At 57.9% G+C, this 53,561-nt stretch carries 68 protein-coding genes and 1 pseudogene (2 of these 69 only partly in view); 39 read left to right on the forward strand and 30 right to left on the reverse strand.

From position 1 onward, the window contains the following. The 7 genes from rimM to ffh all read right to left on the reverse strand — a co-directional run. A protein-coding gene (rimM, locus tag GS630_RS19760; RefSeq protein ID WP_171621346.1) for a ribosome maturation factor RimM crosses the window boundary here: on the reverse strand, positions 1–138 show its 5' portion. The gene continues 366 nt to the left of window position 1, outside the view; 138 of the gene's 504 nt are visible here — the first part of the coding sequence; the start codon lies at positions 136–138; the stop codon falls past the left edge of the window. 148 nt (positions 139–286) lie between these two features. Next, complete coding sequence (gene bluB, locus GS630_RS19765) at positions 287–922, reverse strand: 5,6-dimethylbenzimidazole synthase (protein ID WP_171238792.1); 636 nt, start codon at positions 920–922, stop codon at positions 287–289. Between the two features lie 12 nt (positions 923–934). Further along, positions 935–1,324, reverse strand: a complete 390-nt coding sequence (gene rpsP, locus GS630_RS19770) for a 30S ribosomal protein S16 (RefSeq protein ID WP_170388164.1) — start codon at positions 1,322–1,324, stop codon at positions 935–937. Positions 1,325–1,391: 67 nt separating this feature from the next. Continuing rightward, entirely contained in the window at positions 1,392–1,688 is a 297-nt protein-coding gene (locus GS630_RS19775; RefSeq protein ID WP_171621347.1) for a chorismate mutase, read from the reverse strand. Beyond that, a complete protein-coding gene (locus tag GS630_RS19780; RefSeq protein WP_171621348.1) occupies positions 1,685–2,224 on the reverse strand; it encodes a GNAT family N-acetyltransferase in 540 nt (179 codons plus the stop codon). The genes GS630_RS19775 and GS630_RS19780 overlap by 4 nt, the downstream gene beginning before the upstream one ends. Further along, a complete protein-coding gene (locus GS630_RS19785; protein ID WP_171621349.1) occupies positions 2,221–2,829 on the reverse strand; it encodes a GNAT family N-acetyltransferase in 609 nt (202 codons plus the stop codon). Before GS630_RS19785 ends, GS630_RS19780 begins: the two co-directional genes overlap by 4 nt. Next, entirely contained in the window at positions 2,830–4,338 is a 1,509-nt protein-coding gene (gene ffh, locus GS630_RS19790; protein WP_171180857.1) for a signal recognition particle protein, read from the reverse strand. A 251-nt stretch (positions 4,339–4,589) separates the two neighbouring features. On the opposite strand from ffh, the gene GS630_RS19795 reads away from it, so the two are divergent. Then, entirely contained in the window at positions 4,590–5,477 is an 888-nt protein-coding gene (locus GS630_RS19795) for a sulfotransferase domain-containing protein (protein ID WP_171621350.1), read from the forward strand. Here the strand turns inward: GS630_RS19795 and GS630_RS19800 are convergent. Further along, the gene (locus GS630_RS19800) at positions 5,474–5,995 is read right to left on the reverse strand and encodes a hypothetical protein (protein ID WP_171621351.1); all 522 of its coding nucleotides are present in this window, start codon (positions 5,993–5,995) and stop codon (positions 5,474–5,476) included. The genes GS630_RS19795 and GS630_RS19800 overlap by 4 nt on opposite strands. 184 nt (positions 5,996–6,179) lie before the next feature. On the opposite strand from GS630_RS19800, the gene GS630_RS19805 reads away from it, so the two are divergent. Next, positions 6,180–6,710: a prolyl-tRNA synthetase associated domain-containing protein gene (locus GS630_RS19805; protein WP_171621352.1), complete on the forward strand. Its 531-nt coding sequence runs from the start codon at positions 6,180–6,182 to the stop codon at positions 6,708–6,710. A gap of 51 nt (positions 6,711–6,761) precedes the next feature. Here GS630_RS19805 and GS630_RS19810 read toward each other — a convergent pair whose 3' ends face one another. Together GS630_RS19810 and GS630_RS19815 are read right to left on the reverse strand one after the other, a co-directional pair. Then, on the reverse strand, positions 6,762–7,505 hold the full coding sequence (locus tag GS630_RS19810) for an aspartate/glutamate racemase family protein (protein ID WP_171180850.1): 744 nt from the start codon (positions 7,503–7,505) through the stop codon (positions 6,762–6,764). 72 nt (positions 7,506–7,577) lie between these two features. Then, the gene (locus GS630_RS19815) at positions 7,578–8,159 is read right to left on the reverse strand and encodes an FMN-dependent NADH-azoreductase (RefSeq protein WP_171621353.1); all 582 of its coding nucleotides are present in this window, start codon (positions 8,157–8,159) and stop codon (positions 7,578–7,580) included. Positions 8,160–8,278: 119 nt separating this feature from the next. Here GS630_RS19815 and GS630_RS19820 point away from each other — a divergent pair, with 119 nt between their 5' ends. The 3 genes from GS630_RS19820 to GS630_RS19830 all read left to right on the forward strand — a co-directional run bounded on the left by GS630_RS19820 (position 8,279) and on the right by GS630_RS19830 (position 10,606). Beyond that, entirely contained in the window at positions 8,279–9,157 is an 879-nt protein-coding gene (locus GS630_RS19820) for a LysR family transcriptional regulator (RefSeq protein WP_171180846.1), read from the forward strand. Continuing rightward, complete coding sequence (locus GS630_RS19825) at positions 9,154–10,068, forward strand: DMT family transporter (RefSeq protein ID WP_171621354.1); 915 nt, start codon at positions 9,154–9,156, stop codon at positions 10,066–10,068. The genes GS630_RS19820 and GS630_RS19825 overlap by 4 nt, the downstream gene beginning before the upstream one ends. Before the next feature lie 124 nt (positions 10,069–10,192). Further along, positions 10,193–10,606 carry a universal stress protein gene (locus tag GS630_RS19830; RefSeq protein ID WP_171180842.1) on the forward strand — a complete coding sequence of 138 codons (414 nt, stop codon included), beginning with the start codon at positions 10,193–10,195 and terminating at the stop codon, positions 10,604–10,606. Here the strand turns inward: GS630_RS19830 and GS630_RS19835 are convergent. After that, complete coding sequence (locus tag GS630_RS19835) at positions 10,603–10,938, reverse strand: metalloregulator ArsR/SmtB family transcription factor (protein WP_171180839.1); 336 nt, start codon at positions 10,936–10,938, stop codon at positions 10,603–10,605. The two genes, GS630_RS19830 and GS630_RS19835, sit on opposite strands and share 4 nt — an antisense overlap. A gap of 612 nt (positions 10,939–11,550) precedes the next feature. On the opposite strand from GS630_RS19835, the gene GS630_RS19840 reads away from it, so the two are divergent. The 6 genes from GS630_RS19840 to GS630_RS19865 all read left to right on the forward strand — a co-directional run bounded on the left by GS630_RS19840 (position 11,551) and on the right by GS630_RS19865 (position 15,153). Next, positions 11,551–11,883 (forward strand): AtpZ/AtpI family protein, encoded by a 333-nt coding sequence (locus GS630_RS19840; RefSeq protein WP_171236180.1) that lies wholly within the window; start codon positions 11,551–11,553, stop codon positions 11,881–11,883. A gap of 2 nt (positions 11,884–11,885) precedes the next feature. Next, positions 11,886–12,644 (forward strand): F0F1 ATP synthase subunit A, encoded by a 759-nt coding sequence (locus GS630_RS19845; protein ID WP_171621355.1) that lies wholly within the window; start codon positions 11,886–11,888, stop codon positions 12,642–12,644. Between the two features lie 49 nt (positions 12,645–12,693). Further along, positions 12,694–12,918, forward strand: coding sequence for a F0F1 ATP synthase subunit C (locus GS630_RS19850; RefSeq protein WP_005981269.1), 225 nt, complete (start codon positions 12,694–12,696; stop codon positions 12,916–12,918). 86 nt (positions 12,919–13,004) lie between these two features. Further along, the gene (locus tag GS630_RS19855; RefSeq protein WP_171096175.1) at positions 13,005–13,556 is read left to right on the forward strand and encodes a F0F1 ATP synthase subunit B'; all 552 of its coding nucleotides are present in this window, start codon (positions 13,005–13,007) and stop codon (positions 13,554–13,556) included. A 5-nt stretch (positions 13,557–13,561) separates the two neighbouring features. Continuing rightward, positions 13,562–14,122 (forward strand): F0F1 ATP synthase subunit B, encoded by a 561-nt coding sequence (locus GS630_RS19860; protein ID WP_171096173.1) that lies wholly within the window; start codon positions 13,562–13,564, stop codon positions 14,120–14,122. Between the two features lie 176 nt (positions 14,123–14,298). Next, on the forward strand, positions 14,299–15,153 hold the full coding sequence (locus GS630_RS19865) for a hypothetical protein (protein ID WP_171621356.1): 855 nt from the start codon (positions 14,299–14,301) through the stop codon (positions 15,151–15,153). Between the two features lie 40 nt (positions 15,154–15,193). On the opposite strand, the gene GS630_RS19870 is transcribed toward GS630_RS19865, so the two are convergent. Continuing rightward, positions 15,194–15,964, reverse strand: a complete 771-nt coding sequence (locus GS630_RS19870) for an FCD domain-containing protein (protein ID WP_171621357.1) — start codon at positions 15,962–15,964, stop codon at positions 15,194–15,196. 149 nt (positions 15,965–16,113) lie between these two features. Between GS630_RS19870 and GS630_RS19875 the strand changes: the two genes are divergently transcribed. The 5 genes from GS630_RS19875 to GS630_RS19895 all read left to right on the forward strand — a co-directional run bounded on the left by GS630_RS19875 (position 16,114) and on the right by GS630_RS19895 (position 22,321). After that, positions 16,114–17,307 (forward strand): PLP-dependent aminotransferase family protein, encoded by a 1,194-nt coding sequence (locus tag GS630_RS19875; RefSeq protein WP_171621358.1) that lies wholly within the window; start codon positions 16,114–16,116, stop codon positions 17,305–17,307. A gap of 26 nt (positions 17,308–17,333) precedes the next feature. Beyond that, positions 17,334–17,759 (forward strand): hypothetical protein, encoded by a 426-nt coding sequence (locus GS630_RS19880; protein ID WP_253285951.1) that lies wholly within the window; start codon positions 17,334–17,336, stop codon positions 17,757–17,759. Positions 17,760–17,899: 140 nt separating this feature from the next. After that, on the forward strand, positions 17,900–21,355 hold the full coding sequence (locus tag GS630_RS19885; RefSeq protein ID WP_171621359.1) for a chromosome segregation SMC family protein: 3,456 nt from the start codon (positions 17,900–17,902) through the stop codon (positions 21,353–21,355). A 53-nt stretch (positions 21,356–21,408) separates the two neighbouring features. Further along, a complete protein-coding gene (locus GS630_RS19890; RefSeq protein WP_171236175.1) occupies positions 21,409–21,759 on the forward strand; it encodes a hypothetical protein in 351 nt (116 codons plus the stop codon). Between the two features lie 223 nt (positions 21,760–21,982). Beyond that, positions 21,983–22,321, forward strand: a complete 339-nt coding sequence (locus tag GS630_RS19895; protein WP_171621378.1) for an acyl-CoA thioesterase — start codon at positions 21,983–21,985, stop codon at positions 22,319–22,321. 15 nt (positions 22,322–22,336) lie between these two features. On the opposite strand, the gene GS630_RS19900 is transcribed toward GS630_RS19895, so the two are convergent. From GS630_RS19900 to GS630_RS19910, 3 genes are read right to left on the reverse strand one after another with little or no spacing between them, the layout of a single operon-like run. After that, entirely contained in the window at positions 22,337–23,500 is a 1,164-nt protein-coding gene (locus GS630_RS19900; RefSeq protein WP_171621360.1) for a lytic murein transglycosylase, read from the reverse strand. Positions 23,501–23,511: 11 nt separating this feature from the next. Continuing rightward, complete coding sequence (gene cbiB, locus GS630_RS19905) at positions 23,512–24,432, reverse strand: adenosylcobinamide-phosphate synthase CbiB (protein WP_171180822.1); 921 nt, start codon at positions 24,430–24,432, stop codon at positions 23,512–23,514. Beyond that, positions 24,429–25,394 (reverse strand): threonine-phosphate decarboxylase, encoded by a 966-nt coding sequence (locus GS630_RS19910; RefSeq protein ID WP_171238797.1) that lies wholly within the window; start codon positions 25,392–25,394, stop codon positions 24,429–24,431. The genes cbiB and GS630_RS19910 overlap by 4 nt, the downstream gene beginning before the upstream one ends. Positions 25,395–25,579: 185 nt before the next feature. On the opposite strand from GS630_RS19910, the gene GS630_RS19915 reads away from it, so the two are divergent. Beyond that, entirely contained in the window at positions 25,580–25,942 is a 363-nt protein-coding gene (locus tag GS630_RS19915) for a response regulator transcription factor (protein WP_171180820.1), read from the forward strand. On the opposite strand, the gene GS630_RS19920 is transcribed toward GS630_RS19915, so the two are convergent. Then, a complete protein-coding gene (locus GS630_RS19920; protein ID WP_171621361.1) occupies positions 25,924–26,913 on the reverse strand; it encodes a glutathione S-transferase family protein in 990 nt (329 codons plus the stop codon). The genes GS630_RS19915 and GS630_RS19920 overlap by 19 nt on opposite strands. Positions 26,914–27,125: 212 nt before the next feature. Between GS630_RS19920 and GS630_RS19925 the strand changes: the two genes are divergently transcribed. Beyond that, the gene (locus GS630_RS19925) at positions 27,126–27,479 is read left to right on the forward strand and encodes a hypothetical protein (RefSeq protein WP_171236170.1); all 354 of its coding nucleotides are present in this window, start codon (positions 27,126–27,128) and stop codon (positions 27,477–27,479) included. Between the two features lie 244 nt (positions 27,480–27,723). Here GS630_RS19925 and GS630_RS19930 read toward each other — a convergent pair whose 3' ends face one another. Continuing rightward, on the reverse strand, positions 27,724–28,896 hold the full coding sequence (locus tag GS630_RS19930) for a MalY/PatB family protein (protein ID WP_171621362.1): 1,173 nt from the start codon (positions 28,894–28,896) through the stop codon (positions 27,724–27,726). 94 nt (positions 28,897–28,990) lie between these two features. On the opposite strand from GS630_RS19930, the gene def (GS630_RS19935) reads away from it, so the two are divergent. The 6 genes from def (GS630_RS19935) to speB are packed head-to-tail and all read left to right on the forward strand — an operon-like array spanning position 28,991 to position 32,280. Next, a complete protein-coding gene (def, locus tag GS630_RS19935; protein WP_171621363.1) occupies positions 28,991–29,509 on the forward strand; it encodes a peptide deformylase in 519 nt (172 codons plus the stop codon). Further along, positions 29,506–30,000 carry a peptide deformylase gene (def, locus tag GS630_RS19940; protein ID WP_171621364.1) on the forward strand — a complete coding sequence of 165 codons (495 nt, stop codon included), beginning with the start codon at positions 29,506–29,508 and terminating at the stop codon, positions 29,998–30,000. The genes def (GS630_RS19935) and def (GS630_RS19940) overlap by 4 nt, the downstream gene beginning before the upstream one ends. A 2-nt stretch (positions 30,001–30,002) precedes the next feature. Beyond that, positions 30,003–30,917, forward strand: a complete 915-nt coding sequence (gene fmt / locus GS630_RS19945; protein ID WP_171621365.1) for a methionyl-tRNA formyltransferase — start codon at positions 30,003–30,005, stop codon at positions 30,915–30,917. A gap of 6 nt (positions 30,918–30,923) precedes the next feature. Next, on the forward strand, positions 30,924–31,160 hold the full coding sequence (locus GS630_RS19950; protein WP_171180808.1) for a hypothetical protein: 237 nt from the start codon (positions 30,924–30,926) through the stop codon (positions 31,158–31,160). 1 nt (position 31,161) lies between these two features. After that, positions 31,162–31,398 (forward strand): GlsB/YeaQ/YmgE family stress response membrane protein, encoded by a 237-nt coding sequence (locus GS630_RS19955; protein ID WP_171236166.1) that lies wholly within the window; start codon positions 31,162–31,164, stop codon positions 31,396–31,398. Positions 31,399–31,458: 60 nt separating this feature from the next. Continuing rightward, a complete protein-coding gene (gene speB / locus GS630_RS19960) occupies positions 31,459–32,280 on the forward strand; it encodes an agmatinase (RefSeq protein ID WP_171236165.1) in 822 nt (273 codons plus the stop codon). 1 nt (position 32,281) lies between these two features. Here speB and GS630_RS19965 read toward each other — a convergent pair whose 3' ends face one another. From GS630_RS19965 to GS630_RS19995, 7 genes are all read right to left on the reverse strand, one after another. Further along, on the reverse strand, positions 32,282–32,884 hold the full coding sequence (locus GS630_RS19965) for an alpha/beta hydrolase (RefSeq protein WP_371732328.1): 603 nt from the start codon (positions 32,882–32,884) through the stop codon (positions 32,282–32,284). 65 nt (positions 32,885–32,949) lie between these two features. Next, positions 32,950–33,573: a trimeric intracellular cation channel family protein gene (locus GS630_RS19970; protein WP_171180802.1), complete on the reverse strand. Its 624-nt coding sequence runs from the start codon at positions 33,571–33,573 to the stop codon at positions 32,950–32,952. After that, positions 33,570–34,037, reverse strand: a complete 468-nt coding sequence (gene rnhA, locus GS630_RS19975) for a ribonuclease HI (RefSeq protein WP_171180800.1) — start codon at positions 34,035–34,037, stop codon at positions 33,570–33,572. The genes GS630_RS19970 and rnhA overlap by 4 nt, the downstream gene beginning before the upstream one ends. Further along, complete coding sequence (locus GS630_RS19980; RefSeq protein ID WP_171180798.1) at positions 34,030–34,617, reverse strand: class I SAM-dependent methyltransferase; 588 nt, start codon at positions 34,615–34,617, stop codon at positions 34,030–34,032. The genes rnhA and GS630_RS19980 overlap by 8 nt, the downstream gene beginning before the upstream one ends. Next, positions 34,614–35,066: a DUF3429 domain-containing protein gene (locus GS630_RS19985; protein WP_171180796.1), complete on the reverse strand. Its 453-nt coding sequence runs from the start codon at positions 35,064–35,066 to the stop codon at positions 34,614–34,616. The genes GS630_RS19980 and GS630_RS19985 overlap by 4 nt, the downstream gene beginning before the upstream one ends. Further along, positions 35,063–36,013, reverse strand: coding sequence for a 4-hydroxy-3-methylbut-2-enyl diphosphate reductase (gene ispH, locus GS630_RS19990; RefSeq protein ID WP_171180794.1), 951 nt, complete (start codon positions 36,011–36,013; stop codon positions 35,063–35,065). Before ispH ends, GS630_RS19985 begins: the two co-directional genes overlap by 4 nt. Positions 36,014–36,201: 188 nt before the next feature. Continuing rightward, positions 36,202–36,777: an NYN domain-containing protein gene (locus GS630_RS19995; protein ID WP_050605228.1), complete on the reverse strand. Its 576-nt coding sequence runs from the start codon at positions 36,775–36,777 to the stop codon at positions 36,202–36,204. A gap of 138 nt (positions 36,778–36,915) precedes the next feature. Between GS630_RS19995 and folK the strand changes: the two genes are divergently transcribed. The 10 genes from folK (at position 36,916) to GS630_RS20045 (ending at position 44,694) form a co-directional block, all read left to right on the forward strand. Beyond that, positions 36,916–37,485 (forward strand): 2-amino-4-hydroxy-6-hydroxymethyldihydropteridine diphosphokinase, encoded by a 570-nt coding sequence (folK, locus tag GS630_RS20000; protein WP_171180790.1) that lies wholly within the window; start codon positions 36,916–36,918, stop codon positions 37,483–37,485. A gap of 94 nt (positions 37,486–37,579) precedes the next feature. Further along, on the forward strand, positions 37,580–37,933 hold the full coding sequence (gene rpoZ / locus GS630_RS20005; protein WP_171180788.1) for a DNA-directed RNA polymerase subunit omega: 354 nt from the start codon (positions 37,580–37,582) through the stop codon (positions 37,931–37,933). Positions 37,934–37,959: 26 nt separating this feature from the next. Next, a complete protein-coding gene (locus GS630_RS20010) occupies positions 37,960–40,092 on the forward strand; it encodes a bifunctional (p)ppGpp synthetase/guanosine-3',5'-bis(diphosphate) 3'-pyrophosphohydrolase (RefSeq protein ID WP_171236159.1) in 2,133 nt (710 codons plus the stop codon). A 16-nt stretch (positions 40,093–40,108) separates the two neighbouring features. Further along, positions 40,109–40,807, forward strand: coding sequence for a DUF2062 domain-containing protein (locus tag GS630_RS20015; RefSeq protein WP_171180784.1), 699 nt, complete (start codon positions 40,109–40,111; stop codon positions 40,805–40,807). Next, positions 40,800–41,546, forward strand: a complete 747-nt coding sequence (locus tag GS630_RS20020; RefSeq protein ID WP_171621366.1) for a pyridoxine 5'-phosphate synthase — start codon at positions 40,800–40,802, stop codon at positions 41,544–41,546. Before GS630_RS20015 ends, GS630_RS20020 begins: the two co-directional genes overlap by 8 nt. After that, entirely contained in the window at positions 41,543–42,166 is a 624-nt protein-coding gene (locus GS630_RS20025) for a LysE family translocator (RefSeq protein WP_171236157.1), read from the forward strand. Before GS630_RS20020 ends, GS630_RS20025 begins: the two co-directional genes overlap by 4 nt. Beyond that, positions 42,163–42,582: a holo-ACP synthase gene (gene acpS / locus GS630_RS20030; RefSeq protein ID WP_171236156.1), complete on the forward strand. Its 420-nt coding sequence runs from the start codon at positions 42,163–42,165 to the stop codon at positions 42,580–42,582. Before GS630_RS20025 ends, acpS begins: the two co-directional genes overlap by 4 nt. Positions 42,583–42,642: 60 nt before the next feature. Then, positions 42,643–43,482, forward strand: a complete 840-nt coding sequence (lepB, locus tag GS630_RS20035; RefSeq protein WP_171180776.1) for a signal peptidase I — start codon at positions 42,643–42,645, stop codon at positions 43,480–43,482. Next, positions 43,479–44,171 (forward strand): ribonuclease III, encoded by a 693-nt coding sequence (gene rnc / locus GS630_RS20040; RefSeq protein ID WP_171236155.1) that lies wholly within the window; start codon positions 43,479–43,481, stop codon positions 44,169–44,171. Before lepB ends, rnc begins: the two co-directional genes overlap by 4 nt. A gap of 4 nt (positions 44,172–44,175) precedes the next feature. After that, positions 44,176–44,694, forward strand: a complete 519-nt coding sequence (locus GS630_RS20045) for a GNAT family N-acetyltransferase (RefSeq protein ID WP_171180771.1) — start codon at positions 44,176–44,178, stop codon at positions 44,692–44,694. Positions 44,695–44,696: 2 nt separating this feature from the next. On the opposite strand, the gene GS630_RS20050 is transcribed toward GS630_RS20045, so the two are convergent. Then, entirely contained in the window at positions 44,697–46,079 is a 1,383-nt protein-coding gene (locus GS630_RS20050; protein WP_171621367.1) for a multicopper oxidase family protein, read from the reverse strand. A gap of 160 nt (positions 46,080–46,239) precedes the next feature. Here GS630_RS20050 and era point away from each other — a divergent pair, with 160 nt between their 5' ends. The 3 genes from era (at position 46,240) to GS630_RS20065 (ending at position 47,911) form a co-directional block, all read left to right on the forward strand. Then, positions 46,240–47,148, forward strand: coding sequence for a GTPase Era (gene era, locus GS630_RS20055; RefSeq protein WP_171621368.1), 909 nt, complete (start codon positions 46,240–46,242; stop codon positions 47,146–47,148). Then, positions 47,145–47,474 (forward strand): DUF1491 family protein, encoded by a 330-nt coding sequence (locus GS630_RS20060; protein ID WP_171621369.1) that lies wholly within the window; start codon positions 47,145–47,147, stop codon positions 47,472–47,474. The genes era and GS630_RS20060 overlap by 4 nt, the downstream gene beginning before the upstream one ends. Before the next feature lie 113 nt (positions 47,475–47,587). Continuing rightward, a complete protein-coding gene (locus tag GS630_RS20065; RefSeq protein ID WP_171180764.1) occupies positions 47,588–47,911 on the forward strand; it encodes a SemiSWEET transporter in 324 nt (107 codons plus the stop codon). Positions 47,912–47,970: 59 nt separating this feature from the next. On the opposite strand, the gene GS630_RS20070 is transcribed toward GS630_RS20065, so the two are convergent. Beyond that, entirely contained in the window at positions 47,971–48,360 is a 390-nt protein-coding gene (locus GS630_RS20070) for a VOC family protein (RefSeq protein ID WP_171236152.1), read from the reverse strand. A gap of 262 nt (positions 48,361–48,622) precedes the next feature. Further along, entirely contained in the window at positions 48,623–48,874 is a 252-nt protein-coding gene (locus GS630_RS20075) for a hypothetical protein (RefSeq protein ID WP_171180760.1), read from the reverse strand. 195 nt (positions 48,875–49,069) lie between these two features. Here GS630_RS20075 and recO point away from each other — a divergent pair, with 195 nt between their 5' ends. After that, positions 49,070–49,795 carry a DNA repair protein RecO gene (recO, locus tag GS630_RS20080; protein ID WP_171180758.1) on the forward strand — a complete coding sequence of 242 codons (726 nt, stop codon included), beginning with the start codon at positions 49,070–49,072 and terminating at the stop codon, positions 49,793–49,795. Here the strand turns inward: recO and GS630_RS20085 are convergent. The 3 genes from GS630_RS20085 to GS630_RS20095 form a co-directional block, all read right to left on the reverse strand. Beyond that, positions 49,779–50,171 carry an META domain-containing protein gene (locus GS630_RS20085; protein ID WP_171180756.1) on the reverse strand — a complete coding sequence of 131 codons (393 nt, stop codon included), beginning with the start codon at positions 50,169–50,171 and terminating at the stop codon, positions 49,779–49,781. The two genes, recO and GS630_RS20085, sit on opposite strands and share 17 nt — an antisense overlap. A gap of 36 nt (positions 50,172–50,207) precedes the next feature. Beyond that, positions 50,208–50,762, reverse strand: coding sequence for a hypothetical protein (locus GS630_RS20090; protein ID WP_171180754.1), 555 nt, complete (start codon positions 50,760–50,762; stop codon positions 50,208–50,210). A gap of 230 nt (positions 50,763–50,992) precedes the next feature. Next, positions 50,993–52,684, reverse strand: a complete 1,692-nt coding sequence (locus GS630_RS20095; protein WP_171621370.1) for an acyl-CoA dehydrogenase family protein — start codon at positions 52,682–52,684, stop codon at positions 50,993–50,995. Positions 52,685–52,828: 144 nt separating this feature from the next. Between GS630_RS20095 and GS630_RS20100 the strand changes: the two are divergent. Then, positions 52,829–53,561 (forward strand): annotated as a pseudogene (locus tag GS630_RS20100) (TSUP family transporter) (it continues 32 nt past the right edge of the window).

The following is a 53,561-nucleotide window of genomic DNA, read 5'->3' on the forward strand; positions in this document are numbered from 1 at the left end:
ACGCTGTTCGCCGGTCTCATCTGTCAACGGAGAGTAGTGTTCGATATCTTCGGGCACGGCGCAAAAGCTTTTCAGGCGCACTTCGCCGCGTACGCCGTAAGACCCCGCAACGCTGCCGACGCAGATCAGATCACTCATTGGACACGCCTGTTGTCAAACAAATCCCGTTTCTCCATTCGCCAAGGCCTTCGCAGGCCTCGCGTTGATTGCTGCGTTCAAAGAACACGCCGACAATAAAGGCGATCAGCAGCAAAATGGGAAGTCGAATCAATGCGAACATAAGGCCTTACCGTGTTTCGATTGTCAGGCCGTCAGCCCGGTTTTCCCAACCAACCCGCTCCAGTTCTGGCGTGTCCGAGGCTCGTTCCGGCCAGCCAACACAGAAATATCCGATCAGGCGCCAGTCTGCGGGAACGTTCAGATCACGAGTCATTTGGTCAGGGTTCAAGATCGATACCCAACCCAGCCCCAATCCTTCGGCCCGCAACGCAAGCCAGAATAGCGTTATGGCAGAAACGACCGAATAGCGCCGCATCTCGGGCATCGTGCCCGCACCCAGCCCCAGGCCCTTGTCGGTACTGTCATCGCAAAAGACGGCCAGTTGCACCGGGGCTTCTTGCATTCCGGACAGTTTCAGGCGGCTGTAAAGCTGCGCCTTGTCGCCGGAATACCCCGCCAGCGCATCATCGTTGGCGGTTTGAAAATTCTTCAGCGCGGCGGATCGCGCCGCTTCGCTTTCTACGCGGATCACGCGCCAGGGTTCGCTGAGCCCCACCGAAGGGGCCAGTTGAAATGCGTCGAGGCAGCGCAACAGCACTGCCTCGTCCACGTGATCGGTGCGGAACCGGCGCACATCACGCCGGAGCCGCAACAACAGGTCAAACTGCGTGCGAAAATCGTCGGTGAAAGTCTGATCCCGCACGCGCTTGCCTGCTTATTCTTCTGCAGCCGCTTCTTCAGCCGGTGCAGCCGCCGCTTCGGCAGCTTCAGCAGCCTTTGCAGCTTTCTCTTCCGCGCGTTCCTGAGCTTTCTTGCCCGGGGTGCCCTTGTTGGGGTTGTTACGCTCGGCTTTTTCACGGGTACCGGCAGCTTCCAGCATACGTGCAATACGGTCGGTGGGCTGAGCGCCCTGATCCAGCCAGTACTGGATGCGCTCCATGTTCATTTTCACGCGCTCTTCGCTGTCTTTCGGCAGCAGCGGGTTGTAGGTGCCCAGCTTTTCGATGAAACGACCGTCGCGGGGCATGCGGCTGTCAGCAGCCACGATGCGATAGAAGGGACGCTTTTTCGAGCCGCCGCGGGCGAGACGAATTTTCATTGCCATGGTGGTATCTCCTTTGAATGGCATCACGCCGGAGGCGTGTCTTTTGTTGAGTCGGCGTAGGTGCCGGTTAGTTCTGATGTTTCTTATGGTGTCGGATGACTTCCTGAATGATGAAATTCAGGAAAGCCTTGGCGAAGTCGGGGTCCAGATCGGCCTCTTTCGCCAGGTCTTCTAGCCGTGCAATCTGCGTCGCTTCGCGCGAAGGATCGGACGGGGGAAGGTCGTGTTCGGCCTTGAGCTTGCCAACGGCCTGCGTGTGTTTGAACCGCTCGCCCAGCGTATAGACAAGGATCGCATCCAGTCGATCGATGCTTTCGCGATGCTCTTTCAACAGCGTGGCAGCCTGTGTCACGGGGTTGGTCATTGGCCGGTCCTTTCGGTGGTCAGGTCAATCTGCGGGTGACGCCAGATCTGGGCGCGTTTGCCCAGTAGCTCGGCATTTTCAAGCTCCAGCGTGGCTCCAAGGCGTTCTGCCAAAGCGCGCGAGCGGTCGTTGGCATGGGCGATGTACGAGATCACGCCGTTCAGACCCTGTTGCCGCGCTGCATAGTCGCGTGCCGCCTGCGCCGCCTCAAATCCCAGCCCTTTGCCTTCGGCCTCGGCCATAAGGGTCCAGCCCAGCTCGGGCTCGGCCCAGCCGGGGGCATCGATCATACCGGCCCATCCAACAAACGCGCCGCTGGACCTTTCGGTCAGGTGCCACAGGCCAAAGCCCTTCAGGGCCCAATGTCCAAGGCGTTTCACGAGGGAGTCCCAGCTGCCAAGCTCATCCTTTGGTCCGCCGACCATATGGCTGCGCTCAGTCGCAAAGAACGCGGTCATCGCAGGCAGATCGTCCAGATGTGGCGCGCGCAGGATCAGGCGCTCGGTCTCGATGGTGGGGATAGTGAACGAGGTCATGCGTATGCCTCCATTCCGCCATCGTTGTCCGATGAGACATAACGGTAAACGTGAACGGGCTCGTCGAATACGCTTTCGGCTTGCGCGTCCCGACTTGCACCCACGCGCCGTGCGACATCTGCGGATTTCGCGTTGTCGGGATCGACATAACTGACCAGCGAAGGCAGGTTGTGTGTTTCGAGCGCAAAGCTGCGCACGGCGGCCACTGCTTCGGTTGCGATGCCTTGGCCTTCGGCTTTAGCGGTCAGCATGTAACCCAGTTCGTGTTCCTGATCGCCGAACTCCATAGCGACCGAGACAAATCCCGTGACAGTTCCGGTCGCCTTATCCTCAACTGTCCACACACCCGCGCCGCGCAAAATCCATCCCGACACGTATTGGGTGAAATCTTGCCACGCGCCATTGCGATCAAATGGGCCATCCATAAAGCGTGCACGATCAGACATCAGAATTTCGGCATAATCCCCGAAATCCCGCAACTCAGGCGCGCGCAGCAGCAGACGAGTGGTCTCGATACGCGGCACCAAAGCACCCAACCGCGCAGACAGCGCGGCTGCAGGACCGGTGGCCGGAGCCTCCCAGGGATATGCCGATGGGGCCGTCATTTACTTTTTCTTGCCGAACCCGCTGAGGCCCTGCGGCAGGCCCATACCGCCGCCCAATCCGGGTAGACCGCCGGGCATCTTGCCGCCCATCGCCTTGGCCGCTTGTTCCAGCGCCTTGGGGTCCATGCCTGCGGCCATTTCCTCGGGCGACGGGCCACCTTTGCCGAACATGCCTTTCATGGCTTGTTTCAGCATCTTGCCTTTGCCCATCTTGCCCATCTTTTTCATCATGTCCGACATCTGCCGATGCATCTTGAGCAGCTTGTTCAGGTCGCTGACCTCCATACCCGAGCCTGCCGCGATCCGTTTCTTACGGCTCGCCTGCAATAGCTGAGGGTTGGCGCGTTCGCGTTTGGTCATGGATTGGATCATGGCGATCTGCTGGCGCAGGATCTTGTCGTCCAGACCGGCCTGATCCATCTGCTTGGCCATTTTGCCCATGCCGGGCATCATGCCCATCATGCCCTGCATGCCGCCCATCTGGATCATCTGCTCCAGCTGCATTTTCAGGTCGTTCATGTTGAACTGACCTTTGACCATGCGCTTCATCATGCGCTCGGTCTGTTCCATCTCCATCGTTTCCTGGGCCTTTTCGACCAAGGCAACGATGTCGCCCATGCCCAGAATACGACCGGCGATCCGGTCCGGCTCGAAGGTTTCGAGCGCGTCCATCTTTTCGCCAAGACCAACAAAGCGGATCGGCTTGCCGGTGACCGCGCGCATCGACAGCGCCGCACCGCCGCGTCCGTCACCGTCCATGCGGGTCAGAACCACGCCCGAGATGCCGACCTTTGCGTCGAACTCTTCGGCCACTTCAACGGCGACCTGACCGGTAAGGCCGTCGACGACCAGAAGGGTCTCGCGCGGGTCAACCGCGTTGCGGACCTGCTCGACCTCGTCCATCAGGACTTCGTCAATGTGCAGGCGGCCCGCAGTATCGAGCATGTAGACGTCGTACCCACCCAGAGTCGCCTGCTGCTTGGCGCGCTTGGCAATATCGACCGGTTTCTGACCAGGGATAATCGGAAGAGTATCGACGCCGACCTGAGTGCCCAGAACAGCCAACTGGTCCATCGCGGCCGGGCGATAGACGTCGAGCGAGGCCATCAGGACCTTCTTACCCTCTTTCTCTTTCAGGCGCTTAGCCAGCTTACCGGTGGTGGTCGTCTTACCCGAGCCTTGCAGACCGACCATCAGGATCGGGGCAGGCGGGTTGTCGATCTTCAGCTTGCCGGGGTCTTCTTCGCCGCGCAGGGTATCGACCAGCGCGTCATGCACGATCTTCACGACCTGCTGGCCAGGGGTGATCGATTTGGTGACGGCTTGGCCGGTCGCCTGTTCCTGAACCTTTTTGACGAAAGCGCGGGCTACTGGCAGCGAGACGTCGGCCTCAAGCAGCGCAACCCGGACCTCGCGCAGGGCGGTCTTGACGTCTTCTTCGGACAGAGCGCCCTGTTTGGTCAGCCGGTCAAAGACGCCAGAGAGGCGTTCGGATAGATTTTCAAACATGCCTTCGGCCTCCTTAGCCGGTTATATGGTGGCACTTCCTACGTAGGAAACACCGGTTAAATACACAATTGCCCCCACGGGCGAAACTCGCTGGTGGGGGGCGATCCCTGAACGACTCAAGGGACCGGAAGATCGAAAGGCTTCCGGATGTTTGGCGGTCATTTACGCCTTGGTGCCGGGTGAGTCAAGATAAGCTATGTGAAGCCTGCCGGTGTAGGGTACTCTGATCAAAACAAGCTCGGGGAGGGGCGATGAGGGACGATCTTCCGCAAAAGACAACCGACTATGTTGGCGAGGTGACAAACACCGATATCTGGTCCGGGTTCGAGATACGGCCAGACGATGTCTTTGTGTGCACTCCGCCAAAATGCGGCACCACGTGGACGCAGACTCTGGTGCGAATGCTGATCACGCAAACCGCTGACCCTAGCGTTTACGACAACAAGATCTCACCTTGGCTGGATTGCGGCTTTCGCGACCGTGTTGAGCAAGCAAATACACTGGACGCACAAACCCATCGGCGCTGCATCAAGACACATACCCCGCTGGATGGAATAAAATTCTCACCCGATGCGCAGTATCTGGTTGTGCATCGCCATCCCGTCGACGTTCATTTCTCACTGCGCCGGCATGTTGAAAACATGAAGGACGATTGGCTGGATTACCTGTTCCCAGAAGATCTTTCGGAAGCTTTTGCAATGTTTCTGGATCGCCCCGCTTCTTCAAAAGGTACGGATGACTTGACCCTCAGATCTTTAGTTCATCACTTCAGGTCTTTTTGGGCCTATCGCGATTTGCCCAACATTCATTTTCTGCATTACGCCGAACTCAGCCGCGATCTGCCTGGGCAAGTCGCACGGCTTGCCCGCATCATGGATATCGAGATTGGGCCGCAATTGATCAAGGACATCGCCGAGGCGGGCAGTTTCGGGTCGATGAAAAACAACGCAAAACGCCTTGAGCAAACGCCCGGGTTCACCAGTGGGTTCCACGACTTTGCACAGTTTTTTTCATCGGGCACCAGCAACAAGTGGGAAGGCAAGCTGACGTCTGATGACATGGCCAAGTATGACACATGTATCTCTGAAATGGTCTCACCTGAAGAACGTTTGTGGCTGGAAAGCGGGTTTGCCCGTTAACCTACGCCTAGGTTGTGGTTGCTCTGTTTGGACGCAGGGAGCCAATTGTTTACTGCCTCAGCCAGCCGATGAGAACCCGACCCGCTAACAAAGGCTTCGACAATAGGGTGGCGACCAGCGCTCATTCCCTTATCCAGTACAAGGACGGTCCGATACATCCGCGAAGTGCTTTTGTTGCTTCTGGACGTCGTGCTTTCAACTTCGGCATGAGACAGGTTGGACAGTTTGTGTTCCACGGCCTTATAGCCGAACACCGACTGGCGGCGGATCAGAACACTGTCTTTTTGCCGGTCCAGTACAATCTGAACCCGCCTCACAAAGGTGCAGAAGGCACCAAGACCCATGCCACCCCCGAAGACTGCGAAGAAAAGGCCGAACCAAATGCCCTCGCCGCCTTTACTGGCCATGAACAGGCCGGCACATACAAAGGCGAGTATGAAGAGGACCAGTGTGATGCCGATGAACCAAGGCGTGTTTGAAAGGATCAGTTGGTCAGGGGTATTGCGCGTGATTTTCATGACGGAACACTACAGCCTTTTCAGAATTCGTTGAAGCAAAGCGCAGCGTTCTCTGCCTGTGTCGAAAAGATAGGCAGCTTACAAGCGATCTTGCGTATGCCGACAAGCTTGAGCTTCTGGGCCACTGATTGCAGGCGAGGTCGTTCTATGGCACTGCCCTTGAAACTTTCGCAAGGAGGCCGGGATGGACGCTTCATCCGCTTTTCAGGACACATTACCTTTGAGCTCTGATGCGTTGCTGGCACAGCTGAATGACTGGGGGCTGGCCTATCGTCTGCACACGCATGTCCCGTTGCGCACGGTCGAAGACTCGAAGGCGGTCGAAGATCAGTTCATGGTTCCCGGTGAAAACGCATTAAGGGTCAAAAACCTGTATCTGCGCGACAAGAAAAAACGCAATTATTTGGTGACGCTCGAGCAGAACCGGGCAATCGACCTCAAAGCACTGGGTGCGGAGCTGGGTGTCGGTAACCTGTCTTTCGGCTCGGCAGACCGGTTGTTGCAAAACCTTGGCATACGTCCCGGCGCCGTTAGCCCGTTGGCGATGATCAACGGCGTTCAGAATGAGGTGCGGTTCTTCATGGACGCTGCGGCCCGGCAGAGCGATGTTGTTTACATGCACCCATTGGTTAATGATCGCACTGTTGCTATGTCCCGCGCCGATTTGATGGATTTCTTTGATCGCGTCGGGTGCGAGGTAACCTGGTTGCCGTGATCACACGCGACTGACGACGCTGAAAGTATGCTTGAACCTAAGAAGAGCACTTCAAGTGCCGGTTAGCGCTTCCTTGAGGGCGGCGGTGACATGCGCGGCAGATGGATTGACGAACAGGTGCCCGTCAGCCTCGAACACGGGATCGTCCAGATGGGCCGGAAAGGCCAATGGCAACTCGGTACATGCCAGCAAGATCGCGGTGCCAGGACTTGCGTGCTTGTTACAGAAGTCAAGCAATCGTGCCCGAGCGTTATCAGACGCACCGCCATAGAAGTCGCTGTCGATCATGGCTTGCATTTCAAAGATTTCGGACTCGGGCAGGCGACTATTTGCCGTGATGCCTTCGGCGGCCAAACGTTCAGCATAGTTGGTGGCCTGCATCGTTACAGTCGTTCCAAGCACCAAAGCCTTGGGTGCCCCGGTCCGCGCCGTGGTTTCGGCGGTTGCGTCGAAAATACTGAGGATCGGCATGGATACGCCCCGACGGATCGCGTGAAGCCGTGCATGGGGTGTGTTGGACGCAATAATGCCGAAATCGCAATCCGCGCGTTCCAAGGTCAGCAGGGCTTCGCGGAACACTGAGTCAAAATCCGCCCAGCTGGCCTCATCCCCAGCGACACCGCGCAGGGCTCGCGTTCTGGCTTGAGTGACAGATTCGATGGTCATCGGGGGGATCGGTAAAGGTGAGCCATGGCCGCGTTCCGCGAAGTGACGCCCGGCCCCTTCGGCTATGGCGCGGTAGTAGTCAACGGTCGAGGCCCAGCCCACCCCGCCGAGAATGCCGATTTTCTTCATGGGTTTCGTCCAGCCTGCCAATCCCAACACATTGGCAGACTGAAGGTTTAAAGGGTCATTGACCAGAGCAGATCAAGCCGCGAGGTCTGAAACTGCCTTATGCGCACTTTCCAGCGCCGCTTCGGGATTCACGGCCATCTGATCCGCTGCGATCACGTCCACGTCATGAATGCCGATAAAGCCCAGCACATGGCGCGCGTAGTTGGTGGCGAAGTCCGCCTCGGAGCCGACGGGCACACCACCCGACGCGATAGCCAGAATGGCGCGCTTCCCTTCCAACAAACCTTTTGGGCCGTTTTCAGTGTAGGCAAAGGTCAGGCCTGCGCGGGCAACCAGGTCAATCCACGCCTTGAAGGCGGCCGGAACCGAAAAATTGTAAATCGGCAACCCAATTACGATGGTGTCGGCGTCCTGCAATTCGGCCACCAGCTCATCGGACAGGGCCAGCCGATCCCGCTGTACATCGTCGCGCTGGTCCGCAGGGGTGAAGTTCGCGGCGATCCAGTCTTCGGTCAAAAGGGGCAGAGGGGTTGCCAGATCGCGACGGATGATGCGTTCCGCGCCCAGTTGCTTGACCACACGGTCGGACAGATCGCGGGTCGTCGAGTCAACGCGGCGTGCAGAGGAATCGATGTGAAGGATTGCTTTGGGCATTGTTCAGGTCCTTTGGGTCAGGGAAATCTTGTCCTGTCCCCAATATGATTATTGCGTTTGTGAACAAAACTCGGATACATCAACAGTTATTGTTGGAAATTGCACAGTGACGCATTGCCATGGATAATTGGGACGAAGTGAGAACCGCCTATCAGGTGGCGCGCATGGGGACAGTCAGCGGCGCAGCCGAGGTTCTTGGGGTTCACCACGCCACCGTGATCCGCCACATTGATGCGATCGAGGCGCGGCTGGGTGTAAAACTGTTCCAGCGTCACGCACGCGGATACACGCCGACCGAGGCAGGCGACGATCTGTTGCGCGTCGCACAGGCCACCGAGGATCAATTCAACCAGCTAGTTGGCCGCATGAAGGGTCGGGGCGACGACGTTTCAGGTGAATTGGTGGTGACATCGCTTGGTTCACTTGCACCCTTGGTGGTGCCCACACTCACCGCGTTTCAAAAGATGCATCCGGATCTCATCGTGCGCTACTTGACCGGCGACCGGCTTTTCCGTCTGGAATACGGCGAGGCGCATGTGGCGATCCGCGCAGGGTCAGCCCCGGATCAGCCGGACAACGTCGTGCAGCCATTCCGACAGGAAGAAGTCGGCCTGTATGCCAGCACAGCGTATATCGAACGGTTTGGCACGCCGTCGGGTATAGAGGATTTCGGGAAACACCATTTCGTCAGTTCTGACGACGAAAGCAGTCGCGCGCCTTTTACCCGATGGCTGCGCGCAACAGTTCCGGCAGATCGCATCACTTTCCGCTGTACCAACAATTTCTGTATGCGCGAGGCTGTCATGGCCGGGGCGGGCATAGGTTTCATGGCGCGCTGGGAAGCGGCCCGCCACGACAATCTGGTCGAGGTGATGGATCCGCTTCCAGAATGGTTCGGAAACCTGTGGCTTGTGACCCACGTGGATTTACACCGCACCACCAAGGTGCAGGCCTTCCTGAGTTATCTGAAAGAAGAAGCCAAAGGCTGGAAACCATGAGCCCTCAGGCGCGTGGCCATCTGGCCATGCTGACCTTTTCGGCGCTTGTTGCGGGCAGTTTTTCGTTGGGATCCATGATCGCCAACGAAATTGCGCCGTCCGCCTTGAACGCGGTGCGATTTGCGATTGCGGCTGTAGTGATTGGTATTGCGGCACTGGCCACAACAGGCCTGCCGCGCAGCGCTGTACAGGCGCCTTGGCGCTACCTTGTGTTGGGTGGGCTGTTTTCGACCTATTTCGTGCTGATGTTCTATGGGCTACAAACCGCCCCGCCGGTCAGCGCCGCTGCGGTGTTCACCCTGACGCCTGTTGTTACAGCCCTTGCGGGTTGGGTTTTATTGCGTCAGATCACCACCCCGCGCATGGCATTGGCTTTGACCATTGGCGCGGTGGGGGCGCTTTGGGTAATCTTTCGAGCCGACTGGCAAATGTTCCGCGCCTTCGAAATCGGACGTGGTGAGATCATCTACTTTTGGGGCTGTGTATCTCACGCAATCTATACACCCATGATCCGCAAACTGAATCGCGGAGAGCCCGCAGTGGTGTTCACTTTCTGGACACAAGTTGCCGGGTGCTTGTTGCTGATCGTGTTCGGGTGGTCCGACCTGATGACGACCAACTGGGCGGCTCTTCCGGCCATCGTCTGGATCGGACTGCTCTATATTTCGCTCTTCGCGACGGCGGCCAGTTTTGTGCTGGTGCAGTTTTCATCGCTCCGACTGCCCTCGGCCAAGGTGATGGCTTACACCTATCTGGTGCCCAGTTGGGTGATCTTGTGGGAGATAGCGCTGGGAAAGGCTGTGCCCACCGGTTTGATTTTGGGTGGCGTTGCGCTGACCGTCATTGCGTTGTTGATGCTGCTTAAGGAAGAAACGCCGCCTGCGGTGCCCGCGGGAACGGCCGCTGATTAACCGGAGCTTTGCTTGCAGACGCCTCGGCACTTTGATGTATTCCAAAGGTAGAATTTGTTGAGCCAGATCAAAGCCCGTGAAAAACCTCTTCAATACACTTTAAAGCACTTGAGAGGAGGAAGTTATGTTCAACCACATCATGCTGCCGATCGATCGGCATCTACCGCCCGAGGTTCGCAAAGCTGCCGATATTGCCGCGCAGGTGGCGAAATGGCAGGGGGCCAAAATCACTTTGGTCAGTGTTACCGGCGCCCATTTGGGGGAATCCACGGAAACCGAAGCTGAGATCGACAAGGAACTGGCCGCTTTTACGGAAAAACTGGCCGCCGAGGGCGGGGCCGAGGTTGCCGTGCGCAAGATACACTCGGTTGACGTTGCCGCCGAAGTGGACAGCGACCTGACCCGTGCTGCGGAAGAGATCGGCGCCGACCTGATCATTGTGGGGACCCATGCCCCCCGGATCACCGACTATATCTTCTCAAGCCACGCCGGTTATCTTGCAAAACACGCCAGCATGTCAGTCTTTGTCGTGCGCTAGGCTTCGTCTGGTGTCGGAAGCTCTACTTCCAGAAATCGTTCGAACGCGTCCAGATTGACGGGTTCGAATTGTCCGAAACCCTGCATCCAAACCGATGCGGCGCGCAGGGCGTCGGGCTCGAGCTTGCACCACTTCACCCGCCCACGCTTTTCCTGGGAAATCAATCCGGCTTTGGTCAGGATGACCAGGTGCTTTGAAATCGCGGCCAATGACATCTCGAAGGGTTCGGCCACATCCGTAACGGCCATATCGTCCTCAAGCAGCATTGCCAGGATGGCGCGGCGGGTTGGGTCGGCAAGGGCCGCGAAAACAGTGTCGAGCGTGTCGGTCATTGCCCTGTCATAACCGTTTGGAGCAAGGGCGAAAAGGGCGTTACAGCATTGGGTGTTGATAGCTGTCGCTGGGAAAACGCACGCTCATCCCCCGGCTGTCGGGCTTTTACGCGGCCAACCCCGGTGTTGATCTGCGCTTGGAAGCTTTACGTGCGCTGGCGGATGGGGACGGATCTGTCGCTGACGGCGGCACTGCGTGGGTTGGGCATTTATCTTGGATCCGAAGAGTGCGTGCTGACCGATCTGCAGGCGGGTCGTTTGATCCGGTGCTTTCTCATCGGATTCCGTGAGGGAAGTTTCTGGCTGGTTTCGGGTCCAACAGCGGTGCGCTGCAGAACGGTACAGGCGTTCCGAACGTGATTGCTGGATCAAAGCGCAAAACTGCGCGGCCAAGCTGTGTTGCAGGAATAATCAACTCTTTGGTTGAATATGCGGATTCAGCACATTTCAAGCTTCTTCCAGTTTCAGGGTACTCTTTCACAATGATTTGCATCTAATAAAATTGTTATCAAACAAGCACTTAAACTGCGTCATTTCGGTCTCACGACAGCGTTGACTCTGGGCCATTCGCGCCTTAGCACCATGCCTCAAGACAGCGCGAGGAAACCGTCCGTGACCGAAGACGACCAAAAGCAGCGTATGGCGCAGCTGGAGGCCAAGATCGAAGCGGCGAAAAAGGCTAAGGAACCGGCCCCCCGTGCAGACAGTGACATATCCGGCGGCGAACTTGCCTGGAGGATGGTCATCGAAATGGTATCCGGTCTGGGGATCGGATTTGGCATCGGATACGGGCTGGACAGCCTGCTCGGGACTATCCCGATTTTTCTGGTGCTGTTTACATTGCTGGGCCTTGTCGCGGGCGTGAAGGTTATGCTCCGCAGCGCGAAAGAGGTTCAAGAGAAACAAATGGCGGCGACGGCTGCCGAGAAGGACGAGAGGGACTGAACGTGGCAACTGAGACCACCGCAGCAGCAGGCAGCAGCCTGGTTTTCCACCCGATGGATCAGTTCATCGTGAAACCGTTGTTCGGCGACGGTGCGGTCGGCATGTTCACCGTCACCAACGTGACGCTGTGGCTGTTCTTTGCCATCCTGGCGGTTGTCGCATTGCTGGTTCTGCCCACGTCCAAACGCGCGATTGTGCCGACGCGGATGCAGTCTGTCGCAGAGCTGACCTATGGCTTCGTATACAAGATGCTGGAAGACATCTGCGGCAAGGAAGGCGTTAAGTTCTTCCCCTATGTCATGACCCTTTTCATGTTCATCGTCTGCGCGAACTTCCTGGGCCTGATCCCGACGTCGTTCACCACCACATCTCATTTCGCCGTCACCATCCCGCTGGCGCTGGCCGTGTTCCTGACTGTGACCATCCTGGGCTTCGTAAAGAACGGCGCCGCGTTTCTGGGTCTGTTCTGGGTGTCCAGCGCACCGCTGGCGTTGCGTCCGATCCTGGCAATCATCGAGCTGATCTCGTACTTCGTGCGCCCTGTCAGCCACTCTATTCGTCTTGCCGGTAACGTCATGGCAGGCCACGCGGTTATCAAGGTTTTTGCGGGCTTTGCCGCAGTTGCCGTGATCTCGCCTGTGTCCGTTCTGGCGATCACCGCAATGTACGGTCTTGAGGTCCTCGTGGCCTTCATCCAGGCCTACGTATTCACCATTCTGACCTGTGTTTATCTGAAAGATGCGCTGCATCCTTCGCACTAAAGGTCCGATACCCAAACATCGAAACTTCCAATTCGTAAGGAGACACATCATGGAAGGCGATCTCGCACACATCGGCGCAGGCCTGGCAGCAATCGGTTCCGGCGCAGCCGCAATCGGGGTGGGCAACGTTGCAGGCAACTTCCTGGCCGGCGCCCTGCGCAACCCTTCGGCGGCTGCTTCGCAGACCGCAACCCTCTTCATCGGTATCGCATTCGCAGAAGCGCTGGGCATCTTCGCATTCCTGGTCTCGCTGCTGCTGATGTTCGCCGTCTGATCTGCGGAACCTGATCCTTACGCGCAGGTGGGCCCAAGCCATAGCGGCCCACCTGTTGTAAAGACAACGTTCCGACGGAGGACATCATGGCGACTGAACCCATTACGAAAGAAGTAGCTGGCTCGTGCGTTGACTCCTATGGCTCTGCCATTGGCATGCCGCAGCTCTGCTTCGATTGGTTCCCCAACCAGATTTTCTGGCTGGTCATTACGCTGGTCGTCATCTTTCTGGTCCTGTCCCGCGTGGCTCTGCCCCGCATCGCGGCAATCCTGGCTGAACGTCAGGGGACCATTACCAACGACCTGGCTGCGGCCGAAGATCTGAAGGCCAAGGCGGTCGAGGCTGAAGAGGCCTACAACAAAGCGCTGGCCGATGCCCGTTCTGAGGCACAGCGTATCGCAGCGGAAGCCCGCGCCGAAATTCAGGCTGGTCTGGATGACGCGATTGCAAAGGCGGACGCGGAAATCGCTGCAAAAGCGGCTGAATCGGAAAAGGCAATTGCTGAAATCCGTGCCGGTGCGCTGGAAAGCATTCAAGTGGTTGCCAAGGACACGGCGGCTGAACTGGTCACAGCGCTGGGCGGCGAAGCGGATGCGGATGCCATTGCCGGTGCCGTAGATGCGCAGACGAAAGGATAAGTGACATGCGGAACACTCTTGCCCTTATCCTGACATTTGGTGCGGCCAGCCCGGCCTTTGCGGCCAAAGGCCCGTTCTTCTCGCTTGGCAACACAGACTTTGTCGTCCTTCTGGGCTTTATCGTCTTCATTGCGGTCCTGTTCTACTTCAAGGTCCCCGGCATGATCGGTGGGGCGCTGGACAACCGTGCCGAAGGCATCAAGTCCGAACTGGACGAAGCACGCGCTCTGCATGAAGAAGCACGTAGCTTGCTGGCTTCTTACGAGCGCAAGCAGCGTGAAGTTCAGGGACAGGCTGATGCGATCGTTGCAGCGGCCAAGGAAGACGCGGCTCTGGCAGCTGAACAGGCGAAGGTTGACCTTGAAAAGTCGATTGAACGCCGTCTGGCTGCAGCTCAGGATCAGATTGCTTCGGCTGAAGCGTCTGCTGTGAAAGAAGTGCGTGATCAAGCCGTTTCGGTCGCAGTTGCTGCGGCGGGTTCGGTTCTGGCCAAGCAAATGACTGCTGCACAGGCCAACAAATTGATCGATGCGTCGATTGCAGACGTTGGCACCAAACTGCACTGACGGTTGACCTGACAGAAAAATGAAACAGTTGACCCGAGGGCGTTTCGCTTTCGGGTCTTTTGTTTTGCGGTGAGTTCTGCTTGTTTTGAAGGACACTCCGAATCCTGCCGACAGTTGGGGAACTGGTCGACAGGAAAGCTCCGCAGCAAGCGTGAAAAAACAGGGAAAGACAGGACGTGTCGGGCGACGCAGTTTCGATGAATATTTTAGGCGTGGTCAGAAATGGCGGCTCAGCGCTGATTGACACGATCAACAGGATTGAAAGCCTGTCTGTTCAACTGCACCGCTACTCGGTCACCATTGCGACCAACGACAACACGGACGATACGGACCGGGTATTGTCCGAATACGCGGATCGGAATCAGCGTGTCGATATTCTTCAACTGGATGGTTTGATTTCTAAACAACCTGACCGGATTGAGCGTATCACTATGGCCAGAAATGCTGTTCTCAAAAGGCTGGAAGAGAAAGACAGCGACCTGGATCTGACTCTGGTTCTGGATTTGGATGGTCCAAATGTCTGCCTTGATGTTCAGGCGGTTCTGACAGCTGCGCGGAGGGTTGTCCCTTTGTGGGAGGGTGTCTTTGCCAATTCCAAACCTGCATACTACGACATCTACGCCTTGCGCTGCCCCGGCTGGTGTGACGAAGACGTCTGGCAACGCATTCAAAACACGCGCAGACCGCTGTTTGGACGTCTAAAGTGGCGCAAGGCTTTGCTGAAGTCGGCGGTTTTTGACCGGCAGTTCCATATTCCAGCCGAAACGCCGCTGATCCCGGTCGACAGTGCCTTTGGTGGTGCTGGGTTGTACAAAACCCGAGCCTTGAGAGGTTTGCGGTATTCTTGTCGGGACGAGAAAGGTCATCAGGTGTGCGAACATGTGATGCTGCATAAACAGTTACGCGACCGTGGTGCCAGGTTGTTCATCGATCCGGCTTTGACAACACTGGCCCCCGATCATCATTTGGGAGAAAGCAGCGGAAAACCTTTACCGCAACATCTGATCCCCGTTGCAACCGGGGCCGCGTAATTCAGTTATTTGTCGTTAGGCCGTCTACTAGGGGTAGCGTTCACTCCCGCCCGGCCTCGTGTTGCAATCTTTGCTGCGCAATGGCTTCGTTCTGGTCGGACTTTCTTTGATCCGCCATGCAACGCTCCACAAAATCCAGATGCTGTTCGATCGCGGTGCGAGCAGCCGAAGGATTTCGCGCTTGTAACGCTTCGTTTATGGTCCGGTGCTGGTCCAAAATCGCCTCGCGCGTGGCCCGCTGTTGGAACATCGTCTGACGGTTATAAAACACGCCTTGTACCAACAGATCGTACATCGAACGCATCATGTGAAGCATGATGACATTGTGACTGGCTTCGATGATGGCCATGTGGAATTCGGCATCCAATCGCGCCTCATCATCCGCTGCGTTCCGGTCATGGGCCGCCTGCATCTTGTCAAAGACCGCCTGAACCACTTTCAGGTCGCTGTCAGAGCCTTGCCGTGCGGCCCTTTCAGCTGCCAACCCTTCCATGTCGCGGCGAAAGGACAGATAGTCAAAGACCGCTTCGTCATGGCTGCCAAACAATCGGATCAGGGCCGGAGCAAAAGCCGACCCGAGAACATCGGCCACATATATACCGGACCCGGCCTTGGCGGTCAGCAATCCCTGCGCCTGAAGCTCTGAAATCGCATCGCGCAGGGACGGGCGTGACACGCCCATCCGCTCGGCCAGATCGCGTTCCGGGGGCAAACGTTCGCCGGGGCGCAGGATGCCACGCAAGATCAGAAGCTCGATCTGGCGAACAACAGCAAGCGACAGTTTTTCGGTTTCGACTTTGTGAAAGGGCATCAGAGCTCCAGAATTGGTCAAGTCATTTGACCACGAGCGCATGACGCGTTCAAGGATGCCCGTTCAAATCGCTTGAAATAAAAGGTCAGTATTATTGACTTTAAAATAAGCCACCATAGGCTGCCCGGAATTGAGATCGGAGGAGCCTCATGTCCAAAAACCCATTGTTTGCCACCCGGGCTTCCCGGATGAAGGCATCAGAAATCCGAGAGCTGCTGAAACTGCTCGACCAACCAGGGATCATTTCGTTTGCGGGCGGCATTCCTGATCCTGCCTTGTTTCCAGCCGACGCGTTTTCACAGGCGTTTCAAGCAGCACTGGGACCACAGACGCAGGCGCAGGCGCTGCAATACTCGGTCAGCGAAGGCTATGTCCCGCTGCGCGAATGGCTGGTGCAGCATATGCGCGAGATTGGAGTGACGTGTGACATCGACAACATCCTGATCACGTCAGGGTCGCAGCAGGCGCTGGACTACCTGGGCAAGTTGTTTCTGTCCCCCGGTGACACGGCCCTGGTTGGATGGCCCACCTATCTGGGCGCGCTTGCTGCGTTCAATGCGTATGAACCCCGGTTTGATCGGTTGAACGGCAACAGCGGGGCCGCGGAACACAAAGCCGCCGCAGGGGACGGGGCTGTGAAATTCGCGTATCTTTCGGCGGATTTTGCCAATCCAACGGGCGAAACTCTGGATCGGCAAGGCAGAGAAGCGTTGTTGGACCTGGCAGAAGAGTTGGATTGCGCCATAATCGAAGACGGGGCCTATCAGGCGTTGCGCTATGACGGGGATCCGATCCCACCGATCCTGTCTTTAGAGCTGGCTCGGAAAGGGTCTATCGAAAACTGTCGGACAATCTATTGCGGCAGTTTCTCAAAAACCCTGTCGCCGGGGCTGCGCATGGGCTGGGTCGTGGCGCCCAAACCGACCATATCTCAGTTGGTTTTGTTGAAGCAGGCGGCGGACCTGCATTCGGCGACCATAAACCAAATGGCCGTTCATGACGTGGCGCAAGCGTGTTTTGACAGCCATATTCCCCAAGTGCGTGCGGTTTATCAAAACCGTCGCGATGTGATGCTGGACGCGTTGGAACAGCATATGCCCGACGGGGTCGAGTGGACCCGGCCCGAGGGCGGTATGTTCATCTGGGTCACGCTGCCTGCAGGGGTCAGTGGGTCTGAATTGCTGGCGCGTGCGTCGGACACGGTGAAAGTGGCCTTTGTGCCGGGTCAGGCATTCTTCCCGGATGGCAGCGGCGCAAATACCATTCGCCTGAGTTTTTCAAATTCTGACGAGGCAGCAATCCGCGAAGGTATTCGTCGGTTGGGTGAAGTACTGCGGGCCTGATACGTAGAAAGGATCTGTTAACCAAAATGCTGCAACTCTGCGGCATGATCCGGTGTCTTGCCCCTTTGTTGTTGGCCGCCTGTGCGGTCGGAACCCCTCATTTCCGCGAGGTGCCTGCCACACGCGTTGCGGTGAATGGCAGCGTGTTCGACGTGCGCGTGCGCGGTGAACTAGCCGAAGCGGTCAGGGTCAACGCGCAATACGCACCCCGCCTGGGTCCGGTCCGAGACCGGGCCGCCCTTGCGATGGCTCAGGTTTCGGGTTGTCCGATTCTGGATGTGCTGGGCGATGCGGCGGTAACGGTTGGTGTTTTGGGCTGTGATCGAGACGCGGGCGAGCGGTTGCTGCTAACCGCTGTTTCTACGCCCAACTATGAGTGCATCGACTATGGCATCTACGAAAACGTTGGGGATGACTACGGCTATCAGGTCTTTGAGTGCACCCCATATTGATATACGCGTGTTTTTGGGTATTTCGGCAAGATATTGTGGATAACTCAAAATGATATCCCATATCCTGCGCAACTCCGTTGACTCGGACCCTATCCCTTGCGCAGACTTTCAACTCATAGGAATCACGGGACACGCTGCCATTGCGTTTCAGCAAGCTCAAACTGACCGGCTTCAAAAGCTTTGTTGATCCAACCGATCTGATCATCGCAGACGGGTTGACCGGTGTGGTGGGGCCAAATGGCTGTGGCAAGTCCAATCTTCTGGAAGCCTTGCGTTGGGTGATGGGTGAAAACCGGCCCAAATCCATGCGTGGTGGCGCGATGGAAGACGTGATCTTCGCGGGTGCGGCTACGCGCCCTGCACGCAATTTTGCCGAGGTCGTCCTGACCATGGACAACTCGGAACGCCTCGCGCCATCCGGGTTCAACGACAGCGATCAGTTGGAGATCGTACGGCGCATCACCCGCGATGTTGGCAGCGCTTACAAGACCAACGGCAAGGATGTGCGCGCGCGCGATGTACAGATGCTGTTCGCCGATGCCTCGACCGGGGCGCATTCGCCTGCGCTGGTCGGGCAGAACCGCATCGCCGAGTTGATCAACGCCAAACCCCGCGCGCGCCGCCGCATTCTGGAAGAAGCCGCTGGGATCTCGGGCCTGTATCAGCGTCGGCACGAAGCCGAATTGAAGCTGAAGGGCACCGAGGCGAACCTGACCCGCGTGGATGACGTTCTGGAGCAGCTTGGTGGGCAATTGGCTCAACTGGCGCGCCAGGCCCGCCAAGCTGCACGATACCGCGAGATTGGCGAGCTACTGCGTCAGGCCGAAGGGATGCTGCTCTATCGGCGCTGGAAAGAGGCCGATATGGCCCGCCAGCAGGCTGAAGAAAAGCTGCGTGAACGTATCGCCGAAGCCTCTCGTGCCGAAGCTGAGGCGCGCGCCGCCGCTGCAAAACGGGCTGAAATCGAGGAAACTTTGCCGCCTTTGCGGGAAGAAGAGGCCATTGCTGCGGCTGTCTTGCAACGCCAGCAGGTGCAGCGCGATCAGCTTGCGGATCAGGAAACTCGCGCGCGGCAAACCATTGAGACACTGACCAACCGTATCCAGCAGCTTGGCAATGATATTGAACGAGAAACCGGTCTGAACCGCGACGCGGGGCAGATGATCGAGCGCCTTGAATGGGAAGCGCGCGAGCTGGCGAAAGCAGCCGAGGGTCATGACGAGAAAGTGGCCGATGCGGCAGAAATCGCACGCGAAGCAGCCTCGATTCTGCAGGACCGTGAAGACCACCTGTCGCAACAGACCGAAGATATGGCTCGCCTTGTTGCACGGCATCAATCGGCACAGCGATTGGTGGAAGACAGTCGCAAGACATTGGCCCGGTCCGAGGGCGAAGAAGAGAAAGCCCGACAGGCTGTGGATGAGGCCAAGACAGCCCTGACCCGCGCCAGCGAAGCGTTCGAAGCAGCCCTTGAGGGCGAAGAGGAAGCCCGAGAAGCAGCGGAAGCCGCAGAAGAGGCGCTGGCTGCTGCAGATGAGCTGCGCAACGAAACGCAAGCCCGCGAGGCCGAAGCACGCGCACAGCGTTCTGAGGCCGAAGGTGAGCTTGGTGCGATCCGGGCCGAAACCACGGCGCTGGCCAAGCTGGTGGAACGCGACACGGCCGAGGGCGGTCAGGTGCTGGATTTGTTGCGCGTCGAGCCGGGCTTTGAAAAGGCTCTGGGCGCGGCGTTGGCCGATGATCTGCGCGCGCCGCTGGTCGACGGCGATGGCCCCTCTGGCTGGGTGCAGGTGGCGGGCTATGACGGGGATCAGCCTTTGCCGGATGGGGTTGAACCGCTGGCGCTGCATGTCTCCGGCCCGGATCGTCTCAGCCGTCGGATTGCGCAGATCGGTCTCGTGGATGCCGATCAAGGCGCACGCTTGCAGGCGTCTTTGAAACCGGGGCAGCGGCTTGTATCCCGCTCAGGCGACCTGTGGCGTTGGGATGGGTTCCGGGCGTGGGCCGAGGATGCCCCAAGCGCGGCAGCGCTACGGTTAGAGCAGCTCAACAAGCTGGAAGCGTTGAAACAGGAACTTGCCCGCACCGAGGCGCAGGCAGAAGGTGCGCGCGCCGCGCATGAGGCGCTGTCGCGGCAATTGGCGGATGTGACTGAGGCCGACCGCCGTGCGCGAGAAGCCCGCCGTGCTGCGGATCAGCGCATGGCCGAAACTGCGCGCTTGCTCAGCCGCGCCGAAGCGGATCGTAATCTGGCGCAGGGCAAGCTGGAGACTTTGACCCTTGCCGTAGATCGCCACAAGGAGGACGCTATGGCGGCCCGCGCGCAACTGCGCGAAGCCGAGGGCGCATTGAATGGCTTGGGCGATCTCGACAGTGCACGTGCCGAGGTCGAAGACATCAAACAAACTGTCGAGGCGGCGCGGATCACGATGCTGACCCACCGTTCGACCCATGATGAGCTGCGTCGTGAGGGGGACGCACGCACCCGCCGCTCGCAAGAGGTCACTAAGGATCTCAGCGGGTGGCGGCACCGATTGGAAACCGCTGAAAAGCGGATTTCGGAATTGGCTGAGCGCAAGGAAAGTTCGGAAGAGGAACTGACCGAGGCCATGGCCGCCCCGGCAGAAATCGCCGAAGCGCGGGAAGAGCTGAACGAATTGATCGAAGCTGCCGAAGCGCGCCGGGCAGAGGCTGCGGACAAGCTGGCCGAGGCTGAGGCCCAGCAGCGTGAGGTTGTTCTGGCAGAACGTGAAGCGGAACGCCTGGCGTCGGAAGCGCGCGAAAGCCGCGCGGCGGCTGAGGCGCGCTGTGATGCGGCAAAGGAAAGTGTGGTCGCTGCGGCAGAACGGATCGCTGAGGATCAACAACTGACCCCGAACCAGTTGCTGAACCAGTTGGATGTGAACCCCGACCAGATGCCTGCGGCGGATGTTCTGGAATCTGAGGTGAACCGCCACAAGCGTCAACGCGACGCCATGGGTGCGGTGAACCTGCGGGCGGAAGAAGACAGCAAAGAAGTTCAGGAAGAGTTCGACACGCTCAGTAGCGAAAAGGCCGATTTGGAAGAGGCGATCAAGGCCCTGCGCAGCGGTATCGCAAGCCTCAACCGCGAAGGGCGCGAACGTCTGCTGACCGCGTTTGAACAGGTGAACTCGAACTTCGCGATGCTTTTCAAGCACCTGTTTGGGGGTGGCGAGGCCAACTTGGTCATGGTTGAAAGCGACGATCCGCTCGATGCGGGGCTTGAGATCATGTGCCAGCCGCCGGGCAAGAAACTGTCGACGCTCAGCCTGTTGTCGGGCGGGGAACAAACCCTTACTGCGACCGCGCTGATTTTTGGTGTCTTCCTCGCCAATCCCGCACCAATCTGTGTGTTGGACGAGGTCGACGCGCCGCTGGACGACGCCAACGTCACGCGCTTTTGCGACTTGCTGGACGAGATGTGTCGCCAAACCGACACACGCTTTCTGATCATCACCCACCACGCAGTGACAATGGCACGGATGGACCGATTGTTCGGCGTCACGATGCAGGAACAAGGCGTGAGCCAGCTGGTCTCGGTTGATCTGAAAAAGGCCGAACAGATGGTCGCGTGACCGTTCACTGCAAGTTTACAACGTTTGCGTTCGGATCGCGCTAGCTTGGGCGCATGACACGATTTCTGATCCCCGCCCTGTTCGTAGCAAGCTTTGCTTATGCTGCAGACTGGCCTTTAAAGTCCGGGGACACTCCTCTGACATCAGCAGAGCTTGACGCTTTGGCAGGCCAAACGATCACCTTCTACGATGATGGTCAGGCCAAATTCTCGGCTGGTGGGGCTTATTCCTATACCTATGCCAGCGGAGACTCGGCTTTTGGCACCTATTCCATCTCCGAGGACGGCAGCGTTTGTATCGCCTATCGCAACGGGTTCAGCCGGTGTGATCTTTATGTACGAAGCGGTGAACGGCTGATTCTGATTGATCAGAAAGGAGACCGCTATCCCGTCCGGCCTGATTAATGCTTTTCGAAATTGAGGCGCTCGACCTGAGCGCAAAGCTGGTGCTCTCTTCATTTTGGTAGGAAACCTTGCCAGACTGAACGGAGGACCATGCCAGTCTATGGCTTAGGAAGGGATTGAACCTGTGGCAGAAGACACCGACGACCGGCTCGCTTTAGGAAAGCAACGCGGCTCACATGGTCGTCAGCAGGACGAAGGTGTTCTGGTCATTCGAACGATTGCAATGCCCGCGGATACCAACCCGGCTGGTGATATTTTCGGCGGGTGGCTGATGTCACAAATGGATCTGGCGGCGGGTAATATGGCGGCGCGTGTGGCGCAAGGACGCGCCGCGACCGTTTCCGTTGAGGCCATGCAATTCTTGCAACCGGTCAAAGTTGGGGACGAAGTGACACTGTATGCGGCGCTGACGCATGTCGGGCGCACATCCATTCGTGTTCACGTGGATGTCTGGGCACGCCCGAGGCAATCGCAGAATGGAAAAAAGGTTACGGAAGCCGAGTTCGTGTTCGTCGCTTTGGACGAAAACGGTGCGCCGCGCCCAGTGTTCGACGACGGTTAAGCGCGGCGTGCCAAGTCAAAGCCGGTTCAGCAAGTCGACCGTTGGCCAGGCATCCGCAGGCAGGCCCAAGCGGGCCTGTTCGGACTGCACCGCGGCACGTGTACCGGCCCCAAGAATCCCGTCGATCTTGCCCACGTCATACCCTTTGGCTTGCAGTTTGGTTTGCAATTGCTTCATCTGCGCGCCATTCAAACCTTGCGCCGGGTTGCCTGCATCATAGATTTGTGCCCCTTCCAGCCGTGTACCAAAATAAGCGGCGGTCAGAACGTAGACAAAGCTTTGGTTCCATTCGAAATAGACGTCGAAATTCGGATAGGCCAAAAAGGCCGGACCATTGCGTCCTTGCGGCAGGATCAGCGAGGCAGGCAAGTTGGCCAACGACCCGCTGCGCGCCTGCACGCCCATGGCTTGCCAGTCGGCCACCGAACGCGGTTTGCCGGGGCCGGACAGGGACCAGTCCATCTGTGCGGGCACCGTGACCTCTTGCAGCCAAGGCTCGCCTGCGCGCCAGCCCAGATGCGACAGCATTTTGCCCCCGGACATCAGCGCATCAGCGGCAGAGGTTTTCAGGCGGACATGCCCGTCGCCATCACCGTCGACGCCGTTTTCCAAAATGTCGCGCGGCAGCATCTGGACCATGCCAATCTCTCCGGCCCATGCGCCTGTTGTTCGGGCCGGGTCGAAATCGCCGTTCTGATACAGTTCGATGGCGGCGAAGATTTGTGGGCGGAAGAGTTCTGGCCGGCGACAATCATGCGCCAAAGTCACCAGCGCGTTGCGGGTGTTGAAGTCGCCCTGGAATGACCCATAGTCGGTCTCGAACGCCCAGAATGCCAGCAGCACGCCGCGAGAGATGCCGTATTCACGCTCGATCCGATCAAAGACCGCATCATATTTGCGCGACATGGCCTGCCCGCGCTCTATCCGGTTGGCTGAAATCAGACGGCGCGAAAACTCGATGAACGGTTTCTGAAACACCCCTTGCGCCCTGTCGGCCCTGAGTACGGCATTGTCTTGCTGCACCCCTTTGAAAAACGCGTTCACGGTGGATTTGTCAAAGCCTTGTTGTACCGCTTCGGTCTTCAGCCCTTTGACAAAGGAATTGAACCCACCCCCACATTGGGCAAAGGCAGGAGAGGCAAACAACGCGGCTGCAATCAGCCCAGAGAGTAAACGCATGAAGAGACCCGTCAGAAAATCAGATTGACCCCAACCCACACCGACACGAGCCCAAGCGCAAGCCCCCAAACGCTCCACAACATGTGACATGCGCGGAAAACCTCCGCCGCCCCGATCTCGCGCGGCGCGTCGCCATTGACCCAGGCCAGGTCCCGCAGCTTTCCATCATAGCTGCGTGGCCCTGCCAGGGCGACGTTCAGCGCGCGAGCCATCGCGGCCTCGGGCCAGCCTGCATTGGGCGAGATATGGCGGCGCGCATCCCCCACAATTTCGCGCCAGCGCGACCGCTGCCCCGAGAGCGCCACGATCAGCACACAGGTCAGGCGGGCAGGGATCAGGTTTAGCAGGTCATCGAACCGGGCCGAGGCCCATCCAAACTCGCTGTACTTTTCATTGCGATAACCGATCATGCTGTCGGCGGTATTCACGGCCTTGTAAATCAGTAACCCCGGCAACCCTGCGACAAGAAACCAGAAAGCAGGCGCAATGACCCCGTCGCTAAGGTTTTCCGCCGCGCTTTCGATGGCCGAACGCGCCACCTGCGCCTCGGTCATGTCCCGCGTATCGCGTGAGACGATCATGGCCACCTGTGCCCGCCCCTCGTCCACTGAGGTCAGCAGACCGTCGCCCACTGCTCGCACATGTTCAACCAGCGATTTCTGTGCCAGCAGGATCGTGCAAAGCAGGATCTCGGCCACAGGCCCCAGCATGGACATTGCCCATCCAAGTCCACATGCACCGCCGACCAGTACGGCAAGCACGCCCGCACCTTTCAATCGTCGTGATGCCCCGTGGTTTAAGCGATTATCCAGCCAGGCAATCAAATTTCCGATCATCACTGCCGGGTGTTTGACGCGCGACCATAGCCAGTCGGGCTCTCCCAGCGCTGCGTCCAGACACATGGCACAGACCAGCATCAGGCCAAGGCTCACAGCGCGGCCTCCAGCCGATCCCACCCGTTTGCAGGCGGCAGCCCGAGGCGCAGGTAGGTGGTCGAATAAGGAAAGATGCGGCTCCAGATATGGGTCTTAGCAAGCCGATCCCGCCATTTCTCGGCATCATCAACCTGATAAAGACGGAACAGGCTTGTGCCGCCAACGACCTCGGCACCTTTGGTTGTCAGCAGCGTATCCAGTCGAGATGCCTCATCTGCCAGCCGCGCACGCATAGAGTCCGCCCAGCCGGTGTCTGACAGGGCCTGAGTTCCGACCCGCAGGGCAGGGCCTGACACCGACCAGGGGCCAGTCAGAGCATTCAGCTGGCCAATCACATCTGGCCGCCCGATCGCAAAACCAAGTCGCATTCCGGCCAATCCCCAGAACTTGCCAAAGCTCTTCAACACGATCACGCCGGGGCGGTCTGCCAGATGGATCAGAGAGGCGTCGGGCGTGACGTCGCAAAAGCTTTCATCAATTACCGTCAGCGGGGCAGAGACATCGCTTTCCAGCCAGATACGCCCGTCGGGATTGTTCGGGTGCACGATCACTCGGGCGTCTCCGGGCGTGTTTGCCTGAACACTCCACCCCTGAGATGTAAAGGCGGCCGCGTGTTCGTTATAGGTGGGTGGCGTGATTTGAACCGTGCCGGATTTAGCCAGGGCTGGGATTCGGGCGATGATGGCTGATGCCCCGGGTGCGGGAAGGATCGCTGCCCCATCCGGCACGTTCCAGAACCGGCGCGCGGCATTGCTAAGTCGTTCAAAAGCACCATGATCCGGCAGCTCAGTCCAATCCCCTGCGGTCAGTCCTGTAATCTCATAGGGATGTGGGTTGATGCCGGTCGACAGATCAATCCAGTCGCCACGTTGACCGCCATATCTGATGATCGCTCTGTCCAGCCCGCCGCCGTGGTCGCGCACCGCGCGTGGGTCCAGACCGTGATCCAATGTGCTCATCTGCTCTCTCTGCGGGAAATGACCGGTTTTGGCGCGTTTCAAGCGGATTTTCGCCTCTTTTACAAGCAAATCCGCTAGATCACGGAGCTGTGGGGGCGCTGTTAACACTTTGTTAAGGAAATAACGAGATCACGGATCACGGGGGTCGGCACCACTCACCATATCAAGTGCCGAGGTTGTTGCAAATGAAAGTTCTGATTGTTGAGAGTAACCCCGACCTTGGTCGGGTCTGGAAAAGGCATCTGGAACGGCAAGGCGCCGAGGTCACGCTGGTCGAGACGCAGGAGGCCGCCATTCTGGCGCTTTACGGCACGGATTTCGAAATCATCGTGCTGGATCTGGTTCTGGAAACCGGCAGCGCATTAGCCGTGGCCGATTTCGCAAGCTATCGCCGCCCCGAGGCGCGGGTGATCTTTGTCACCAACACCACCTTTTTCTCGGACGGTTCGATCTTTGCTCATAGCCCGAATGCCTGTGCCTATGTGCAAAGCGAAACGCCGCCAGAGGACCTGGCGGCGATGGTTGAACATTACGCAGCGGGGCGCTGATCGCGTCGGTGCGGTTCCATATAGTCCAGCACAGGGTTTGTCGGGATGATCCGGTGTGGATTGATGCTGTTGTGGCTAAAGTGATAGTGGCGCACGATATGGTTCATGTTCACCGTGGGCGCGACACCCGGCCACTGATACAACTCACGCGTATAGGCCCAAAGGTTGGGGTAGTCGATCAGACGGCGCTTGTTGCACTTGAAATGCAAGTGATAGACCGGATCAAAACGGATCAGTGTTGTGAACAGTCGCCAGTCAGCCTCGGTGATCCGACCCCCCATCAAATACCGATTGCGGGACAGGCGCTCTTCAAGCCAGTCCAGTGTCTCGAACAACGGACCCACAGCGGCGTCATATGCTTCTTGCGAAGTGGCGAAACCGGACTTGTAGACGCCGTTGTTCACGTCTGAATAGATGCGGGCGTTGACCTCTTCGATTTCGTCCCGCATCGCCTCGGGCCAGTAGTCATCGGTGTTGCCCGTGATCCCGTTGAAGGCGGAATTGAACATGCGGATAATTTCCGAGCTTTCATTCGAGACAATGGTCTCTTGCTGCTTGTCCCACAGGATCGGCACCGTCACGCGCCCGGAATAGGAGGGGTCAGCCTTGGTGTAGATCTGATGCGCGTAGCTGAACCCATAGAGGTCATCGCCCGTCGCGCCATGATCGTCTTTTTCAAAAGTCCAGCCCTTGCCCAACATGTCGGGGTGCACAACAGAGACTGAAATCAGATCGCTCAACCCTTTCAGCTCGCGAAAGATCAGCGTGCGATGTGCCCATGGGCAGGCATAGCTGACATAGAGGTGATAGCGCCCGGCCTCCGCCTTGAAACCGCCCTTGCCGGACGGCCCCGCGTTGCCGTCGGCTGTCAGCCAATTGCGAAATTGCGCCGCGCTGCGTTTGAATGCGCCGCCTGTCGATTTCGTGTCATACCAAGTGTCGTGCCATGTTCCGTCGACCAGCAGGCCCATACCTTTTCCTCCGCAAGAGCGTTTCGTCAAAGATAAGCCCAAGCAGGACCCGTTCCTATGCGAATGGCCGCGCAAAATCCCTGCGTTGGCGCACAGTCACGGTTGGGATATCCGGGCAACAATTTGTACCGGCTTCGATTTCCGTGATCTCCTTCACTGGATTTTTACAACCTTTCCCGCACAATAGAAGTCATTCACGGGGGAACGGATTAATGAGTACTTATGTTTCAAAGGAAATACGCGCCGAGTTGGACGCTGCCCGAATCGCCACGCTGAAGAAAGCCAGCCGTCTAAGGGTGGAAATGGGCAACAATACCTACAAAATCCTCAAATTGTGGAAGGATGGATTCACAGTTGAGGCTGAAACTACGCCGCGTTTGCGCGGTCTGGTCGATATCTATGATGGGGCCAACCATCTCTACCAATGTCTGATCGTCGCGGACGAAGATGAGGGTGGTGAGATGCGGTATGAATTCAAACGCAGCACGGCGGCGCATGACAGGGCTCCGCTGGATTTCTATCGCGCGCCGGACGCGCCGATTGCTTTGTTGGGGCACGAAGATTAAGGCCTGATTTCTTTCGTTGTACCGGTTTTAGTCAGGCTCCAATGGTGGCCATTCAGGCGTTCGACGATGCAATCTGGCCTTATGTCCGGTCTTCGGGCGGTTTTCTCGATCAGGTTAGGATCGAAACGTTAAGTTCGGGGCGTAACCACGGGCGCGGATCGGCGAGGCACAAAAAGTGCCAGCCAAGCTGGCTGGCACCTACGATCAACAGGGCCAGGCAAATCAATCCCAGCCAAATCATGTCTTACTGCAAATCACCGAAGGCCCGTTTCAACCGCGTACAGGCTTCTTCGACCCGCGCGCGCTGGGTGGCGAGGTTGAACCGCTCAAACGTTTCGCCACCCGTTCCGAAACCGGGGCCTGAGGAGGTTGCGATTTTTGCGTCCTCACGCAGGCGGCGGACAAATTCGTCGTGATCCATACCGGTGCCCGAGAAATCGACCCAGGCCAGATAAGTTGCCTGCAAAGGCATCGACCACAGGCCCGGAATCCCGGCAATGGTCTGATCAAACAAACGCTTGTTGCCTTCCAGATGTGCGACCTGGGCATCCACCCATTCGGCCCCTTCCGGGCTGTAAGCGGCGGTGATCATTTCCACGCCCAATGCACCGGGATCGTAATCCAGCGCCTGAAGCCGGTTTTTCATAGCTGTGCGTAGTTTTGGGTCAGGGATGATCATGTTGCCAGTGCGCTGACCCGCGATGTTGAAGGTCTTTGACGCCGCGGTCAGGGTCACGGTCCAAGGCCGTGCATCAGGCGCTGCCACATCCATCGGCACAAATTTGGTGCCGGGGTAAACCAGATCGTGGTGGATCTCATCGGACACCAGGATCAAGCCATTGCGTTCGGCAAACGCGGCCACAGCGCGAAGTTCCTTTGGCGTCCAGACCCGACCCGATGGGTTTTGCGGCGAACACCACAGCAGCATCGTTTCTGACCCGTCCAGCCGCGACTGCGCGTCGTCCAAATCAAGCCCATAGCTATCGCCATCACGCACCAGCGGGCATTCCACGACCCGGCGGCCCGATTTGTTCACTTTATGGGCAAACTCGTGGTAGACTGGGGTGAAGATCACGATGCCATCGCCCGGCTCGGTCCAAACATCCAGCGACAGCGCGATTGCATTGCCCAGACCTTGGGTCGTCAGAATCCAATCCGTGTCGATTTCCCAGTCATGACGGCTTTTCATCCACCATTGGATCGAAGCGAGATAATCCGGGTGCGTCCATGAGTACCCGAAAACGCCTTGATCTGCGGCTTTACGCAAAGCGTCGATCACGCAAGGCGCTGTTTGGTAGTCGGAATCGGCCGTCCACATGGCCAGCCCATCCTCGGGTGAGACACCATAGAGCATCTCCATCTTATCCCATTTGGAACTGTTGGTGCCCCGGCGATCGATCAGGTCGTTGAAAGTCATGTCTGCTCCGTTCTGTTGGACGAAAGCTAACCGCAAATCAGGCAGGTGCAAGGGGGGCGTTGCGGCGCGAGGCGGGATGGCCTAAATCAGCCTCATGAAACGCAATATCCTGATCCATCCCGATCCCCGCCTGAAGAAGGTCTGCGCGCCCGTGGGCGACCTAACGGACGAGCTGCGCAAACTGGCTGATGACATGCTGGAAACCATGTATGACGCGCCCGGCATCGGCCTGGCCGCGCCGCAGATCGGTGTGCTGGATCGGTTGATTGTTCTGGATTGTGTCAAGGAAGAAGGTGAAACCCCGCGCCCCCTGATCATGTTCAACCCCGAGGTCATCGCATCATCGGATGAAACCAATGTCTATGAGGAAGGTTGCCTGTCGATCCCCGATCAATACGCCGAAGTGACCCGCCCTAAGGTGGTGGATGTCTCTTGGATGGATCAAAATGGCAATCTGCAGCAGGAAACCTTTGATGGGCTTTGGGCCACCTGCGTGCAGCATGAGATTGACCATCTGAACGGCAAGCTCTTCATCGACTATCTCAAACCGCTGAAACGACAAATGATCACGCGCAAGATGCAAAAGCTGAAACGCGAGAAAGCGCGCTCATGACCGTGCGCACCTGCTTGCCCTGGCCGGACAAACGTCTGCGCACCAAAGCGGATGAGGTGGCTGAAATCACCGATGAAATTCGCGCCGTGTGGGATGACATGATTGACACGATGGAGGCGATGCCCGGCGTTGGCCTTGCCGCGCCACAGATCGGTGTGATGCTGCGTCTGGCAGTAGTCGATGGGTCGGCCGAACGCGGCAAGGCCGTGCGTCTGGCGAACCCGGAAATCCTGCACAGCTCGATCGAACTTCGCGAACACGAAGAGGCCAGCCCGAACTTGCCCGGCGTTTCGGCCAAGATCAAACGCCCGCGTGCAGTGACTGTAAAGTTCCTGAACGAACAGGGTATGGTGGACCGTCGTGACTTTGTCGGGATCGACGCTACCAGCGTGCAGCATCAGATCGATCACCTGAACGGGAAGATGTTTTTCGACCGTCTCAGCAAGGTCAAACGCGACATACTGCTGCGCAAAGCCAAAAAGCAGGGGTAAAGATGCGCGTTATCTTCATGGGAACCCCGGATTTCTCAGTTCCGGTGCTGGATGCGCTGGTCGAGGCCGGGCACGAAATTGCTGCTGTCTATTGTCAGCCTCCGCGCCCCGCTGGTCGCGGCAAGAAAGACCGCCCAACGCCCGTTCATGCCCGGGCCGAGGCTCTGGGCTTGCTCGTGCGCCATCCCTTTTCGCTGAAATCAGCCGAGGAGCAAGACGCCTTTGCCGCGCTGAACGCGGATGTGGCCGTTGTCGTGGCTTACGGCCTGATCCTACCGCAAACCGTTCTGGATGCGCCCAAGCATGGGTGTCTGAACATCCACGCCAGTCTGCTGCCGCGTTGGCGCGGGGCTGCGCCGATTCATCGGGCGATCATGTCCGGCGATGCCGAGACCGGGATCTGCATCATGCAGATGGAGGCTGGTCTGGACACTGGTCCGGTTTTGCTGCGGCAGGCAACTGAAATTGAATCCGAAGAAACCACCGCGCAACTGCATGACCGGCTTTCGATCCTTGGGGCCGTGTTGATCGTCGACGCACTTGCCAAGCTGCCGGACCTGGTGCCCGAACCGCAACCTGAGAGCGGTGTGACCTATGCCGCTAAGATCGACAAGTCTGAGGCGCGCATCGACTGGACCCGCCCGTCGGTCGAGGTTGACCGGAAAATCCGGGGCCTTTCGCCTTTTCCCGGGGCTTGGACCGAAATGGATGGTGAACGCATCAAGCTGCTGGCGTCGCGCCTTGCAGAGGGGCAGGGCGCACCGGGTGAGGTTCTGAACCAGGATCTGCATGTGGCTTGTGGGCAGGGGGCCGTTGAACTGCTGCGCTTGCAAAGGGCAGGCAAAGGCGCGCAGGATAGGGAAACGTTTCTGCGGGGCTGGGCAATACCAACTGGCACTCGGTTATCTTCGGAGTAAAGCCATATGTTCATGGTGTTGATGGGCACCGTCGTGATTGCGGGGATCGTGGGCTACCTGTCCGAACAGACCGGTTTTACCCATAACGGCTATTTGCAATCGATCATCATCTGTGTAGGCGGGGCATTTTTGTTCTATTTCTTGCGCATCATGTTCGGCATCAGCTTTGGTCCTCCGGGTCTGGATGCGGTGATCTCATCCGTTGGTGCCCTGATCATTGTGCCGACCCACTGGAGGAAATGAGATGCCCATTGTCGCCCTGATCGTCATCGGTGCTGCCTCCGGATTTCTGGCCACCCGACTGATGCGGATCGAGGCGGATATCCCGACAACCATGTTGATCGGCATTATTGGGGCTCTGATCGGCGGGCTTCTGCTGCGTTTTCTGGCGACGGTAATGGGCTGGATGTCTGGCTTTGTCGGGGCGATCCTTGGTGCGTTGCTGGTGATCTGGATCTGGCAGACTTACCTGCGCCGCTAACCCCTTGACCTAGTACCTTTTGCCCGGCCAGATCGTGTCTAAACGATTTGGAGGATCTTGATGCAGTACGATCTGAAGCCTGCGGATGTAGCCCTGATGGGGGTGCCTCTGGATCTGCATTCCTCGTTCCTGCAAGGCCCGGCCTTTGCCCCCGGACGCATCCGCGAGGCGCTGCATTCCGGCGCCGCCAACCTGACTGCTGAGGATGGCACTGATCTGGGTGCAAGCATGCGATTTTGCGATGCCGGAGATCTTGACGTGTTCGAAATGCGCGGACAGGAACCGATTGACCGGATCGAAGCCGAAGCAGCCAAGCGGATCGCAACTGGCGCGCGCCTGTTGTCTCTGGGCGGGGATCATTCCGTAGCCTATCCGCTGATCAAAGCCCATGCGGATCGTTACCAAGGGTTGAACATCCTGCATATCGACAGCCATCCTGATCTGTACGACCAGCAAGACATCGGCCCACTGGGCCATGGCTGTCCCTTTGCGCGGGTGATGGAGAATTGCCCGATCAACCGATTGGTGCAGGTCGGCATCCGCACCATGAACGCCCATCAGCGCGAACAGGCTGATAAATTCGGGGTCGAGGTGATCGACATGCGAAACTGGAGCCCCGACCTGCAGATTTCCTTTGATGGCCCTGTCTATTTGTCACTGGATCTGGATGCGCTGGATCCTGCTTTTGCCCCTGGTGTCTCGCATCACGAACCCGGAGGGCTGAGCACGCGCGAGGTCATCGACCTGATCCACCGGTTCGAAGGTCAGTTGGTCGGGGCAGACATTGTCGAGCTCAATCCGCATCGCGACCCTTACGGTATGACCGCAATGGTGGCCGCAAAATTCGTCAAGGAAATCGGTGCGCGCTTGCTGACGGGGTGATTTACCGCTCGTCGCAGACCGTGGCCGATCCAAGCGCCGGAGCACCCCGCGTGGTCATGTCGTATTGGTTCGCCTCAGCGGCGGTCATCCAGTGCATGCTGTCGGCTGGGGCAGCGAACAGGGTATACCAGTAAAACTCCGCATCCACTCCGATGTCTTTGAAATAGTCCAGGTACCGGTCATGTTCCGGGTCGTCCTCGGGCAATTCTGTCGCCACCAATCCCGATCCGGCCCAGCTGTGAACGCCGACACAGGCCCCCGGCTGCAGGGTGCGGCGGTTTCCAGCCAGAAACAGATCGGTGCCGCCGCTGGCGACCAGACCGTTTGAAGGAACGACCGTATCGAAACCGGCCCTGCGCACTTCGCGGCTGAAGATGACATTGGCATCATCGTCCACTGATCCTTCGATGTATTGAAGAACCAAAATTCGGGCTTCGGGGTTTTTTGCGATGACCTCCTCAAAAGCGGATAACGTTGTTTCATCAATTGTGCCGGAGGCAATGATCTGGTCGCCCTGCGCAACGAAACTGACTGGTGTGTAGTATTCCCCGCATGAGGCTAGCAGGGTCAGACAGGCTGCAAATGATGTTAGTCTAAAGATCACGCTGGCCTCCGGGCTGCAATGTTCACAGAGGTATCAGCACATTGCTTTGACGTCCATCGACAGGCTCAGTTGCGCGGTGGGCGGCTTTTGTAGACGGGCAATTGCCAGCCAAACACCAGTGACCCGGCCCGCAAGGCCCAGCAGACCAACGCGCACAAAGCCAGTGCAAGCGCGGGCTCCGTTCCGGCCTGAACGGCCAGAACTGCCGTCAATGACCCCGCAAAAGCGCATGAAACATAGAGCTCGCCCTGCTTCAGCACCAGCGGCACCTCGTTGCAGACCACGTCGCGCATCAGCCCGCCCAGACACCCGGTTGTTACGCCCATCAACACGACGATGACGCCGGATTGGTCCAATGACAGCGCAGCGCCTGTACCGGCAGCGACGGCAACCGACAGAGCGAAACTGTCCAGCCAGATCAGCCAGTTGTAGCGGCTTTCCATCAGGTGTGCGGTAAAGAACACCAGCACTGAAGCGGCAACGGCGATCAGGATGTAATCCGGCTGACCGACCCAAAAGATCGGATGTCGGTCCAACAACAGATCACGCACTGTGCCGCCGCCGACTGCGGTCAAGCAAGCCATGAAAGCAAACCCAACAAGATCCAGCTGGGCACGGCTTGCCACCAAAGCCCCGGTCAGAGCAAATATCAGGACCGAGGCGTAATCCAGCAACGAAAGCGCGGTCACACCTGCGCCTTCTTAGGTTTGAATGGGGCCATACCCGCGCGGGCCAGTTCGTCGGCCTTTTCATTCTCTGGGTGGCCCGCATGACCCTTGACCCATTCCCAGGTCACATCATGCCGTTCTTGCGCTTCGTCCAGGCGTTGCCACAGATCGACATTCTTTACTGGCTTCTTGTTCGAGGTCTTCCAGCCATTGCGCTTCCAGCCAAAGATCCAGCCGGTGACGCCGTTCTTAACATAGGCGCTGTCAGTCACGATGGTGATTTTCGAGGAACGCTCAAGCGTTTCCAAGGCCGAGATGGCGGCCAGCAACTCCATCCGGTTGTTGGTTGTCTCGGCCTCGCCCCCGTTTAACTCACGCTCTTTCAAGACAGTGTCCCCGTCCATTGCACGCAAAAGCACGCCCCAGCCTCCGGGGCCTGGATTGCCGGAACAGGCGCCGTCGGTATAGGCAAACAAGTCAGGCATGAGCAAACACCAGCATGTATCCTTCGTAAGACCCGGCCAGACCTTTGCCCATCCCTTTGACGGTGCGGTCAATCGTGAACCCAGCCTGGGTCAGAGCGTCTTCGATCTCGGCTTCGGTATAATAGGTAAAGTAACGATCAAGCGCGTCCCTGTGTTCGCCCGTGCCCAGTTTCATGCCCAAAAACAACTGACCTTTGGGCTTTAGGGCTTCATGAATTGCCCGAAGGTGGCCGGGGAAATCTGTGCGCGGCGCATGAAGCAAGGAGAAGCTGGCATAAACACCATCATAGACGGACGTTTCCGTGACGTCGTTGAACGTGCCCAAATGCGCATCCACGCCGTTGTCGCGGGCGTGGTCAACAAAGGCAGGCGTTACGTCCAGCGCCCGTACCGTCAGCCCTTGACGCATCAGAAAGCTGCTGTCTGATCCGGGCCCGGACCCCAGGTCCAGCACATAGCCCCCAGTGTCGACTGCATCAGCAAATGCCTGGCGCGCCTCAAGCTGTTCCGGCGGCAACGGGATATTCAGATACTCGGCCAATCGGTTGGTGTAGGCGCTGATCGTGCGTTTGTCGGTCACATATAAACTCCGACGGCAAGGCTGGCGACAACGACGGCGGTCAGCAGGACGCGCAACCGCATCCACCAGACCGGCGTCAGCCGCCAAAAAGTGAACAGGGCATCAAGAATCAACAAACCGGCAAACCCGTAAATCAGGTTTGTACCTGCTTGAACCGGTCCGCCGCCTGTCATGAAAAAGGCCCAAAGCGCGGGCAGGACCGACAGAGTGTAGCACAAACCTGCCTTGCTGCCCGAGGTTTTAGTTGCAAAGCCCCAAAGAACACCTGACATGAAACTCAAGATGACCGAGCCATAAAACAACTGCACGTACGGTCCCACAAAACGCGCGCCAAGGTTTTGTGCGCCCCAGGCATTCAGGTCGCCGCTCAGGTAGGTCAGCGCACCCCAAACAAACGGGATCAGCCCCGCGAGCCCCAGAAAAAGCGGCGCCTTTGGTACTCCGATCACGCTGGTTGCCTCAGGACGCGGGGGACTTTGAATTCGACGTTCTCGACGGCTGTCTCGACCAATTCGACGGTGACATCATAATGCGCGCGGAAGGCGTCGATCACTTCGTTCACCAAAAGCTCTGGGGCCGATGCGCCTGCGGTGACGGCCACGGATGAGATCCCATCCAACGCGCGCCAATCGATCTCGGTGGCGCGCTGCACCAGTTGCGCGTATTTGCAGCCCTCGCGCGAGGCGACCTCGACCAGACGGCGCGAGTTCGATGAGTTCGGCGCACCCACAACCAGCAGAGCGTCTGCCTTAGGCGCCACGGCCTTGACGGCCTCTTGCCGGTTCGTCGTGGCATAGCAAATGTCTTCCTTGTGTGGTCCGACAATGGCCGGGAACCGGGCCTGAAGCGCGGCTATGATGTCTTTGGTGTCATCAACCGACAGGGTGGTCTGGGTTACAAAAGCAAGTTTCTTTGGATCGCGAACATCAACCGTGGCCACATCTTCGACGGTTTCAACCAACAGAACATCGCCCTCGGGCAATTGTCCCATGGTGCCAACGGTCTCGGGATGGCCCTTGTGGCCGATCATGATCATCTGCAACCCCGCATCCGCATGGCGCTGTGCCTCGACATGCACTTTCGAGACCAACGGGCAGGTCGCGTCCACATAGATCATCTCGCGCTTTGAGGCCTCTGCGGGCACTGACTTCGGGACGCCATGAGCGGAAAATATCACCGGACGATCATCAGGGCATTCATGTAGCTCCTCGACAAAGACCGCGCCCTTGTCTCGCAATCCGTCGACGACAAATTTATTGTGCACGATCTCATGGCGCACATAGACCGGAGGTCCCCATTTTTGCAGGGCCATTTCTACGATCTTGATGGCACGATCCACACCGGCGCAGAAACCCCGGGGAGCGGCAAGGTAAAGTGTCAGTGGTGGCTTTGTCATTGAGTTGTCTCCTTAAGGCACAGGTAAGTCTTTTCACGGCCTTGGTCCAGACAGGAGATCGTCATTCAACTGACACGAATCGATGCTAGTCAGGTTTTGTTTCAGCACCTGTTTATAGTTAAAGAAGCGCGGCCAGGACCTCGGTCCTGACCGCGCGAAATTTACCCCATCAGAAAGAGAGTGCCGGATCAGCTGTTGCTGGCCATGGCGACGTTGCGCGGCTCAGCCGGCATTTCACGCGGCGGGCGCCCGATTACGTCACGCAAATCTTCCAGTTCGATGAAGTTGTCAGCCTGGCGGCGCAGTTCGTCCGAGATCATCGGCGGCTGGCTGCGGATCGTCGACACGACCGAAACGCGCACGCCTTGACGTTGCAGGCTGGCAATCAACGGGCGGAAATCCCCATCGCCCGAGAACAGCACGATATGATCCACGCGTGGTGCAAGCTCCATGGCATCGACGGTAAGTTCGATATCCATGTTTCCTTTGACTTTCCGACGCCCCATGCTGTCGGTGTATTCCTTGGCGGGTTTCGTGACCATGGTGAAGCCGTTGTAGTGCAGCCAGTCAACCAATGGGCGGATCGGCGAATACTCGTCATTTTCCAGGAGCGCTGTGTAATAGAAAGCCCGAAGCAACTTGCCACGGCGCATGAATTCCTGCCGCAGAAGTTTGTAGTCTATATCGAAACCGAGTGCTTTTGCCGCGGCATAAAGGTTCGAGCCGTCGATGAACAGCGCTAGCCGTTCGTCTTTATAAAACATAAATAGTCCCTTCCGGTATAATCCAGACCGCCCCGCATGGTGAGTGAGTGAGTGATGATTTGGCGCGATCTGTCGGTCTATAATTAGAACTTTTGCTGGTTATCGCAAGTATGCAATGTGTCGAATATAGGGTGCTATATGAGCAATTCGTTGTCAAATGCCGTTGTTGCGCTGGGCGCAAATCTCAGCTTGAGAGGAAAAGGGCCCGAAGTTACGCTGCGGAACGCACTTGACGCTATTTCGCGTCAAGGTGTAGTGATTCGCGCGGTCAGCCGGTTTTTCGCGACGCCTTGCTTCCCCGCCGGGGCGGGTCCGGACTATGTGAACGCTGCGGCTTTGATCGCCACCGAAAAACCTGCGACCGAGTTGTTAAGTGTGCTGCACGCCGTGGAACATGAGTTTGGGCGCGAACGGATACAACGTTGGGGAATGCGAACTCTGGATCTGGACCTGGTGTGTTTTGATGAACAGGTGCTGCCTGATCGCGCCCAGTTCGATCGCTGGCTGACGTTGCCACCAGAGGCGCAGCGGCAAGAGGCCCCGGATCAACTGATCCTGCCTCATCCGCGTCTGCAGGACCGCGCTTTTGTGCTGGTGCCGATGGCCGATATCGCCCCCGACTGGCGTCATCCTGTTCTGGATCGCACGGTATCGCAGATGGTCACCGATTTGCCTGCGGACGATATTGCAGCGGTCACACCACTGTGATCCTTGCAATTGGGGTATTTCCTGCTTGTCAAGGCGCGGATTCGCGCTTAGATAAACCTCTTCCTGACATGGATTCAGAAACGGAGAGCGCCCCATGGCCCGCGTGACGGTTGAAGATTGCGTAGATAAGGTTCCAAACCGGTTCGAGCTGGTGATGCTTGCCGCCCATCGGGCGCGTGAGATTTCCGCCGGTGCAGCGATTACCGTTGACCGCGACAACGACAAGAACCCTGTCGTGTCCCTGCGTGAAATCGCCGACGAAACCCAAAGTGCGGATGAACTGCGCGAGCGCCTGATCGAAGCCAACCAAACCCAGATCGAGGTTGATGAGCCGGAAGAAGATCAGATGGCGCTGCTGATGGGTGCCGAATCGGACAAACCTGCCATGGACGACATGTCTGAAGAAAAACTCCTGCGCGCTCTGATGGAGGCACAGGGACAGGGGTAAGCCCCAAAGACGAAGGTGCGGACCGGATGATTTCTGCTGACGACCTGATTGCGCTGGTCCGCAACTACAATCCCAAGACGAATGCTGAACGCATCACTCTGGCTTACGAATTCGGTCAGCAGATGCATGAGGGGCAGTTCCGCCATTCTGGCGAGCCCTATTTTACCCATCCCGTTGCCGTTGCCGCCATCCTGACCGAACAGCGTTTGGATGATGCGACCATCATTACGGCGCTGCTTCATGACACGATCGAAGACACCAAAGCCAATTACGGCAAGGTGGCCGAGCTGTTTGGGGATGAGGTCGCCAAGCTGGTCGATGGCGTGACCAAGCTGACCAACCTGCAATTGTCCAGTCGCGAAACCAAGCAGGCCGAGAACTTCCGCAAGCTGTTTATGGCCATGTCCAAGGACTTGCGGGTTATTCTGGTCAAGCTGGCCGACCGTCTGCACAATATGCGCACGATCAAGGCAATGCGCCCCGAAAAGCAGGTGATCAAAGCGCGCGAGACGATGGACATCTATGCGCCGCTTGCAGGCCGGATGGGTATGCAATGGATGCGCGAAGAACTGGAAGACCTCGCTTTCCGTGTCCTGAACCCCGAAGGCCGTCAATCGATCATCCGGCGTTTTATCACGCTGCAACGCGAAACCGGTGACGTGATCCATCGCATCACCGGCGACATGCGGCACGAGCTGGAAAAGGCGGGGATCGAGGCTGAAGTGTTTGGCCGCGCCAAAAAACCCTATTCGATCTGGCGAAAGATGCAGGAAAAGGATCAGGGCTTCTCACGCCTGTCGGACATTTACGGCTTTCGCATCATCACCCAGACCGAAGAGGACTGCTATCGCACACTTGGTGCCATCCACCAACGCTGGCGCGCGGTGCCGGGGCGGTTCAAGGATTACATCAGTCAGCCGAAATCGAACGGCTACCGCTCGATCCACACCACTGTTTCAGGGCGCGACGGAAAACGGGTCGAGGTTCAGATCCGCACCCGCCAGATGCATGACGTGGCTGAAACCGGCGTTGCGGCGCATTGGTCCTATCGTGACGGTGTGCGGACCGAAAACCCCTTTGCCGTTGACCCGGCCAAATGGATTTCGAACCTGACTGAGCAGTTCGACAACGAAGAAGATCACGAAGACTTCCTCGAGGCCGTCAAGCTCGAGATGTATTCGGACCAGGTGTTCTGCTTCACGCCCAAAGGGGATGTGGTGAAGCTGCCGCGCGGGGCGACGCCGATTGATTTTGCCTATGCTATCCACACCCGGATCGGCCATGCCTGTGTTGGGGCCAAGGTGGACGGCATTCGCGTGCCGCTCTGGACCCGACTGAAGAATGGGCAATCGGTGGATATCATCACCGCCGACGGTCAGACGCCCCAGGTCACGTGGCTTGAGATCGCCGTCACCGGCAAGGCCCGCACCGCCATCCGTCGCGCCTTGCGCGAGGTCGACCGAGAGCGGTTCATCAAGCTGGGCAAGGAGCTGGCGCGTTCCGGTTTCGAACATGTTGGGCGCAAGGCAACAGACAAGGCGCTGGACACTGCTGCCAAGCACCTGCGCCTGAAAGATCGGCATGAATTGCTGGCCCGTCTGGGCAGCGCGGAACTGACGGCGCATGAAGTGGTCGAGGCTGTTTATCCTGAACTGGCTAAGGACGATGGTGACGCCATTCCGCTGCGTCGCGCCGTGATCGGCCTTGAACCAGGTCAGAAATTCGATCGCGCCCCATGCTGCCAGCCATTGCCGGGAGAACGTATTGTCGGCATCACGTACCGGGGCAAGGGCGTGGTGGTACACGCCATCGACTGCAACCGGCTGAGTGAGTTTGAAGGCGAACCCGACCGCTGGGTCGATCTGCACTGGCATTCGGGAACCCACCCTGCCGTCTATGGTGCGACATTGGATCTGACCATCGGCAACGATGCAGGAGTTCTGGGTCGTATTTGCACATTGATCGGCGAGAAAAAGGCCAATATCTCAAACTTGGAATTTGTTGACCGCAAACCGGATTTTTACCGTCTGCTGATCAATGTCGAACTGCGCGACCTTGAACAGTTGCATTCGCTTATGCTGATGCTTGAGGCGGAAAGCGATGTTGCGGCCGTCGAACGGTATCGGGATCAGACCAAAGCTGCGGTTGCGGCTGGCTGAGGAAGGGTGAGCACGCGTGGTATTCAAGCGCCGAGACCGACGCTCTGCTGTCCAAGTCGCGTCGGAGTTTGTCTATCCGCGTGGTGGGTGGACCCGCGCTTTTCACTATGTAAAACACCGAGTTCGCCGTCTTCCAGATTCGCCTGACCGAATTGCGCGTGGAATTGGGGCAGGGGTTTTTGCGGCGTTCACCCCGTTCTACGGATTGCATTTTCTGGTCGCGGCTGTTGGCGCAAGGCTGATCAAGGGAAACATTCTGGCCGCGCTGAGTGGCACATTTTTCGGTAACCCTCTGACCTATGTGCCGATCGGTGTGATCTGCCTGCAGACCGGGCACTTTCTGTTGGGAACCGAATATGAAGAGGGTGACACACAGGGGCTGATGGGAAAGTTCGCTGACGCCATCGGTGATCTCAAGAATAACTTTGTGGCCTTGTTTACAGACCGCGTGGCAGATTGGCATGGGTTGGCGCAGTTCTACGATGACGTCTTCTACCCCTATATGATTGGTGGCATCATCCCCGGCATTGTGGCGGGTGTGGTCTGTTATTACCTCAGCCTGCCATTGATCCTAACCTATCAGCAGCGACGTCGCGCCAAGATCAAGGCGAAGTTTGAGGAAATCAAGCGCTTGGCCGAAGAATCGACTGCCGTTTATCCGGCAGAGCCACTAGGCTCGGGCCAAACGACTCAAAAGGAATCGAGGGATGTCTGAGAACCATCTGCGGCTTGGTGTGAACATTGATCACGTTGCCACTGTGCGCAATGCGCGGGGCGGGGCTTATCCCGATCCGCTACGCGCCGCCAAACTGGCGGAAGAGGCTGGTGCTGATGGCATCACGGCGCATTTGCGCGAAGACCGCCGCCATATATCGGACGCTGATATCGACGGGTTGATGGAAGTTCTGTCGGTGCCATTGAACTTTGAAATGGCCGCCACGGAAGAGATGCAGAAAATCGCCCTGCGGCACAAACCGCACGCGGTCTGCATCGTGCCTGAAAAGCGCGAGGAACGTACCACCGAAGGCGGGCTTGAAGTCGCGCGTGAAGAAAACAAGCTGGCTCATTTTATCGCGCCGCTGCGCGATGTCGGCTGCCGCGTGTCGATCTTCATCGCCGCTGACCAGCGCCAGATCGAGGCGGCCCACCGTATTGGCGCCGAAGTGATCGAATTGCACACCGGTGCCTATTGCGACGCCCACGCAGAGGGCCGCATGGGAGATGCCACGCAAGAACTTGAATCGCTGCGCCAGATGTCTGCGTTTGCCCGCTCGCTGGGGCTTGAGGTGCACGCGGGGCATGGTCTGACCTATGACACAGTCAAGCCGGTTGCGGCCTTCCCTGAGGTGAAAGAGCTAAATATCGGCCATTTCCTGATTGGTGAATCGATTTTTCTGGGCCTCACCCCCGCCATTCAGGAAATGCGCCGCTTGATGGACGAGGCGCGCACGTGATCACGCCCGGCTTTGTCGCCATCTGGCTGGCCTGGCTGATGGCTGGCGGCTCTCCGGGGCCTGCCACGATGGGCATTGCCGGAACCGCGATGAACGAGGGCCGCCGTGCCGGTCTGGTCTTTGCGCTGGGCATCTGCGCCGGGTCCGCCGCTTGGGGCATAGCAGCTGCACTGGGCTTGTCGGCGATCATGCTGGCCAATGTCTGGGTGTTCGAGGTGATCCGGTACATCGGTGTCGCCTATCTGGGCTGGCTGGCCTTCAAGGCCCTGCGCCGTGCGATGACGTCGAATGAGGTTGCGTTGGGCAAGCCAGTCATCGGGTCTCTGCCGACGATCTTTGCCAAAGGCGCTGCGATCCACCTGACCAACCCCAAAGCGATCCTCAGCTGGGGCTCGATCTATGCCATTGTCGCACCCAATAATGCCAGCCTGTCGATGCTGCTGGGCTATTTCGCCATGTTGTATGCCGGATCGCTGATGATCTTCATCGGCTATGCGTTTCTGTTTTCGTCCGAGCGTATGGTCCGAACCTACCGCCGCGCCCGCCGCTGGTTCGATTTTGCCTTTGCCGGGTTCTTTGGCTTGGCGAGTTACAAGATCCTGACGGTGCGGTTGTCATGATCCTCGGTATCGGCACAGACCTCGCAAATATCGACCGCATCCAAGGCACGCTTGACCGCTTTGGCGATCGGTTCCGCAATCGTGTCTTTACTGACATCGAACAGCGTAAAGCCGAACGCCGCCACGACACCGCTGGCACCTATGCCAAGCGTTGGGCGGCGAAAGAGGCATGCTCTAAGGCGCTGGGCACTGGGCTGCGCATGGGCATCGCGTGGAAGGACATGGCCGTTACCAATCTGAAAACCGGCCAGCCTGTCATGCATGTCACTGGCTGGGCCGCCGAGCGCCTCAGGGAAATGACACCCGAAGGATATGAGGCCATCATCCATGTCACCCTGACGGATGACCATCCCTGGGCCCAGGCATTTGTGGTGATCGAGGCGCGTCCGCTTCAAGATCACGCCACGCAGCCTTGACTTGCCCCCATCCCCCCCGCATGTAGCAGCCAAGCCAAGCACAGAACTGGAGAGAGCAGTATGGCCGAGGAAGCCAAAACCGGAAATCCCGTTTGGGAGACGATCAAAACCATCGTCTATGCGCTGCTGATTGCAGGCGTGTTCCGCACCCTCTTCTTTCAGCCGTTCTGGATTCCCTCGGGCTCGATGAAGCAGACCTTGCTGATCGGCGATTTCCTTTTCGTTAACAAGATGGCCTATGGGTATTCATACGCGTCTTGCCCCAGTCTAATCATTCCAAGCGTCGGTTTGAATGTTGATGCCGAAGATATCTGCGGCTGGATGCAGGGCGATGGTGATACGCGCATCTGGGGCGGTGAGCCTGAGCGCGGCGATGTCATCGTCTTCCGCCACCCCGTCACGGGCCGCGATTATATCAAGCGTCTGATCGGCTTGCCGGGGGATCGCATCCAGATCCGTGAAGGTCAGATCATCCTAAATGGCACGCCGGTTCCACAGCAGCCCGACGGCGTCTTTACCGAAGTCGCTGAACCTCAGGGGCCTCAGCGTCTGCGTCCCCGTTGTGAAAATGGAGCTGTTGGCATTGGTGGTGCTTGTGAAAAATCACGCCTGATCGAAACCCTGCCAAATGGGGTGTCTTATGACGTGCTGAACATCGGCAATCAGGGGTCGGACAATACCGGCATCTATACCGTGCCCGAGGGCCACTATTTCTTCATGGGCGACAACCGCGACAATTCCAGCGACAGCCGCCTGCCGCAATCTGCAGGTGGGGTGGGCTATGTGCCGTACGAAAACCTGATCGGTCGCGCTGATCGGATCATGTTCTCGTCTGCGGGCCGATCGATGTTGTTTTTCTGGACCTGGCGCGGTGATCGGTTCTTCAAGGCGGTCAATTGAAGCTATCGGCTGAAATAAAAGCGTTCCAGCAGCGTTTGGGGTACGAGTTCACCAACCCCGAACTGCTGGTGCGCGCGTTGACCCACGGCTCGGTGTCGTCGTCTACCCGGCCCGACAATCAGCGGCTGGAGTTTCTGGGCGACCGAGTGTTGGGCCTTGTTATGGCCACGGCGCTGCTAGAGGCCGATAAGAAAGCCTCCGAAGGTCAGCTGGCCCCTCGATTCAACGCATTGGTCCGCAAAGAGGCTTGTGCCGATGTTGCGCGTCAGATCGATCTGGGCGCGGTGCTGAAGCTGGGCCGGTCCGAGATGTTGTCCGGAGGTCGCCGCAAACAGGCGCTGCTGGGTGATGCGATGGAGGCTGTCATTGCAGCCATCTATCGCGATGCCGGGTTTGAGGCCGCCCGCGATGTCATCTTAGCCCTGTGGGGGGACCGTATTCACAAAGTCGAGGCCGACGCCCGCGATGCCAAGACCTCGCTTCAGGAGTGGGCGCAGGCCCGCGGCCAAAGACCGCCCTCATATGTCGAGATCAAGCGCAGCGGTCCGGATCACGCGCCGATCTTTACCATTGCCGCCCGCCTTCAGGACGGAACCGAGGCACAGGCCACTGCGGGATCCAAACGGCAAGCCGAGCAGGCAGCTGCGAAGGCGCTGCTTGAGAGGTTGAGCCCGCCCAGTTCCTCTTAGGGAAATGAATTTCAGGCCAGCCGTAAAGGCGGATGCTGCCAGCCTGGCTGCTTTGTCGATTGAAGTCTGGGTGGGCACCTACCTGCGTCATGGCGTGAGTTCTTTGTTTGCCGAGTTTGTACTGGCTGAGTTTACAGCGGCGCGGTTTGAAGCACTTATCGAGGAAGGTTCGGACCTTTTGGTGGTCTTGGAAAACCGGGATGGTATTGATGGCTATATTCGGGTTTCAGAAGGTCGCGCAGCTCCTGTCGACGGGCTGTCCGATCTTGAGATCGTGACATTTTATGTCCAGCCGCGGCATCATGGTAAGGGTATTGGGTCAGCCTTGCTGCAATTAGCGACCGACCACTGCCGAGATAAAGGGCAGGGCGAGATCTGGCTGACAACAAATTCCGAAAACGCACCCGCTATCGATTTCTACCTGTCCAAAGGGTTCAGGCAGGTTGGCGTTTCGGACTTTCGGATCGGCGACCAAGCCTATCCGAACCATGTTCTGGCGCTGGACGTAGCGACGCTGGGCTAGGGTCAAACCACCCGAATGAACCCTGCCAGCCCGGTTTTCTGATGCTCTATCACGTGGCAATGAAAGGCCCAGTCGCCGGGGTTGTCAGCGACCAGCGCGATATCAATGGTCTCGTCTTTCAACAAAAGCATCGTGTCGGTCATCAAGGGCGGCAGGGCGCGCAGGTTCGATTTCAGCGGCACGAAAGCCAGTCCGTGCAGGTGGATCGGGTGCAAGTTAGGAGATTCGTTACGGAGGCGCAAAACATAGCTCTTGCCTTGTTCCAGCACGGCCAGCGGACCGGTTCCCTCTGCTGCATCTCCGGGCCACGGCGTGCGGTTGATCGACCAGAAACTATACCCCAGTGATCCGCAGAACCCGTCATTCGGAGGGCCACCTTCAGGCGTCCAGCCGAACACGAACTCATGCAGCTCGGCTTGGTTCAGTTCAGGGCGCAGAACAGGGTTTCTGCGCAAAGGGCGCAATTCCCTCATATCGCGCGCTTTGGATTGTCCGGTCGCGCGCAACCGCGCCATCGCGCGGTGTTTCTGTCCAGGAAATTTGGCGACAAGTGCCACCGACTGCCCTTCATCGTCTGGCATCAGTACGGCAAAATCCGCCCGCTGACCCGGGCCCAGCAAAAGCGGTGCATCGGGTGTGGGTAAGGTCAGGTCGATCTCAACCGGATGCCCGTCCCACGCAATGATCTGCGCCTCAGCCCCTTCAAGATGCAGCTTGTAGATGCGGGTTGTGTCCGTATTGACGACGCGCAGCCGCACAAGGCTGCCTGCCGCGTGATCATACACTGCTTCTGTCAACCAGTTTGCAGTCTGGACATTGCCAAACGTACCTGCGCGCGCAGCACCACGCGCCGTATAAGCGGGCAAAAACGCGTCTTCTTCGTCCAGTCGGAAATCACGCAGATTGATCACTTGCTCGCTGTCGAAACCGGGGTCTTCCCGCTCGGCAATCACCATGACGCCGGTCAACCCGTGGGCCATTTGATCCATTGTCATGCAGTGGGGGTGATACCAATATGTGCCGGCGTCCGGTGGTGTGAATTCATAGGTAAAGCTGTCATCCTCGCCGATTGGCATCTGGGTCAGATAAGGCACCCCGTCCATCTCGTTGGCGATGCGCAGCCCGTGCCAGTGCATTGCGGTGTAATCGGGAAGGGTATTGCGCACCGTAAGCCGCATGACTTCGCCTTGCCGTCCATACAGAACCGGTGGTGGTGCGTCGGGGTAAAGGCTGACCATCCCCGTGGTCAACCGATTGCGCAACCTGTAGCTGGCGGTTTGCAACACGAGGTCTTGCGTGGCATCGCTTGCCGCCAAAGACAAACCACCCAAACCCATGGCACCAGCAGCGGCACCGCTTCCAAGAATAAACTTGCGACGTTTCATTGCGACCTCTCTGTAGGGATGTGTCGCCGGGCTGGGAACGGCTGGGCGTCTGTGCCTGACCTGCCTTGGCCCGCGCATAGCTGCAATGCGACAAATCCCTCTGGCCCAAAGGTCCTTTCTGCTATAGCAGAGCGCAATTGCAAACAGGAACGCCAGATATATGACCACACGCGCCGGATTTATCGCCTTGATCGGAGAGCCCAACGCAGGCAAATCCACCCTTCTGAACCGCATGGTTGGGGCCAAGGTCTCGATCGTGACGCACAAGGTACAGACCACACGCGCCCGCATTCGGGGTGTGGCGATGGAGGGTGACGCGCAGCTGGTCTTTGTTGATACGCCGGGCCTGTTTAAGCCCCGCCGCCGCCTGGACCGCGCCATGGTCGCTGCCGCGTGGGGTGGGGCAGCGGATGCAGATGTTGTTATCCTGATGGTCGAGGCGCATCGCGGGATCACCGAAGGGGTTGAACGCATCCTTGAGGGGCTGGAAGAGATCGGGCAGGGTCGGACCATCGCGCTGGCGATCAACAAGATCGACAAGGTGCCGTCCGAGAAGTTGCTGGCGCTGACCAGCGACCTGAACGCCCGCTATCCGTTTGCAGAAACTTTCATGATCTCGGCCGAAAAGGGACATGGTGTAGACGATCTGCGCAAATGGTTGGCCGGGGAACTGCCAGAAGGCCCGTGGCTCTATCCTGAAGATCAGATCGCTGATTTGCCTTTGCGCATGATCGCGGCTGAAATGACGCGCGAGAAACTGACTCTGCGCCTGCATCAGGAACTGCCTTATCAGCTGACCGTCGAGACCGAAAACTGGGAAGAGCGCAAAGATGGCTCTGCCAAAATCGATCAGGTCATCTATGTCATGCGCGACGGCCACAAAGGCATCGTGCTGGGCAAACGCGGCGAGACGATCAAGGCTGTCAGTCAGGCGGCGCGGGCCGAATTGGAAGAGTTCCTTGACCGTAAGATTCACCTGTTTCTGCAAGTGAAAGTCCGGCCCAACTGGCTGGAGGAATCCGAGCGCTACTCGGAAATGGGTTTGGATTTCAAAGACGGCAACGCATGACCCGCCTGACGGCCGAATTCTGGGTCCATGCCTATTTGGCACGGCTTCGGTTTCAGGAAATCCCGGCCTTTGTTGTGGCCCATGGCGATGACACTGCTGGGGCGGTTCTGGTTAAGCTCAATACGCTGGACGGAAAGGCCGCCGCATTCCAACGCAGCTTTGACCTGATGAGCGGTGAGCGAAGATGGGTCGAGCTTTCCAGCGGCACTGAGATGGATGTGGACGCCGCCATCACCAAACAGCGCAGCTTTGACCCTGACCTTTGGGTGATTGAAGTTGAGGACCGACAAGGGCGACATCTGCTTGGCGAAGAGGGTTTGGAGTAACCTCTGCACAGATCGCGCTTTGACGCGTGGATCAAAGTGACTATTTTCAAATGACATCTGGCCGTTCAGGGCTGATTGCCCCTTGGATCAATGCAAAACGATGAGGTGTTCTCGTGACTGAAACACTTGCTGAGAAACTGGAAAAATCGGAACTTGGCCACTGGATGCAGCGGTTCGAGAACTTCATGGTCTTTGTCGGTGTCGTCGGCCCATTCGCCACGCTTCCGCAACTGGTCAAGCTCTACTTTACCCATTCCGATCACGCCTCAGGTCAGTCGCTGCTATCCTGGTCGCTTTATGCGGGGCTGTCTTTTCTGTGGTTTGCCTATGGGCTGGTGGTCGGCAAGTTGCCCATCTATGTGGGCAACGGAATCTCAACGGTGCTGAATCTGCTGATGGTCGTGGGTATTCTGATTCATGCCGGTGTGACGTTCTGATCTTCCGACGTCCTTGGAATTCTTATCAACATCGCCCCGGAAAATCATTCACGACGCTTTCAACCTGCATCGCTGAAGTAAACAAAGCTCATCTTATTCCCATCCGGGTCGCGGGCATAGGCGCCAAAGAAGTTCGGACCGTATTGGGGGCGATCACCCGGGTCGCCCTCGTTTGTGCCGCCATGGGCCAGCGCTGTTTCGTGTGCATCTCTCACTTCTTTTTCGCTTTGGCAAAGCAAGCCAACCATGTTGCCATTTCCGATTGTCGCAACTTCCTTATCGAACGGCGTCGCGACCCATATGCACCCGCCACCGCGCAGCTCATAGCATACTGCATGCGGCATGTACTCGGCGACGACTTTTCCGCCTATTGTTGACACAACCGCATCATAGTATGTGCGCGCCTTAACAACGTCGTTTGAACCGATCATGACATAGTTGAGTGACATTTCTGAAATCCCTAAATTTAGAACATAAAGGGAACATTAATGGCGGAATTGCATTCGTGCAATGCGATTCTTGTACTGTGGTCAGCCCGATCCCCGCGAAACCGTGACTTCGGACCGTGATGTAATACCACGCTGGAAGTTACCTAGATCCGTGTTGAAGGCTGCCTTTGCTGGGACTGAAGGGAATTGCGACAGACTCGCCTTACACGGCCCTATGTTCAAAAGGGCAGGGTTTTGGCTTGCTATTCTGTGTGGGCAAACCTCACATGTTGTTTTGACCACTCCAGCCGTCTTCGTACGCGCCCAACACTCTGGACATCTGTAGCAGTGATGAGAACAAGCGCGCGTAAACATCCCTTGATAGCATGGGTTTGTTATCGTCCAGCACCTGCACCAGATCGACAACGGTCGAAGCGAACCTCTCATACACCTGCATGTCAGCAGCCGTTGGATCATGCGTCCAGATGTTTCGTGCGTCGTAGTAAGCCCCAGGTTGCGGTTCGTCATCGATCATTGCTTGACCCCTTCCATTTGAAGCGCAGGTGGGCGAGCTTGTGAGGCTGTGCAAGATGGCTGGCAGGAAGTCACAAAACTATGGCTGTTTCTGAAAAGAACCTTGAACGATACAGGCAGGGCAGGTTCTGCACTTGCGTGCCAACTCGGCTTGGGATTTTCTGCGGTTTAACCCAAGCAGCAACAAGGTCGAGTTTTGGACTGGCGTGATCACGGCATACTTCTGACCTCTCGCAACCACGGTGAGACTGCGGCGATAATAGAGGTCTTCACCGAGGCCCACGGGCGTCACGCCGGTGTTGTACGCGGTGGAACCAGCCGTAAGGTCGCGCCCATTTTGCAACCAGGCGCGCAGCTGGACGTGCTGTGGCGCGCGCGGCTGGAAGAGCATCTGGGCACGTTTCAGGTTGAACCGCTGAGGTCCCGCGCGGCGGCCGCGTTTTCGGGGCGGCTGGCATTGTCCGGGCTCAATGCCGTTGTGGCGTTGCTATCCTTCTGCCTGCCCGAACGCGAACCGCACCCCGCGCTTTACAAGCGGACCGAACAATTGATGGATCTGCTGGGTCAGGATGAAATCTGGCCGCTGGCGTATTTGCGTTGGGAGCTTGCTTTGCTGGATGAGCTGGGCTTTGGTCTTGACCTGACCACTTGCGCCGTGACCGGAGTGACGGAAGGGCTGGTTTACGTGTCACCCAAAACGGGTCGCGCCGTCAGTGCAAAAGGTGCCGGGGAATGGGCGGACAAGCTGTTGCCGTTGCCGCCGTGCCTGCGCGGCCAAGGTACCGCGCCGGACACCGAGATCGCCGAGGCCTTGCGTACGACCGGGTATTTCTTGGAACACCGTGTCGCCCCGTCTTTGGGGCATAACCCGCTGCCAGAAGCACGTGCGCGGTTTGTGGATCAGGTTACTCGGCGGCTGTGAACACCATCTCGTGCTCATCCTCATTGCGCAGGATCAGCACGTCGCCGGACACTTCGGATTGGGTCATGGCCATGAGGGCGGCGAAATAGAACCCCTCTGCCTCGAGTCCCGCACAAGCGGCTCGTGTTGCGCTCAGGTCTTGTATCTCAAACCAGGGGTAGGGCGCATTCAGAGTGCCTGTGTAGCTGTTGCAGGGGGCGTTTCCTGCAATCTTACCCTCTTCTGGAAAGCGCAGCAGGGCGCTGGCCTCGTAAGGTTGGCCATCGATTTCCTGCAACACCCATGTCCGGTCCGCAGCGCCATAGGCGGCGACGGTTTCGTCTTTTTCACATTGGAACAGGCCCAGCAGGGGCAGAGTCAGGATCAGGCGGGTCATTTCAGGGTCTTAACCCAATTAGGCTGTAGGGAAAACTCAATAGGGGATCGTGCCGCTCAGCAAGTCCCGGCGCACTTCAAGGCGTGGCCTCCAGTTGTATTTGGTGTCCTCGCGCACGGGTGCCCAGTACAATGCGCCGCTATTCCGCCACGGGTCCAGAATGATACCGTCATACATCGAATCCCCTTTGGCGCTGATCAGCGCGGAATGATGGATGATCCGAAACTGCGTTGGTGGAGACGTGACCCAATGCAAGTCGAGCGTGCGGAAGTTTTCCTGCCGTAGCCGTGCGGTCATGGCCTGTGCCCAATCGTTGCACAGACCAAACTCGCGAAATCCGTTAGCGATCTTGGCATTGTGGATGATGGCTGGATCGGTGATGTTCCATTCCCGCGCCAATTGCTGAGAATAGGTGTAGGAGATCGTGGCAGCCTGTTGCGCCTCGACGGGATCAACCTCGGGCCCGAGCGACCGGATGGCCTGTGTCAGCGCATCGATGTCGCTTTGGGTCGCGTTCGGTTGACTGACGGAGCAGCCGCCCAGCACAAGTGCAGCAAGTATCGCCCAAAGCGCAAAGAGTCGTCGGATCATTTTATGCTCACCATTCCGTTGACTGGGCCTGTTTCGCTGGGTGCTGTACCGGGGTTCCAAACAGATGCAAAGGGGAAGTTTGCAGAGTTCAGCGCCGCACAGCGGAAGTGCGCCGGATGTTCTCTGTTTACTGAAAGTACATCAGTGGCTGCCCTTGCAATGCCATTGCATCAAGAAAAAGACCCGGCGCAAAGGCCGGGTCAGTTGGGGAAACGGGATGCTGAAAGCAGTTACCCAAGCAGTCGGCGTGCGATAACCTGCGCCTGAATTTCAGCGGCCCCTTCGAAAATGTTGAGAATGCGCGCGTCACACAGGACGCGGCTGATCTTGTATTCCAGCGCAAAACCGTTGCCGCCGTGAATCTGTAGCCCGTTATCGGCAGCGGCCCAAGCCACACGGGCGCCCAGCAACTTGGCCATACCGGCTTCAAGGTCACAGCGCTGGCCGTGGTCTTTCTCCCACGCGCTGAAATAGGTCAGCTGACGTGCAATCATGATCTCGACCGCCATCATTGCCAGCTTGCCGGACACGCGTGGGAAGTTGATCAGTGATTTGCCGAACTGTTTGCGGTCGATCGCGTACTGCATTGCGATATCCAGCGCGCTTTGCGCCACACCGATGGCGCGTGCAGCGGTCTGGATGCGGGCAGATTCGAAGGTTTCCATCAACTGCTTGAAACCCTTGCCTTCTTCGCCGCCCAGCAGGTTTTCACCTTTGACGTGGAAGCCGTCAAAGCCCAGCTCGTATTCTTTCATACCGCGATAGCCCAGAACTTCGATCTCGCCGCCAGTCATGCCGGGGGTTGGGAAGGGATTCTCGTCTGTGCCCGGGGTCTTTTCGGCCAGGAACATCGACAGGCCTCGGTGGTCGGTGCTGTCGGGGTTTGTCCGCGCCAGCAAGGTCATCACATGGGTGCGTGCCGCGTGGGTAATCCAGGTCTTGTTGCCGGTGATCTTATAGTCGCCGTTTTCATCCTTCACAGCACGCGTGCGCAGGCTGCCAAGGTCTGACCCGGTGTTGGGCTCGGTGAAAACGGCGGTGGGCAGGATTTCGGCGCTGGCCAGTTTTGGCAGCCAGTTGGCTTTCTGCTCGTCCGTGCCGCCGGCGATGATCAGCTCGGCTGCAATTTCGGACCGGGTGCCCAACGAACCGACGCCGATATAGCCGCGCGACAGTTCTTCTGAAACTACGCACATCGACGCCTTGGACAGGCCAAATCCGCCGAATTCCTCTGGGATGGTCAGGCCGAACACGCCCATTTCCGCCAGCTCTTCGATGATTTCCAGCGGGATCAGCTCATCCTTTAGGTGCCATTCATGGGCGTGGGGCTCGACCTTCTCCTGCGCGTAGCGTCGGAATTGGTCGCGGATCATCTCAAGCTCTTCGTCCAGACCAGAGTTGCCGAACATGGTGGCACCCGCCTGATCCTGCATCAGTTCGACCAAACGGCTGCGCGCCGCCTGAGAGTTGGCCTGCGCCATCAGAGTTTGAACTTCGCTAGACTGAAAGCCCGACAGCGCGTCCCAGCCAAGGCCCATATCCTGAAGGCGGACGACTTCGCCTTGATTCATCGGGATGCCACCTGCGACCTGATGCAGATATTCGCCAAAGGCGATCTGGTGCAGAAGCTGTTCAACCTCGCCGAATTTTCCTTCGGCTTGCAGCGCTTCTGCCCAGCGTTGCATCTGTTGCAGTGACTGAGTGTAAGTGGCGAGCCAAGCCAAGCCATGCGCAGCAGTCTGCTTCGCTTCAATAAGGGAGCCAGACACGCGGCCATCCGCAGTGACCATGCCGCGCACAGACTCGCGGGCTTTTTCAAATACTGCCTCCACCGCAGGCACAGCGGCTCGGGTTAAATCCAGAAGATCGGGCAAAACTGCAGCAGTTGTCATCTCGGTCATATCCTGTCCGTCGTGGGCCATGAATCGCGTCCTTTCCTGGGTCGTCTGGTCATATCATGCTGCACGTGCAGCGCAACAAAAATACTTATTACGCTGCGAAAAAGTTCAAAAATTACCTGATCATTTTTGCAATGCAGAAGAAATTCCAGATGGTATCTAGGGGGAATGACCTTGTTTTCCATTCTTTCCCCGCAGGACCTGATGCTTGCCATGGCCATTGCTTTTGCTGCGGGGTGGATAAAGGGTATTGTTGGTTTCGCCATGCCCATGGTCATGGTGTCCGGGTTGAATTCTTTTCTTACCCCGGAGTTGACCTTGGCTGGGCTTATCCTGCTAACGCTTGTGACGAATGGACTTCAGGCATTGCGCGGAGGCGCGGTCGCCGCTTATTCCTCGGTCTTGAACTTTCGCGTGTTCCTGATCGTCGGTGGCCTCATGTTGGTTCTGAGCGCGCAACTAGTCACCATGGTGCCCAGTTCCGTTTCGTTGCTTTTGATTGGCGGTCTTGTTTCCGTTTTCTGCCTGGTTCAAGTTCTGGGGGTCCGTCTGGTACTGAACCAACCGTCGCCTAGAATTGAGGCTGCCATGAGAGGGTAAGCGGGTTTTGCGGGCGGTATGTCTGGTGTTTGGGGGCCGCCAACAGTGGCTTACCTGATGGCCTTGAATACACCCAAGTCGGAACAGATCCGCATTCAGGGTGTTATTTATGGACTAGGTGCGCTGCTACTTGTAGCCGCTCATTTAGGATCCGGCATCTTGCGGACGGAAACAATTTCGTTTTCCGCGATACTGATCTTACCGGCTATGGCTGGAATGTGGGTCGGCTTCAAACTGCAGGACCGGATTGACCAGGCCAGCTTTCGCAAAGCGACTTTACTTGTATTGCTGGTGGCTGGGT

Origin of the sequence: Ruegeria sp. HKCCD7303 (genome assembly GCF_013111185.1) — a bacterium.
GTDB lineage: Bacteria > Pseudomonadota > Alphaproteobacteria > Rhodobacterales > Rhodobacteraceae > Ruegeria.

What these genes read in the sequence shown, in the direction of transcription:
- rpsP (WP_170388164.1), bottom strand. Translation starts at nt 1,324, where the DNA reads ATGGCAATGAAAATTCGTCTCGCCCGCGGCGGCTCGAAAAAGCGTCCC.
- GS630_RS19775 (WP_171621347.1), bottom strand. Translation starts at nt 1,688, where the DNA reads ATGACCAACCCCGTGACACAGGCTGCCACGCTGTTGAAAGAGCATCGC.
- GS630_RS19780 (WP_171621348.1), bottom strand. Translation starts at nt 2,224, where the DNA reads ATGACCTCGTTCACTATCCCCACCATCGAGACCGAGCGCCTGATCCTG.
- GS630_RS19785 (WP_171621349.1), bottom strand. Translation starts at nt 2,829, where the DNA reads ATGACGGCCCCATCGGCATATCCCTGGGAGGCTCCGGCCACCGGTCCT.
- ffh (WP_171180857.1), bottom strand. Translation starts at nt 4,338, where the DNA reads ATGTTTGAAAATCTATCCGAACGCCTCTCTGGCGTCTTTGACCGGCTG.
- GS630_RS19795 (WP_171621350.1), top strand. Translation starts at nt 4,590, where the DNA reads ATGAGGGACGATCTTCCGCAAAAGACAACCGACTATGTTGGCGAGGTG.
- GS630_RS19800 (WP_171621351.1), bottom strand. Translation starts at nt 5,995, where the DNA reads ATGAAAATCACGCGCAATACCCCTGACCAACTGATCCTTTCAAACACG.
- GS630_RS19805 (WP_171621352.1), top strand. Translation starts at nt 6,180, where the DNA reads ATGGACGCTTCATCCGCTTTTCAGGACACATTACCTTTGAGCTCTGAT.
- GS630_RS19810 (WP_171180850.1), bottom strand. Translation starts at nt 7,505, where the DNA reads ATGAAGAAAATCGGCATTCTCGGCGGGGTGGGCTGGGCCTCGACCGTT.
- GS630_RS19815 (WP_171621353.1), bottom strand. Translation starts at nt 8,159, where the DNA reads ATGCCCAAAGCAATCCTTCACATCGATTCCTCTGCACGCCGCGTTGAC.
- GS630_RS19820 (WP_171180846.1), top strand. Translation starts at nt 8,279, where the DNA reads ATGGATAATTGGGACGAAGTGAGAACCGCCTATCAGGTGGCGCGCATG.
- GS630_RS19825 (WP_171621354.1), top strand. Translation starts at nt 9,154, where the DNA reads ATGAGCCCTCAGGCGCGTGGCCATCTGGCCATGCTGACCTTTTCGGCG.
- GS630_RS19830 (WP_171180842.1), top strand. Translation starts at nt 10,193, where the DNA reads ATGTTCAACCACATCATGCTGCCGATCGATCGGCATCTACCGCCCGAG.
- GS630_RS19835 (WP_171180839.1), bottom strand. Translation starts at nt 10,938, where the DNA reads ATGACCGACACGCTCGACACTGTTTTCGCGGCCCTTGCCGACCCAACC.
- GS630_RS19850 (WP_005981269.1), top strand. Translation starts at nt 12,694, where the DNA reads ATGGAAGGCGATCTCGCACACATCGGCGCAGGCCTGGCAGCAATCGGT.
- GS630_RS19855 (WP_171096175.1), top strand. Translation starts at nt 13,005, where the DNA reads ATGGCGACTGAACCCATTACGAAAGAAGTAGCTGGCTCGTGCGTTGAC.
- GS630_RS19860 (WP_171096173.1), top strand. Translation starts at nt 13,562, where the DNA reads ATGCGGAACACTCTTGCCCTTATCCTGACATTTGGTGCGGCCAGCCCG.
- GS630_RS19870 (WP_171621357.1), bottom strand. Translation starts at nt 15,964, where the DNA reads ATGCCCTTTCACAAAGTCGAAACCGAAAAACTGTCGCTTGCTGTTGTT.
- GS630_RS19875 (WP_171621358.1), top strand. Translation starts at nt 16,114, where the DNA reads ATGTCCAAAAACCCATTGTTTGCCACCCGGGCTTCCCGGATGAAGGCA.
- GS630_RS19880 (WP_253285951.1), top strand. Translation starts at nt 17,334, where the DNA reads ATGCTGCAACTCTGCGGCATGATCCGGTGTCTTGCCCCTTTGTTGTTG.
- GS630_RS19890 (WP_171236175.1), top strand. Translation starts at nt 21,409, where the DNA reads ATGACACGATTTCTGATCCCCGCCCTGTTCGTAGCAAGCTTTGCTTAT.
- GS630_RS19895 (WP_171621378.1), top strand. Translation starts at nt 21,983, where the DNA reads ATGCCCGCGGATACCAACCCGGCTGGTGATATTTTCGGCGGGTGGCTG.
- GS630_RS19900 (WP_171621360.1), bottom strand. Translation starts at nt 23,500, where the DNA reads ATGCGTTTACTCTCTGGGCTGATTGCAGCCGCGTTGTTTGCCTCTCCT.
- GS630_RS19910 (WP_171238797.1), bottom strand. Translation starts at nt 25,394, where the DNA reads ATGAGCACATTGGATCACGGTCTGGACCCACGCGCGGTGCGCGACCAC.
- GS630_RS19915 (WP_171180820.1), top strand. Translation starts at nt 25,580, where the DNA reads ATGAAAGTTCTGATTGTTGAGAGTAACCCCGACCTTGGTCGGGTCTGG.
- GS630_RS19920 (WP_171621361.1), bottom strand. Translation starts at nt 26,913, where the DNA reads ATGGGCCTGCTGGTCGACGGAACATGGCACGACACTTGGTATGACACG.
- GS630_RS19925 (WP_171236170.1), top strand. Translation starts at nt 27,126, where the DNA reads ATGAGTACTTATGTTTCAAAGGAAATACGCGCCGAGTTGGACGCTGCC.
- GS630_RS19930 (WP_171621362.1), bottom strand. Translation starts at nt 28,896, where the DNA reads ATGACTTTCAACGACCTGATCGATCGCCGGGGCACCAACAGTTCCAAA.
- def (WP_171621363.1), top strand. Translation starts at nt 28,991, where the DNA reads ATGAAACGCAATATCCTGATCCATCCCGATCCCCGCCTGAAGAAGGTC.
- def (WP_171621364.1), top strand. Translation starts at nt 29,506, where the DNA reads ATGACCGTGCGCACCTGCTTGCCCTGGCCGGACAAACGTCTGCGCACC.
- fmt (WP_171621365.1), top strand. Translation starts at nt 30,003, where the DNA reads ATGCGCGTTATCTTCATGGGAACCCCGGATTTCTCAGTTCCGGTGCTG.
- GS630_RS19950 (WP_171180808.1), top strand. Translation starts at nt 30,924, where the DNA reads ATGTTCATGGTGTTGATGGGCACCGTCGTGATTGCGGGGATCGTGGGC.
- GS630_RS19955 (WP_171236166.1), top strand. Translation starts at nt 31,162, where the DNA reads ATGCCCATTGTCGCCCTGATCGTCATCGGTGCTGCCTCCGGATTTCTG.
- speB (WP_171236165.1), top strand. Translation starts at nt 31,459, where the DNA reads ATGCAGTACGATCTGAAGCCTGCGGATGTAGCCCTGATGGGGGTGCCT.
- rnhA (WP_171180800.1), bottom strand. Translation starts at nt 34,037, where the DNA reads ATGCCTGACTTGTTTGCCTATACCGACGGCGCCTGTTCCGGCAATCCA.
- ispH (WP_171180794.1), bottom strand. Translation starts at nt 36,013, where the DNA reads ATGACAAAGCCACCACTGACACTTTACCTTGCCGCTCCCCGGGGTTTC.
- GS630_RS19995 (WP_050605228.1), bottom strand. Translation starts at nt 36,777, where the DNA reads ATGTTTTATAAAGACGAACGGCTAGCGCTGTTCATCGACGGCTCGAAC.
- folK (WP_171180790.1), top strand. Translation starts at nt 36,916, where the DNA reads ATGAGCAATTCGTTGTCAAATGCCGTTGTTGCGCTGGGCGCAAATCTC.
- rpoZ (WP_171180788.1), top strand. Translation starts at nt 37,580, where the DNA reads ATGGCCCGCGTGACGGTTGAAGATTGCGTAGATAAGGTTCCAAACCGG.
- GS630_RS20010 (WP_171236159.1), top strand. Translation starts at nt 37,960, where the DNA reads ATGATTTCTGCTGACGACCTGATTGCGCTGGTCCGCAACTACAATCCC.
- GS630_RS20020 (WP_171621366.1), top strand. Translation starts at nt 40,800, where the DNA reads ATGTCTGAGAACCATCTGCGGCTTGGTGTGAACATTGATCACGTTGCC.
- acpS (WP_171236156.1), top strand. Translation starts at nt 42,163, where the DNA reads ATGATCCTCGGTATCGGCACAGACCTCGCAAATATCGACCGCATCCAA.
- lepB (WP_171180776.1), top strand. Translation starts at nt 42,643, where the DNA reads ATGGCCGAGGAAGCCAAAACCGGAAATCCCGTTTGGGAGACGATCAAA.
- GS630_RS20045 (WP_171180771.1), top strand. Translation starts at nt 44,176, where the DNA reads ATGAATTTCAGGCCAGCCGTAAAGGCGGATGCTGCCAGCCTGGCTGCT.
- GS630_RS20050 (WP_171621367.1), bottom strand. Translation starts at nt 46,079, where the DNA reads ATGAAACGTCGCAAGTTTATTCTTGGAAGCGGTGCCGCTGCTGGTGCC.
- era (WP_171621368.1), top strand. Translation starts at nt 46,240, where the DNA reads ATGACCACACGCGCCGGATTTATCGCCTTGATCGGAGAGCCCAACGCA.
- GS630_RS20060 (WP_171621369.1), top strand. Translation starts at nt 47,145, where the DNA reads ATGACCCGCCTGACGGCCGAATTCTGGGTCCATGCCTATTTGGCACGG.
- GS630_RS20070 (WP_171236152.1), bottom strand. Translation starts at nt 48,360, where the DNA reads ATGTCACTCAACTATGTCATGATCGGTTCAAACGACGTTGTTAAGGCG.
- GS630_RS20075 (WP_171180760.1), bottom strand. Translation starts at nt 48,874, where the DNA reads ATGATCGATGACGAACCGCAACCTGGGGCTTACTACGACGCACGAAAC.
- GS630_RS20085 (WP_171180756.1), bottom strand. Translation starts at nt 50,171, where the DNA reads ATGACCCGCCTGATCCTGACTCTGCCCCTGCTGGGCCTGTTCCAATGT.
- GS630_RS20090 (WP_171180754.1), bottom strand. Translation starts at nt 50,762, where the DNA reads ATGATCCGACGACTCTTTGCGCTTTGGGCGATACTTGCTGCACTTGTG.
- GS630_RS20095 (WP_171621370.1), bottom strand. Translation starts at nt 52,684, where the DNA reads ATGGCCCACGACGGACAGGATATGACCGAGATGACAACTGCTGCAGTT.